Annotated in this window: 50 protein-coding genes and 1 pseudogene (2 of these 51 cut by a window edge); 21 read left to right on the top strand and 30 right to left on the bottom strand. The window is 55.8% G+C overall.

Annotated features, from left to right (window positions below; translation table 11 throughout):
• Positions 1-45: the 5' portion of a hypothetical protein gene (locus RHM59_RS20410; RefSeq protein WP_322285285.1), read on the bottom strand. The gene continues 597 nt to the left of window position 1, outside the view; 45 of the gene's 642 nt are visible here — the first part of the coding sequence; its start codon is at positions 43-45; its stop codon lies beyond the left edge, outside the window.
• 565 nt (positions 46-610) lie between these two features.
• Between RHM59_RS20410 and RHM59_RS20405 the strand changes: the two genes are divergently transcribed.
• A complete protein-coding gene (locus RHM59_RS20405) occupies positions 611-5,254 on the top strand; it encodes an AAA domain-containing protein (protein WP_322285284.1) in 4,644 nt (1,547 codons plus the stop codon).
• 449 nt (positions 5,255-5,703) lie between these two features.
• Here the strand turns inward: RHM59_RS20405 and RHM59_RS20400 are convergent, their stop codons facing one another.
• The 6 genes from RHM59_RS20400 to RHM59_RS20375 are packed head-to-tail and all read right to left on the bottom strand — an operon-like array spanning position 5,704 to position 14,409.
• A complete protein-coding gene (locus tag RHM59_RS20400; protein WP_322285283.1) occupies positions 5,704-6,132 on the bottom strand; it encodes a hypothetical protein in 429 nt (142 codons plus the stop codon).
• A 2-nt stretch (positions 6,133-6,134) separates the two neighbouring features.
• Positions 6,135-8,180 (bottom strand): integrase, encoded by a 2,046-nt coding sequence (locus RHM59_RS20395; RefSeq protein ID WP_322285282.1) that lies wholly within the window; start codon positions 8,178-8,180, stop codon positions 6,135-6,137.
• Positions 8,177-10,102, bottom strand: a complete 1,926-nt coding sequence (locus tag RHM59_RS20390; protein ID WP_322285281.1) for a hypothetical protein — start codon at positions 10,100-10,102, stop codon at positions 8,177-8,179. The genes RHM59_RS20395 and RHM59_RS20390 overlap by 4 nt, the downstream gene beginning before the upstream one ends.
• On the bottom strand, positions 10,095-11,567 hold the full coding sequence (locus tag RHM59_RS20385) for a site-specific integrase (RefSeq protein ID WP_322285280.1): 1,473 nt from the start codon (positions 11,565-11,567) through the stop codon (positions 10,095-10,097). Before RHM59_RS20385 ends, RHM59_RS20390 begins: the two co-directional genes overlap by 8 nt.
• A gap of 59 nt (positions 11,568-11,626) precedes the next feature.
• Positions 11,627-14,164: an ATP-dependent helicase HrpB gene (gene hrpB / locus RHM59_RS20380; RefSeq protein ID WP_322285279.1), complete on the bottom strand. Its 2,538-nt coding sequence runs from the start codon at positions 14,162-14,164 to the stop codon at positions 11,627-11,629.
• Positions 14,165-14,214: 50 nt separating this feature from the next.
• A complete protein-coding gene (locus tag RHM59_RS20375; RefSeq protein WP_322285278.1) occupies positions 14,215-14,409 on the bottom strand; it encodes a hypothetical protein in 195 nt (64 codons plus the stop codon).
• A gap of 269 nt (positions 14,410-14,678) precedes the next feature.
• On the opposite strand from RHM59_RS20375, the gene RHM59_RS20370 reads away from it, so the two are divergent.
• Positions 14,679-15,098, top strand: a complete 420-nt coding sequence (locus RHM59_RS20370; RefSeq protein WP_322166177.1) for a polyribonucleotide nucleotidyltransferase — start codon at positions 14,679-14,681, stop codon at positions 15,096-15,098.
• Between the two features lie 15 nt (positions 15,099-15,113).
• A complete protein-coding gene (locus tag RHM59_RS20365) occupies positions 15,114-16,010 on the top strand; it encodes a cation diffusion facilitator family transporter (RefSeq protein ID WP_322285277.1) in 897 nt (298 codons plus the stop codon).
• A 22-nt stretch (positions 16,011-16,032) separates the two neighbouring features.
• On the opposite strand, the gene RHM59_RS20360 is transcribed toward RHM59_RS20365, so the two are convergent.
• The gene (locus RHM59_RS20360) at positions 16,033-16,539 is read right to left on the bottom strand and encodes a DUF6515 family protein (RefSeq protein ID WP_322285276.1); all 507 of its coding nucleotides are present in this window, start codon (positions 16,537-16,539) and stop codon (positions 16,033-16,035) included.
• Between the two features lie 297 nt (positions 16,540-16,836).
• Here RHM59_RS20360 and RHM59_RS20355 point away from each other — a divergent pair, with 297 nt between their 5' ends.
• From RHM59_RS20355 to RHM59_RS20345, 3 genes are all read left to right on the top strand, one after another.
• Entirely contained in the window at positions 16,837-17,358 is a 522-nt protein-coding gene (locus tag RHM59_RS20355) for a hypothetical protein (RefSeq protein WP_416195103.1), read from the top strand.
• A 387-nt stretch (positions 17,359-17,745) separates the two neighbouring features.
• Positions 17,746-18,225 carry an Lrp/AsnC family transcriptional regulator gene (locus RHM59_RS20350; protein WP_322166180.1) on the top strand — a complete coding sequence of 160 codons (480 nt, stop codon included), beginning with the start codon at positions 17,746-17,748 and terminating at the stop codon, positions 18,223-18,225.
• A 73-nt stretch (positions 18,226-18,298) separates the two neighbouring features.
• Entirely contained in the window at positions 18,299-18,499 is a 201-nt protein-coding gene (locus RHM59_RS20345) for a DUF2788 domain-containing protein (protein ID WP_322171165.1), read from the top strand.
• Between the two features lie 154 nt (positions 18,500-18,653).
• Here RHM59_RS20345 and RHM59_RS20340 read toward each other — a convergent pair whose 3' ends face one another.
• The 4 genes and pseudogenes from RHM59_RS20340 to RHM59_RS20325 all read right to left on the bottom strand — a co-directional run.
• Positions 18,654-19,283: a pseudouridine synthase gene (locus tag RHM59_RS20340; RefSeq protein ID WP_322166181.1), complete on the bottom strand. Its 630-nt coding sequence runs from the start codon at positions 19,281-19,283 to the stop codon at positions 18,654-18,656.
• A 74-nt stretch (positions 19,284-19,357) separates the two neighbouring features.
• Positions 19,358-20,821, bottom strand: a complete 1,464-nt coding sequence (gene amn, locus RHM59_RS20335) for an AMP nucleosidase (RefSeq protein ID WP_416194730.1) — start codon at positions 20,819-20,821, stop codon at positions 19,358-19,360.
• A 153-nt stretch (positions 20,822-20,974) separates the two neighbouring features.
• Complete coding sequence (locus RHM59_RS20330; RefSeq protein ID WP_322285274.1) at positions 20,975-22,624, bottom strand: acyl-CoA dehydrogenase family protein; 1,650 nt, start codon at positions 22,622-22,624, stop codon at positions 20,975-20,977.
• A gap of 374 nt (positions 22,625-22,998) precedes the next feature.
• Positions 22,999-24,927, bottom strand: a pseudogene (locus RHM59_RS20325) (sensor histidine kinase); the annotation flags it as partial.
• A 402-nt stretch (positions 24,928-25,329) separates the two neighbouring features.
• Here RHM59_RS20325 and RHM59_RS20320 point away from each other — a divergent pair.
• Positions 25,330-26,127 (top strand): hydroxymethylpyrimidine/phosphomethylpyrimidine kinase, encoded by a 798-nt coding sequence (locus tag RHM59_RS20320; RefSeq protein WP_322166184.1) that lies wholly within the window; start codon positions 25,330-25,332, stop codon positions 26,125-26,127.
• A 37-nt stretch (positions 26,128-26,164) separates the two neighbouring features.
• Entirely contained in the window at positions 26,165-26,791 is a 627-nt protein-coding gene (thiE, locus tag RHM59_RS20315; RefSeq protein WP_322166185.1) for a thiamine phosphate synthase, read from the top strand.
• A 6-nt stretch (positions 26,792-26,797) separates the two neighbouring features.
• Here thiE and RHM59_RS20310 read toward each other — a convergent pair whose 3' ends face one another.
• Together RHM59_RS20310 and RHM59_RS20305 are read right to left on the bottom strand one after the other, a co-directional pair.
• Positions 26,798-27,325 carry a methylated-DNA--[protein]-cysteine S-methyltransferase gene (locus RHM59_RS20310; protein ID WP_322166186.1) on the bottom strand — a complete coding sequence of 176 codons (528 nt, stop codon included), beginning with the start codon at positions 27,323-27,325 and terminating at the stop codon, positions 26,798-26,800.
• The gene (locus RHM59_RS20305) at positions 27,322-28,767 is read right to left on the bottom strand and encodes an AlkA N-terminal domain-containing protein (RefSeq protein WP_322285272.1); all 1,446 of its coding nucleotides are present in this window, start codon (positions 28,765-28,767) and stop codon (positions 27,322-27,324) included. Before RHM59_RS20305 ends, RHM59_RS20310 begins: the two co-directional genes overlap by 4 nt.
• A 181-nt stretch (positions 28,768-28,948) precedes the next feature.
• On the opposite strand from RHM59_RS20305, the gene hemL reads away from it, so the two are divergent.
• Complete coding sequence (hemL, locus tag RHM59_RS20300) at positions 28,949-30,232, top strand: glutamate-1-semialdehyde 2,1-aminomutase (protein WP_322285271.1); 1,284 nt, start codon at positions 28,949-28,951, stop codon at positions 30,230-30,232.
• Positions 30,233-30,481: 249 nt separating this feature from the next.
• Complete coding sequence (locus RHM59_RS20295) at positions 30,482-31,030, top strand: tetratricopeptide repeat protein (RefSeq protein ID WP_322166189.1); 549 nt, start codon at positions 30,482-30,484, stop codon at positions 31,028-31,030.
• A gap of 25 nt (positions 31,031-31,055) precedes the next feature.
• Here RHM59_RS20295 and RHM59_RS20290 read toward each other — a convergent pair whose 3' ends face one another.
• The gene (locus RHM59_RS20290; protein WP_322166190.1) at positions 31,056-31,382 is read right to left on the bottom strand and encodes a DUF1820 family protein; all 327 of its coding nucleotides are present in this window, start codon (positions 31,380-31,382) and stop codon (positions 31,056-31,058) included.
• A 130-nt stretch (positions 31,383-31,512) separates the two neighbouring features.
• Between RHM59_RS20290 and miaB the strand changes: the two genes are divergently transcribed.
• The 5 genes from miaB (at position 31,513) to lnt (ending at position 36,995) form a co-directional block, all read left to right on the top strand.
• Positions 31,513-32,841, top strand: a complete 1,329-nt coding sequence (gene miaB / locus RHM59_RS20285; RefSeq protein WP_322166191.1) for a tRNA (N6-isopentenyl adenosine(37)-C2)-methylthiotransferase MiaB — start codon at positions 31,513-31,515, stop codon at positions 32,839-32,841.
• Positions 32,842-33,102: 261 nt separating this feature from the next.
• Positions 33,103-34,122 carry a PhoH family protein gene (locus RHM59_RS20280; protein WP_322285270.1) on the top strand — a complete coding sequence of 340 codons (1,020 nt, stop codon included), beginning with the start codon at positions 33,103-33,105 and terminating at the stop codon, positions 34,120-34,122.
• Positions 34,115-34,615 (top strand): rRNA maturation RNase YbeY, encoded by a 501-nt coding sequence (gene ybeY / locus RHM59_RS20275; RefSeq protein WP_322285269.1) that lies wholly within the window; start codon positions 34,115-34,117, stop codon positions 34,613-34,615. The genes RHM59_RS20280 and ybeY overlap by 8 nt, the downstream gene beginning before the upstream one ends.
• Positions 34,616-34,620: 5 nt before the next feature.
• Positions 34,621-35,463, top strand: coding sequence for an HlyC/CorC family transporter (locus tag RHM59_RS20270; RefSeq protein ID WP_322166194.1), 843 nt, complete (start codon positions 34,621-34,623; stop codon positions 35,461-35,463).
• Between the two features lie 17 nt (positions 35,464-35,480).
• Complete coding sequence (lnt, locus tag RHM59_RS20265) at positions 35,481-36,995, top strand: apolipoprotein N-acyltransferase (protein WP_322166195.1); 1,515 nt, start codon at positions 35,481-35,483, stop codon at positions 36,993-36,995.
• 279 nt (positions 36,996-37,274) lie between these two features.
• On the opposite strand, the gene RHM59_RS20260 is transcribed toward lnt, so the two are convergent.
• Both RHM59_RS20260 and RHM59_RS20255 read right to left on the bottom strand, forming a co-directional pair.
• Complete coding sequence (locus tag RHM59_RS20260; protein ID WP_322166196.1) at positions 37,275-38,042, bottom strand: YdcF family protein; 768 nt, start codon at positions 38,040-38,042, stop codon at positions 37,275-37,277.
• 113 nt (positions 38,043-38,155) lie between these two features.
• Positions 38,156-38,524: a hypothetical protein gene (locus RHM59_RS20255; RefSeq protein ID WP_322166197.1), complete on the bottom strand. Its 369-nt coding sequence runs from the start codon at positions 38,522-38,524 to the stop codon at positions 38,156-38,158.
• A gap of 250 nt (positions 38,525-38,774) precedes the next feature.
• Here RHM59_RS20255 and leuS point away from each other — a divergent pair, with 250 nt between their 5' ends.
• From leuS to arfA, 4 genes are all read left to right on the top strand, one after another.
• Positions 38,775-41,381: a leucine--tRNA ligase gene (gene leuS, locus RHM59_RS20250; protein WP_322285268.1), complete on the top strand. Its 2,607-nt coding sequence runs from the start codon at positions 38,775-38,777 to the stop codon at positions 41,379-41,381.
• Positions 41,382-41,471: 90 nt separating this feature from the next.
• Complete coding sequence (gene lptE / locus RHM59_RS20245) at positions 41,472-42,077, top strand: LPS assembly lipoprotein LptE (RefSeq protein ID WP_322166199.1); 606 nt, start codon at positions 41,472-41,474, stop codon at positions 42,075-42,077.
• 42 nt (positions 42,078-42,119) lie between these two features.
• The gene (holA, locus tag RHM59_RS20240; RefSeq protein WP_322285267.1) at positions 42,120-43,157 is read left to right on the top strand and encodes a DNA polymerase III subunit delta; all 1,038 of its coding nucleotides are present in this window, start codon (positions 42,120-42,122) and stop codon (positions 43,155-43,157) included.
• Between the two features lie 338 nt (positions 43,158-43,495).
• Positions 43,496-43,651 carry an alternative ribosome rescue factor ArfA gene (arfA, locus tag RHM59_RS20235; protein WP_322285266.1) on the top strand — a complete coding sequence of 52 codons (156 nt, stop codon included), beginning with the start codon at positions 43,496-43,498 and terminating at the stop codon, positions 43,649-43,651.
• A gap of 30 nt (positions 43,652-43,681) precedes the next feature.
• Here the strand turns inward: arfA and RHM59_RS20230 are convergent, their stop codons facing one another.
• On the bottom strand, positions 43,682-44,272 hold the full coding sequence (locus RHM59_RS20230) for a hypothetical protein (protein ID WP_322285265.1): 591 nt from the start codon (positions 44,270-44,272) through the stop codon (positions 43,682-43,684).
• Positions 44,273-44,298: 26 nt separating this feature from the next.
• Here RHM59_RS20230 and RHM59_RS20225 point away from each other — a divergent pair, with 26 nt between their 5' ends.
• Positions 44,299-45,291, top strand: coding sequence for an IS5 family transposase (locus RHM59_RS20225; protein ID WP_322165339.1), 993 nt, complete (start codon positions 44,299-44,301; stop codon positions 45,289-45,291).
• Between the two features lie 122 nt (positions 45,292-45,413).
• Here RHM59_RS20225 and RHM59_RS20220 read toward each other — a convergent pair whose 3' ends face one another.
• A complete protein-coding gene (locus RHM59_RS20220; protein WP_322285264.1) occupies positions 45,414-45,839 on the bottom strand; it encodes a hypothetical protein in 426 nt (141 codons plus the stop codon).
• A 315-nt stretch (positions 45,840-46,154) separates the two neighbouring features.
• On the opposite strand from RHM59_RS20220, the gene RHM59_RS20215 reads away from it, so the two are divergent.
• A complete protein-coding gene (locus RHM59_RS20215; protein WP_322166201.1) occupies positions 46,155-47,483 on the top strand; it encodes a lytic murein transglycosylase in 1,329 nt (442 codons plus the stop codon).
• 137 nt (positions 47,484-47,620) lie between these two features.
• Here the strand turns inward: RHM59_RS20215 and lipA are convergent, their stop codons facing one another.
• The 11 genes from lipA to nadD form a co-directional block, all read right to left on the bottom strand.
• Positions 47,621-48,652 carry a lipoyl synthase gene (lipA, locus tag RHM59_RS20210; protein WP_322166202.1) on the bottom strand — a complete coding sequence of 344 codons (1,032 nt, stop codon included), beginning with the start codon at positions 48,650-48,652 and terminating at the stop codon, positions 47,621-47,623.
• Between the two features lies 1 nt (position 48,653).
• A complete protein-coding gene (gene lipB, locus RHM59_RS20205) occupies positions 48,654-49,301 on the bottom strand; it encodes a lipoyl(octanoyl) transferase LipB (protein WP_322285263.1) in 648 nt (215 codons plus the stop codon).
• Positions 49,301-49,582, bottom strand: a complete 282-nt coding sequence (locus tag RHM59_RS20200; protein ID WP_322166205.1) for a DUF493 domain-containing protein — start codon at positions 49,580-49,582, stop codon at positions 49,301-49,303. Before RHM59_RS20200 ends, lipB begins: the two co-directional genes overlap by 1 nt.
• A 78-nt stretch (positions 49,583-49,660) precedes the next feature.
• Entirely contained in the window at positions 49,661-50,821 is a 1,161-nt protein-coding gene (locus RHM59_RS20195; protein ID WP_322285262.1) for a D-alanyl-D-alanine carboxypeptidase family protein, read from the bottom strand.
• Positions 50,822-51,039: 218 nt separating this feature from the next.
• Complete coding sequence (locus tag RHM59_RS20190; RefSeq protein WP_322184805.1) at positions 51,040-52,050, bottom strand: septal ring lytic transglycosylase RlpA family protein; 1,011 nt, start codon at positions 52,048-52,050, stop codon at positions 51,040-51,042.
• Positions 52,050-53,060 carry a lytic murein transglycosylase B gene (gene mltB / locus RHM59_RS20185; RefSeq protein WP_322166207.1) on the bottom strand — a complete coding sequence of 337 codons (1,011 nt, stop codon included), beginning with the start codon at positions 53,058-53,060 and terminating at the stop codon, positions 52,050-52,052. The genes RHM59_RS20190 and mltB overlap by 1 nt, the downstream gene beginning before the upstream one ends.
• A gap of 17 nt (positions 53,061-53,077) precedes the next feature.
• The gene (rodA, locus tag RHM59_RS20180) at positions 53,078-54,181 is read right to left on the bottom strand and encodes a rod shape-determining protein RodA (RefSeq protein WP_322171169.1); all 1,104 of its coding nucleotides are present in this window, start codon (positions 54,179-54,181) and stop codon (positions 53,078-53,080) included.
• A 31-nt stretch (positions 54,182-54,212) separates the two neighbouring features.
• The gene (mrdA, locus tag RHM59_RS20175; RefSeq protein WP_322285261.1) at positions 54,213-56,108 is read right to left on the bottom strand and encodes a penicillin-binding protein 2; all 1,896 of its coding nucleotides are present in this window, start codon (positions 56,106-56,108) and stop codon (positions 54,213-54,215) included.
• Between the two features lie 13 nt (positions 56,109-56,121).
• The gene (gene rlmH / locus RHM59_RS20170) at positions 56,122-56,589 is read right to left on the bottom strand and encodes a 23S rRNA (pseudouridine(1915)-N(3))-methyltransferase RlmH (protein ID WP_322166209.1); all 468 of its coding nucleotides are present in this window, start codon (positions 56,587-56,589) and stop codon (positions 56,122-56,124) included.
• A gap of 9 nt (positions 56,590-56,598) precedes the next feature.
• On the bottom strand, positions 56,599-57,009 hold the full coding sequence (gene rsfS, locus RHM59_RS20165; protein ID WP_322171172.1) for a ribosome silencing factor: 411 nt from the start codon (positions 57,007-57,009) through the stop codon (positions 56,599-56,601).
• A 74-nt stretch (positions 57,010-57,083) separates the two neighbouring features.
• Positions 57,084-57,671: the 3' portion of a nicotinate-nucleotide adenylyltransferase gene (gene nadD, locus RHM59_RS20160; RefSeq protein ID WP_322171174.1), read on the bottom strand. 72 nt of this gene lie beyond the right edge of the window; the window shows 588 of its 660 coding nt (coding positions 73-660); the start codon falls outside the window, past its right edge — the gene reads right to left on this strand; it ends in the stop codon at positions 57,084-57,086.

The raw sequence follows: 57,671 nt of genomic DNA, 5'->3' as shown, positions 1-57,671 counted from the left end.
TATGCAGTTCATTTCAGCGCAAGCGAGCAGCTTAGTTCGGTCCATTGTGATCCTGATTTGGGGCGCGTTGGGGGGCGTCAGCGTAGCGCTCTGCCCCCACCCCCTACAATCTCGGAGGTCGCGGTTCTCTATGAATATCCCTTTGGCTGGTTGGTAGGATTCAAACGCTATTTTATGGCTGCCGGGGGTGACCGCTATGGGTCCAGAGTGTGTAAAAACGCTTAGTCAAAATTGAAGTCTGCGTTTCTATGTGAAATCTGAAGTTTATCGGCTGGTTGGCAGACCTAGATTTTTCGTAGAAGCGTGATTTTCAGCCATAATTTGGGGCGCCAAATCGCTGAAAAACGTTTTTACACACTCTGGGTCGATTGTAGTCCTTCAGTTTTAGGAGCCGTGGACCCTAGAACTGAGCTCGCTGAAGATATTTACCGGGAGTCGGCTGGTAAGTGGCAATGCAAACGGCTGGTCAAGTCGATGCAATTACCCCTGCTGAGAGCCTAGGCTGCTGGTCGGGAACCACGATTCCCCCACTCTCCAGCTAGAATGCCATCATAATCCGGCTCAATCCGGCTCACGCTAATCCTCATTCCTGCATATCGGTTATCAACGAATGGACATCGAACACGAACGGCTTGCCAGTCTCATTGAGTTTGCGAAACAGACCACCCTTATGCAGAAAAAGCCTGCTATAGCGGTGAACCAGCACAACAACTTCAGCGTATCGGAAGCCAAGCTCTTAGCTCTGCCAGGCGTGCACCTCAATGTGGAGTCGCAGGATGAGGACCATATTTGGTTACGGCTCGACCGACTGCATGAGACAGCGCCGCCCCTACCGGAGAATGAGCTACTTGGCGTCTGGATCGATTTGAAGGGGACACCAGACATCGAACCGGCCTTGAAGCCAAGTATTTCCATGGATGAGTTGGCGAAAATTAATGCCCTTCCCCCTGAAGGGGAGACTCAGATGTGGGCGATTTCTCAAGGTGAGGACGTTTCGGGGTCAATTGCGCTAGAGCATTATCCTGATGCCGTCGAGCTGAGGGCGCACCTCATAGCGTACCTCTTGGGTACCTGGTCCCCTTGGGCAGCAGAAGAAAAAAAACGTCGTAAAAGCATTGCGCAGTACTCCGATTTTTTCCTGCTGATTCAGCAGATGCAGGGCAATCTCGGTGATGCTCAATTGGAGGTTGTATGGGGGATAGGCGTCGCTACCTGGGACCATCCAAGCGTGGGCAAGATCGAGTATCCGCTACTCACCCAGCTGGTTGAGATCGAAATCAACGAAAAGACGATGGCCATCGAGGTCCGGCCCCGCCAAACCGACCCGCGCTTAGAAGTAGACGCCTATGTGGCTGCCGAGATCGCAGGAGTTGGCCCACTAACGACGCAAACCAAGGATTTTTTCAAGAAAAGCGACGTAAGCCTTAACCCTTTCATGCCTTCAACGTTTGATCCAGTCATTCGCATGGCTTCGTCGCTGCTGGACATGCAAGGCCAGTATGTACCGGCGATCGCTTCCATTGATGATCGCTCAGTTCCAAAGCCGGGCAAACATCTCGCACTGACTGACACCTGGGTCCTGTTTGCTCGACCGCGTGACACAAATCTATTTTTGCAAGACCTAGAACGCTTCGAAGAAATCATCGAAGCCAATGCTGTACTCCCACCAGCGCTTCAGGCCATCTTCACAGCCCCGTCTAATACAGTCGAAGATTTAGTTCTGCCACCTTTTCGCGGGCTTTCCTATGTACTTGGGTCTCATGGCTCAGAGGCGAATCCGGCAACTCAAAAGGAACTCTACTTTCCAAAACCGTATAACGATGAGCAGGTGCAAATCATCCAGCTGCTTGAAGTAAGTGACGGAGTGGTTGTGCAAGGGCCGCCTGGTACAGGAAAGACTCATACCATTGCCAACGTGATTAGCCATTACCTCGCCAATGGGAAGCGGGTTTTGGTCACATCAATGAAGGATCCTGCCCTCGCAGTCTTGCGAGAAAAGCTGCCCGAGGATATCCGCCCGCTGGCCATCAGCTTGCTGAGCAGCGAAGCCGACGGAATGAAACAGTTTGAGTTTTCCATCGAAAAAATTGCTGCAGAAGTTCAACGAATTGACCGGGCGGCCTACAAGCGGGAGATTGAGCAAATTGATGGGGAAATTGACACGCTCCATGCTCAGATTTCGTCATTAGATCGCGAGGTCAACGCGTGGGCGGATCGCAATCTATCGAACATCAGTATCGACGATGAGTCCATCAGCCCGACTGCTGCTGCAACGATCGTTTCCGCCAAACAGGAAGAAATCGCTTGGTTCCCCGACGAACTCAGCGCAGATAGCTGCCATCGGCCGCAGTTCGATACTCAAGACATCATCGCCTTGCGTGAAGCTCGTATGCAAGTTAGAGACTTGCTGGTTTACCTTGGCAAAAAAGTCCCTCAACTGAACAACTTTCCAGATGCCAAGAAGCTGATTCAAGTACATCTGGACCTGGCGCATGAGTTGGAACTGCAGAAGAAAGAAAGCAGAGGCGACGTCCCGCGCCTGCGAGACCAGAGTATCGATATTATCGAAGAGGCCTCTGCGTTATACGACAGTGTCACCGCACAGCTAAAAACTCGTACCCGACTGGACGCTATGGAACAACCATGGCTAGCAGAGATGGAAGCCCATCTGCAAAGCGCCGGCCATGAAGATATTTTCAATTTTTTTCTCGCACTTAAAGAAGAAATCGAAGACGCGATCACCGAGCGAAAGAACTTCATTGCACGACCTGTGCAACTGACATTCGAGCCAGAAAACAACGATGAAATGGTGAAAGCCGTTGAAAACCTCTCATCAGGACGGCGGCCGTTTGGCCTCACCGGGCTGCTGGGCAAGTCTGCGCAAAAGCAACAACTCGATAACATACAAATACTTGGTTCCAAGGCGGAAACTGTCGAGGACTGGGGCCACATCTACCGCTTCATCCGCTACCAGCAACGCTCCCGTGCCCTGCTCATGCGCTGGAATGCTCTCGCTGCTGAGTTGCCCCTGCCGAGATTCGAGACGGGCGCAGATGAACTTCTGTCAGCCACTAAGGCGCTGGAGCTCTTCGACCTCATTTGTCAGTCAGATGCCGCGACCAATGAAATTGAGCTAGGTCTGGCTAAGCTGATTCCCGACTGGTCACGCTCTGCGCAATTACGCGCCGAAAAAAGCGTATTGGTCGAGGCTGAAAACTTTCTCGCCCATCACCTGACTAGAAATCGGTTGGCTGAAGCATGGGCCATCAAAGAATCGTTCCAGAAAGCGTTAGCTGGTTGTGAGGGCGACATTACAGCTCGCTTTTATAACTTCTTGAGCGATACCCTCGGCAGTCTTGAGGTACAAACGACGACTGTTCAAGCCCATTGGTCGGAGCTCATGGAGGAGTTGCGGCGAGTGCTAGAGCAGGGAACAGCGCTACGTACAATATCTGAGATCACAGATACCATTGAGGCTTCTGGTGCTGCGCTCTGGGCTAGCCAGCTCCGGAGTGAAGTCAGTGAGGGGCCAGTGGATTTGATTCTGCCGGGAAACTGCCTCGATATATGGCGCCTGCGACGGCTAGCCTGTCACCTCGAAAAGATCGATGGACGCAAAGAGTTAAAGCGCCTATTCAAACAGCGTAGAGAGCTGGAGCGCGACTTGGCAAAGTTGTACCAGGACGCCGTGGTGAAACGAACTTGGCTGCGCCTATCGGAAAACGCAACTCATGGAGTGCGAGCTGCCTTGGAGCTGTATCGGTCAGCCATCCGCAAGATTGGAAAGGGAACAGGAGTCAGAGCTAGCCGCTATCGGAAGGATGCAAGGGTTGCGGCGGAAACGGCGAACTCTGCTATCCCGTGCTGGATCATGCCTCATTACCGTATTTGTGAAAGCCTTCCTGCCACATTTGGCGCTTTCGACTTAGTGATCATCGACGAGGCCTCTCAATCCGACCTAAGTGCGTTACCGGCGCTTCTGCGCGCGAAAAAAGTATTGATTGTCGGTGATGACAAGCAGGTATCGCCGGAAGGGATCGGTATGGAGGAAGATCGGTTGCAGGGGATGATGAACCGTTTCCTCGGCAACCAAGTGGAGTTGTACCGACCTTTGATGTCGCCGGAGCGCTCTCTTTACGATTTGTTTCGGGTTGTTTTCGCCAAGAGCACCACCATGCTGCGTGAGCACTTCCGGTGTGTTGCGCCTATCATCGAATACTCCAAGCGTGAGTTCTATCGCGATGAACTCAAGCCCCTACGTTTGCCGTTGATGACAGAGCGACTGGACCCGCCCCTGATAGATCTGAAAGTCATGGATGGTGTAAAAAAGGGCAAGATAAATCTTTCTGAAGCAAATGTAATTGTTGAGGAAATTCGCCAGATAGTGAATACACCAGCACTGAACGGTAGGTCTATCGGTGTCGTTTCGCTGCTGGGCGCGGAGCAAGCGCAGAAAATTATGCAAATGCTCACCAAGGAGCTAGGGGAAGAGATAATCGCGAAATACCATATCAACTGTGGGGATGCCCGGACTTTCCAAGGTAAAGAGCGGGACATCATGTTTCTTTCCATGGTGGTCTCAGCTGGCGATGCTCATGCCCAAACGCGTGACTCAATGAAGCAGCGATTCAACGTAGCAGCGTCTCGTGCGCGTGATCGTATGTATCTTGTGCGAAGCTTGGATCTTTCCGAACTTAGTCATGCCGATGAGCTTCGTCGAGGTCTATTTCAGCATTTTGAGTCGCCGTTTGCGGTGGACCCAGTGGAAGTCTCCGATCTCCGAGAGCTCTGTGAGTCAGGCTTCGAGCGCGATGTATATGACGACCTAACCAATCGAGGATACCGGGTCATCCCTCAGGTGCCAGTGGGTGCCTTCCGGCTTGATATGGTAGTTGAAGGCGACAACGATAGTCGCTTGGCCATTGAGTGCGATGGTGATCGCTACCATGGCCCTGATGTATGGGATGCCGACATGCGGCGTCAGCGCATCCTAGAGCGAGCAGGCTGGCGCTTCTGGCGCTGCTTCGCTTCGGCCTACACTCTGCGTAAGGAAGAGGTTCTGCTTGATCTACTTGACACCTTAGCTGGCATGGGGATTGTGCCTGCTAGTTGTGGAGGGGTCGCTAAAAGCATCCACGTTGGCCGCCGGGAGGTCTATGGTTACCCCAAGGTTAACGTCGACTATGAGACAGAGACAGTGGTTTCCGACATTAACAGTGAAGAAAACGAACGCGCTTCGACAGGCTCGCGGTAATACGGAGAGGGAGGTTGCAGACTAAAATTCAATCAACAAACATGTAAAGTTGCGGTGAAACGTAGCCCCACCAAAGTGTGACACTGCCGCTAACATCTAGCTTTATAGCCTCAGAAACTGGGCGCTGCGCGGGTCGTGGGTTCGAATCACGCCTGGGGCGCTCAGGTCAATGACATGGGGGATTTGTATAGGGGATGACCAAGCACCGGGGGCAAGGTCTGATTGTGGCCGATCTCTGTCGGTTACTACCGGCAGCTATGGGTCGCTCTCTGCCGGTCATGGCCACGCAGCGTGCTGGTCAAATCCGATGCAAATGATTTGTCAGGTCGAATGCAAATGGGTGGGCAAGTCTGTGCAATTACCCATTCTATTGGATCAGGGGCGATTCAGCCCGAATTCATGAGGCCTTTGACTAACGTTGCTGAGGCGGTCGGCAAGGCGAACATTCATCAATGATGCAGCCGAACCTTGAGAGACTTACTCTGGCGTGCCGCTAGCTCCAGCTCCCTCACGCGGTCCCAAAGCTGGAGATTCTGAGTGAGTACTCGGTCTCGCTGCGAACTGACCAATGCGAGCTCTTTTTCTAAATGCACAAGCTTATCTTCTACGCGTTTAATGTTTTTACCATTTGACGAGCCGGAACTGTTGTTAGCATCAGCGCGACAAGCCTCGATCATTGCGAGTATAGGCAAATGCGCTTTGCGAGACTTCTTCAGGTAACCACGGTCAAATCCAGCTTCCAGACTGACAATGCTCGCGGTGAGTTTGGATAAATCTAACCCCAGATGTTCGGGCACAAAAGGCTTCCCATCCAGAAGGCGCTGCAAGGCCTCCTCGCAAGCGCCCAGCCCCTTACTTATTCCTACGCCAGACTTCATAGTTAACGCCCCAACGTATTGATTAGGCGAGCCTTAAAGGCCATTAAGCGTTCAATATCACCCTTAACAATTTGATATTCGCCTGAGCCCTCTACGTAATTTGACAACTCGCTTGTCGCGTCCTCTATAGCTGTATTTAGCTTTGCAGATTTGATGATCGCGCCCTCGCAAGACAAACATTCTGTGTAGTCACCGAGCAGGAAGGAGTCGCAGCGACCCACCTTGGTACAACCGCCGAGCAGCGTAGGCCGATAGCTAATTGCGCCGTTTTTCACCCGCTGTTCTGTGTCGGCGCGAACGTCTTCAATCTGTATCTCACCAGCCTTGACACGTTCTTTCTGCTTCTCCATGTACGAACCGGTGCCGCCAAACAACGGATCTTCTTTGAACAGCAGATCGGCAATCAACTGATTGGCCACCGACATCGGCATGGCCATTTGAAACTCGAAAGCAAAATGGTTGCTCGGCAGCACGAAGTCTTTTTTCTTCTCGTCGTAGTAGCCAAAAATGGTGCGCAAATTATCGAAGCCATTGGCGTAATAACGCGCCATCTGGATTGTCATGTGCTTGAACTGCGCCCGCAGCGTCGGCAACGAGAGAAAACCGCTACTGCTTCCATAAAAGGCCAAAGAGCGCCGGAACTGATGACTGGTCAGCGGCCAGGGCTGGCCGTTTGCAAACTCTGGCTTATTGTAAAAATCACGAGAAGGGTCGCTCTGAGCCAACTCTTGCAAATCCTCTGCTTGAATTTTCAAAGCTTGGAAGGCGCTCAGCTGCTCTCTTCTCGACGAATAAAAGTCGGAAACGGTAATTCCATTGGCTTTTTTATACTTCACGATAGATGGATTGAGAAACAGCGGACAACGGTCACCCGGGTCGATCTTATAGAGCTTGGCGAGACCACGACAAACAGCCTGGGCAATTTCAACTGCCTTGACGACTTCACTTGGGGCGAACCATGCTTCATGCTTCTTGTAGCCTGTGAACTTCGTTGTAGTCGAGAGCACGCATACTGCTTGCGGTTGATCGCGCACAAAATCATGATCATCAATGACTTGCGCTCTGACGACTTCCTCACTCAAACAGTTATACGCCATGCGCAGAATTTCCTGATCACGCATGCCGGTATAAATATGGATGACTGTTTTCGCCACATACTGCATTTGTAGCAGAACACGTTGCAGGTTAGCCCTATGGGGGCAGACGAATTCATTGGCAAAAACGCCAGCCAGACCGTGATCTCTGAGTGCTTGAGGCATGTCGGAACGATAGCTCGCTCTTCCGCCTAATCCGCGAGACCTCTGAGTATTAAGATTGACCCCGTAATGTTCATCAGCAAAGCACGCAATAAATGACTCGAAAGCCCCAACGCCCTGATAAAGTTGATCGAGCAGATCACCAACAACGCTGATTAGATTTAAGTAGATTCGAGTCGGAATTATGGGGTGCTGGTTGGATTTTGGTCTTTTTAAGTCGAAACTGTTCGGATTGAGCACAACATACCCGAGGCGCTCTTGTCCAACATGAACCAACTGGTTCAAAATCCCGCATAAACTGCCAGTAACATTTCGCTCACGAATGAATGCCGCCAGATATACAGGAACGGTAAATAGCTGCTGCAAAGACAATACACCAACCATTGGCTTTTTTCTCAGCGCGAAACAGAAGTGCATTGCAATGCGCAACACGCCAAAATAATTTGAAAGCGTGGACGCACTGAGCATACCGAGTCGCCCACCACTACCAAAATAAATCAGGCAATACAACAAATACTTTACTTCCTCGATCAGCGCCTGTTGCTCCTGGCCATTATCGTCGAAAATAGTATCAAAACGCAGTCTACGTATTTTCTTGGCACTCAGCCTGTACGGGTTAAAGTCCCATACAGATTCACCGTATACCGCCGTTGCACTGCCGTGTTCATCGCGGCAAAGAACAAAATCCGGTGCAGGTTTCTCAAACAGTTGCGCCGCATTATCTGGCTCACTGGTAGCCGGAAACTGACCGCTGGAAAAAAGACTGCCTATCGACTGAACAACAGCGTTCAAAATACCACCCCCATTTTTTCATAACGGCTCAAGCGGGTTTCCCAAAACGCAGTTAGCTCGCCGTACACAAACACCCTGGCTTTAACCTTTTCGACCGTCTGTTTCACCGAATCAGAGCGTTCACTAAGGGCGTCGATGATGAACTCGATTCGGATAGACAATTCTTTGTATAGCGTTTCAGCGTGCGCCATATCGGGAGCCGCTGCGCGCACGGCATTAACCACGTACTGCAAGCTCAGGAGTTTGTGCAGGTCTTCTTCGTCGCTGTGACAGACATAGTGCTCACAATACAAGCACCCGTATTGCGTGCGGCAGTTCGGTTTCACAAGGGCTCCTGCACCAGCTACCGGCGTCGGCTGGTTGAAATCGTCGCAGTGGCCTGCCGCTGTTGCGATCATGCCTTCTGCGACCCGCTGACTGCGCTCACGTAGGACATGGGCGGCATGCCGCATGGACTGCCAGAACTGGCCGAACTCGACTTGCTGCTGCTCAGGAGTCGCCTCTGCATAGGTCGAAAAATTAACCGCTTCGCTGTGATTTAAGGATGCCGCTACAGTGGACGGCGACATGCGGGCCGAGTGCAATCCGACGCTTTTGTGCTTGCGCATTTTGCGCGGAGAAAGACTCGGCAAATTTGGATCAACAAAGACCCCACGGATAGACTTATAGAATTTCCCCACGGCGTCCGATACCGGAAGCTCGCCAAAGTCTGTTGCATCTTTCCTACTTCTACGTTTGGGCAATGAAAAAAACAGTCGATCATGTCGCTCGCCATTCAAAATCCACTCACGGAGCTTGAGGTACTCCTTAAGCAGCGGAAGACCATTACCCCGCCCAATATTATAAAAAGTCGATCTCCCACCTGCGCGAAACTTTACAGCAGAAAGCTCTTTTTTAAGCGGAGATTTTATGACCTCAAGCGCGTCCTCATAATCAAACTGCGCAAATTCGGTTGGCGACGCACCTGTAATCAGCAAGAAAAGCCCGGCATAGGCTTTCGCGGCAAGACTAGCCAAATCAAATCGGTGCCAATTACGTGCATCTTCGTTTGCAGTAACGAGATTCGCTGTTGCCTTTGCGAGAGTTTTATGTGCATCTTTTTTCATTACGCCATGGCGACCGAGCCTGACGGCAGCACTCATGTATTCCTCGACAGTTGAGATCCTTCGTTCCGCCACTTTGTAAACAGGCGGGCCTTCCTTAAACGGGCCAACTGCACCGCAGGTTGATGGGAAAATAACAACTTCATAATCCCTAATGCCAACCACACATGGATAAGGATTATTATTTAGGACAAATTCGCTGCATTGCCGAGCAATCCCCAAACAAACATCCTTATACAACTCAACATGATCAGCGCTTGGAGCTGGCGAGCCTTTTCCGGGGGTTATTCTAATAGCGCCCGAGAGGATGCGGTGGCTGCTTTCAGGATAGAGCCCTTCAATTATCGCAATGACGACACTCTGATAGTTATATGCAGTGATAGGTTTCACCTGCTGCATATGTATGCAATGATTCAAATATATAGTGAAATCCCGATATATCTGCTGGGCGTGCACTTCGCTGGAAAAAACTTCTCTGTAGCCATTTTCATTGAGCCAGTTTACTAGGTATTCGGCACGAACAAAATAATTCAGGACTGAATGATCACGCATACCAACCCAAGACTGCAACAGGCTCACAACCATCTCGCGGCGGCTTTCAATAAGCGATGAAGTCAGGACAGGCGTGCCTCGATTATCACTGGCACGTTCATTTTTGCCTCGAATGCAATATGCAAGACTGCCTATGTCCAGCGATTTCTTCATCACTTTACAGGACAGTTGCAGGCGCAAAAGCTCAGGCTCGGGAAACTCCTGCGCTAACTCGCCCAGCGTGATAATTCGCGTATTTGGACGATGCTCTAGCTGCCGACTATTCATCTTGCGCTGTTACCTTTAGCACTTTGTAGCTACCGTTAAACAACTTTTCCTCCCATACTTCTTGGGCGATGACCTTTTCGTGGGTCATCTTGAATAACTTCAGGTAGTTCTCAGTCGTTGTCCTAGACTCATGGTGCATGCGCTTTTGAATAAAGTCGATATCTTCCCCCTGTTTCAAACCCCCTTCTTGAACCAATGGCTGCAAGCGTTGGTAGAGTTGAAAGGCGAAGGTCGCTCGCAGCCAGTGATATGAAAAATTCTTGGGGAATAGGCTAGAGGCCATATTTTGCAATTTTCGTTTTATTGTTTCCGTTACCTGACCGGTCTGTGGCGACTTCACAATCGCGTAGCGCGGGTCGCTTGCGGCCATGTAATAACAGTCGCCTTGATCGGAGAGAAATAAATACATATCACCCTCCTCCACCGACAAACCAGGATGATTGAGCTCTAACTGAGCACGAAACTTTTCCCGCCGATTTTTCATCATCGGGCTGCGGGCAAGCGTGACCAGTTCTTCGGCAAGCTGTTTCGGCAAGTACAAAACTTGCGCCTTGTCAAATTTCGTATCAATGCCTGTACGCGGGCCGGCATGCAACTTATAGGCGCCTTCTGGCGTTAGCTTGTCCTCTGCAAACCCTTTCAAGTGCTTCAAACGGATGGTCAAGACGCTTTGCTTACGCGCGCCAGTCATCAGCGAAGTGAGAAGAACCAGCCGCTCAATCGTTGACCATTTTTTTTCGTTGCTAATAGTATCCAGAAGTACGCCTAACTCAAGATTGGAAAGCGGTCGAAGATCCTCGCCATCTTCACGCACAAATCCCAACGGCACTGAACTACTAGGCGGCGTGCGCCGTGTTTGGCTGCGCTTTTCCGCATTTATGACTTTCGCACCTTTTAGGCTCTGCACAATGAACCGCACTTGCTTGATCGTATCGACACGCTTCATATCAAGGTCATGCCAATGCTCGGAAACGTACTTATAAAAATGATAGACAGCAGCGGTATATTGATTGATGACCTGATTACTGCGACTGCCTTCGTTTATCAGGTGATAGAAGTATTTGTAGGTCGGACGAAGCGGAGGTCGAGCACCGGAGAAGTCGAGCCAATCCAGATTGCTATCCTCACAGAACAGGAGGTAATCCAGCAATTTGCTGGCATGGCGCCGAACGTCATCAGTGCGCCGACTTTCCGGAGCCCTATCACGCATGAGGCTCAGCAGGTAATCGTTCGCTTCGTGCCAAGGGTCGCCATTGACACGAAACAAAAACGGGAGGTTGAACAGATCACGGTCATTCCCTGAACCGATTTCATCGACCCTATAAAGTAGGTTGGATTCAGCCCCTTCAAGCGCCGACTCAATCGAGCCGCGAGGCGCTTCACTGACGTGCAGGATGGCGAAGGCATCCCGCAAATTATGGATGAGAACCAAACGACCTTCGTGACGCGGATTGGCGTAGGCCATTAGACTCACCCCGTTGATGAATCAGTCAATCCTAAATGTTATGCGTCTGTTTGCAATCACTACTTGTCAATCTTATTTTTGTTAAGGGATTCTACCCAGGGGTCTAACTTATGGAATAGTTTCGGATACCGGCCTTTCAAATCCTTCTTAACCTCGGCATAAGTGCTGCGCCAGAAGTTGGCTAAGTCTTGCGTCACTTGCACCGGGCGGCGGGCCGGTGACAACAGGTGAAGTTTGATTATCTGCCGGCCACCGGCAATGCGCGGGGTGTCGGCTAGGCCAAACAACTCTTGCAAACGCACCGCCAGAATCGGTGGATGCTCGCTATAGTCCAATCGTACTGACGACCCTGACGGCACGCTCAAATGGTGGGGAGCCAGTTCGTCCAGACGCTGCGGCAATGGCCACGGCAAGACGTTATGCAGAATCGACGACAGGTCCAGATTGCCAAAATGAGCAAGCCGCGACACTTTGCCTAAATACGGCATCAGCCAGGTGTCCAGACTCGCCAGCAATGCCGCATCGCGCACGTCAGGCCATTCGCTGTCGGACTGTTTCTCCAAATCAAGCTGACGCAACAACGCGACCCGCGCCTGCCACTGGCGCAGCTCGGGCGTCCACGGTAACAGCTCCAAACCTTTGCGCCGGACCAAGGCCAACAACGCTTGGCTGCGTGCAGACTCATCCAGACCTGTAAGCGGTTCACGACTGAGTATCAACTCGCCAACCTTGCGTTGACGCTCAGCACGAAACACGCCTTCACGCTCGTCCCATTCAAGGTGATCGACCGCTGTGACTTGCTCGGCCAATACCGAATCAAACAGCGCCGAGTCAAACTCGGCCGCCATGTAGATGCGTTCTTCGCGCTGCCCTTGGCGACTGCCCAAATCAGCGACCACCAGCCACGGTTGCTTCATTAAGGCGTCGGCCTCAGAAAACAACGCCGCGCGGCCATTGGCCAATCGGTATTCAGCACCCCCGGCCCGCCGCTGTTGCGCAACGCGATCAGGATAAGCAAACGCCAATAGCGCGCCGGGCCAACGCGGGTGATCCGGATCGCTGACCCAGGTATTGGTCACGTCACGTTGCTTCTGTAGGAGTCCTCGGTATTGCCGCGACAGTTGTTTCGCTCGCTGCACGCCGCCTTGCGCGCCTCGGGCTGCGCGCTCAGTACCTGCTAATAACGTCAAACGGCTGTGCAAATCGGCGCCCGCACCACGCAAAATATCGCGTTCGCCCAACAACGCCGCCACGTCACACGCCAGCTCCCCGAGGCCCAGCGCTTGCCCGCGCAACAACAAGTGCGCAATGCGGGGGTGCGCCGGAAGTTCGGCCATGGCTTGGCCGTGGTTTGTGAGCTTCCAGTCTTCGCCCGGTTTCTGACTCAGACCACCTAACCGACCGAGCAAATCCTGGGCTTGGGAATACGCGGCGGCAGGCGGCAGATCAAGCCACACCAATTGAGCCGGGGTCACACCCCAGCGCGACAGTTGCAGCGCGAGTCCGGCCAAATCCGCCTGCAGAATTTCCGCCGTGCCATAGGCTGCCAATTGATCGTGCTGAGCCTCGGACCACAGCCGATAACACACGCCCGGCTCCAAACGCCCGGCCCGCCCGGCACGCTGCGTAGCGCTGGCGCGGGAGATGCGTTGAGTATCGAGGCGGGTCATGCCGCTGCCGGGATCAAAGCGCGGCACTCGCGCCAACCCGGCATCGATCACCACGCGCACGCCATCGATGGTCAAACTGGTCTCGGCGATATTGGTCGCCAGCACCACTTTGCGCACACCCTTCGGCGCGGGCTCGATGGCCGCACGCTGGGCATTCAGGTCCAACTCGCCGTGCAGGGGGCAGAGCATGATGTCGTGACGCTCACCCAGCGCTTCGGCCAACTGTTGGTTAACTCGACGTATCTCGGCTTGCCCCGGCAGAAACACCAAGACGCTGCCGGACTCATTGCCGAGGGCATCCAACACGGCCTGCACCACTCGTGGCTCAATGTATTCACCGGGCTGAAACGCTCGCCCCCAGCTCATCGCCACCGCAAACATACGCCCGTCACTGCGTATCACCGGCGCGTCGTCGAGCAAGCTGGATAAACGTTCGCCTTCCAACGTGGCTGACATCAGCAAGATTTTCAGCGGTTGCTCGTCTCGAAAAAGCCCACGGCCGTTGAGGCTCAGTGCCAAGGCCAAGTCGGCATCGAGACTGCGCTCGTGGAACTCGTCGAAGATCAACAGACCGACGCCTTCCAGCGCCGGGTCGTCCTGCAAGCGACGGGTGAGAATGCCTTCGGTGACCACTTCAATCCGAGTAGTCGGCCCGACCCGGCTTTCCAAGCGGATGCGATAACCGACGGTTTCCCCGACCTTCTCGCCCAACTCGCTCGCCAACCGCTCAGCCGCCGCCCGCGCCGCAAGCCGACGCGGTTCGAGCATCAAAATGGTTTGTCCGGCAAGCCACGGCTCGTCCAGCAGCGCCAACGGCACACGAGTGGTTTTACCGGCACCCGGCGGCGCTTCGAGTACCGCTTCATGGCGTATAGACAAAGCTTCGCGCAGGGCGGGGAGGACAGCATCAATGGGCAGGGAAATCATGGCGGCTCCGGGGCAGGCCGGGGAGTATAGCGGTGAACGTTATAGGCCCGTCAAAGCCACTGATGAGGGTGTTCTATTCTTGCCCCAAGAGCATGCGTCAGCCTGACACCATTCGAACTCGCTTGAATAGAGGGCGAGATTTGCGCAACCGCTGCTTCCATCACGAACCTCTTTTGTGGCAGCCACTTTTTGAGCTGCATCGAGACATCTTGGAAGTCATCAAATGGATTGATCCATCCCTGCATGCCTGGCTCAAGAGTCACGACAGAGTGCCTGACACGCTGTCCGACTGGGGGAAATGGAAAGCAGTACCCGAGCCCACGTAGCCTGTCGAATGATCTAATAGGCAAAGAAAGCAGTTGGCACACTACGTCGCCATCGTTGCTCTGACGGCCGATGACTGCCGCTGATACAGCCACACCCCCATCACCCAATCGCACGAAGCACCGCACCAATAGTCTGATCTACGACGCATTTGCCTTGTATAGTTGCGCCTTTCTTTCAGGAGATCCTTATGCGCATACCCTCCCGTTTCATCGGCGGCGTTTTGGTCGCCGCACTGCTGACTCAAATGACCGCTTGCGGCAGTATTTTTTACCCTGACCGCCGCGGTCAGATTGATGGCAAGGTCGATCCCTTGATCATCGGTCTCGACGCCATCGGCCTGTTGTTCTACATCATTCCTGGGATAATCGCGTTCGCGGTGGACTTCACCACGGGCGCGATTTACCTGCCTGCTGGCAAGACTGCTCAGATCAATCCGGAAAAACTGCGCCCGGCGATCAAGGCTGACGGTACCGTCGATAACAGCAAGTTGCAGGCGATTCTCCAAACCGAACTGGGCCGCAGTTTGCCGCTTGATGATCCCCGTCTGATTCAGCACCGAGGCAATGCGCAACAATTGGCGATGCTCGGCTTGAAACCGTCTGCCTGACCCAAGGAAACCGTCATGATCGTCAGTTCCGAACACGAACGCCTCCTGCGTCTGGCAACACGCGCGTCGCTGGCAGTCGCGGCCATTTTGATCGTCGCCAAAGGCGTTGCCTGGTGGTTTAGCGGTTCGGTCAGCCTGCTCGCAGGCTTGACCGATTCAGCGCTGGACGGCGTCGCCTCGTTCCTTAATTTGTTAGCGGTGCATTACGCGCTGCGTCCGGCCGATGACGATCACCGTTATGGGCATGGCAAGGCTGAGGCATTGTCGGGCATCGCTCAGTCGCTGTTTATCGGCGTGAGTGCGATGTTGATTGCGTATCAGGCAGTTGAGCGCATTTTGCATCCGAGTCCGCTGGGTGCGCCGGGACTGGGCATTGCGGTGATGGTGTTGTCGATTGCGCTTACCGTGGCGTTATTGATGCTGCAACACAAAGTCATCCGCGAAACCGGCTCAACCGCTATTCGCGCGGACTCGCTGCATTACCGATCCGATCTGTTGCTCAACGCCAGTATTTTAGTTGCGCTGATCCTCGCGGTGCTCGGCTTCCAGCAACTGGATGCGTATTTCGGTTTGGCGATTGCGGTGTACATACTCTGGAGTTCGGTCCAGATCGCCCGGGAAACCGTGTCGGTGCTGATGGATGAAGAATTGCCGCCAGAGATCAGTCTGCACATGGTGGACCTGGCGCGCGGTGTGCACGGCGTACTCGGTGCGCATGATTTGCGCACACGGATATCCGGCAACCATTGGTTCGTTCAGTTGCATTTGGAGTTGCCGGGGCATCTGACGTTGTCTGTTGCTCACGCTATATGTGATCACGTGGCCGACGCTATAGAAGATGAGTACCCGAAAGCCGAAGTGCTGGTGCACGCCGACCCTCGGGAAGTGCTACTGAACCCAGCCGTCATTTAACGGCTAGGTTGTTCCGTCTTAGCTAGTTGACGGCGTAACCACGTCCAGCCAAACACCCGCCCATTGCCCGCCGGTAGACATCGATGACCTGCGGGGATGGCGCGTATGTCGCGGCTTGTGGATCAAAGCCGCTCTGGTTGACGCCATACATGTGGCAATCATACATATCCTGCTGTTGCTGCTCTTGGCTCTGGCCATTGGCAGGGTACGCCACCGGGTCATAGCTGTAACTCGACGCCTGTTGTGGCGGTTGAGCGTCCGGGGTGTAGACCGGTTCAGCACCTTGTGGCGGCTCGGAAACTACGTAGTCTTGAGTGTCCGGTTGGTACAGGTAGTAAGTACCTGCCGCAACGAAGAACAACGTACTGCCCAGCCAGACTTCCTGCGAATACGAGGGCAACTCGTGAACGCGAATGCCCCGTGGTGGCTCAACGATCACATAGCGTGGGCCTTGCGGGCGATACCAGTAGCCGCCGGAATAGAAGTAGTCCTGACCGTGCCAGCCAATCCGTGAGTGGCCCCCGGGCATGCTGTTGATCACATAACCTGGGCGGAATTGCGGGCCTGGACCCCAACCAGTGCCATGACCGTCCGGCCGACCGTGCCAATGGTCATTGCCGGGACGACCGTCACCGCCACCGAGCCGAGGAGGCGTTCCGCCGCCCTGCCAATGTTGGTTCGCGTTGCTCTGACGATTGTCCTGAAAATTACCGGGGCGAGGCGCTTGGGATTGGCGTGTTTCTTCGGGACGACCCTGGATTGGCAGACGCGCGGGTTCAGGCTGGCGTTGTTGCTGCTGTTGTACTTGGCGCTGCTGCTCTTGCTGATGCTGTTGTTGCTGCACCTGCTGCTGGCGTTGTTGGTCCTGCTGCTGATGCTGTTGCTGCTGCACCTGCTGCGTGCGTTGTTGATCCTGCTGCTGATGCTGTTGCTGCTGCACCTGCTGCTGGCGTTGTTGATCCTGCTGCTGATGCTGTTGCTGCTGCAACTGCTGCTGGCGCTGTTGCTGCTGCACCTGCTGCTGACGCTGTTGATCTTGCTGCTGGCGTTGCTGCTGCTCTTGTTGCTGGTGCTGCTGTTGTTGCACCTGCTGCTGCTGCTGATGTTGTTGTTGCTCTTGCTGCTGGTGTTGTTTTTGCTCTTGCTGCTGATGTTGCTGCTGCTGTTGACCACCCTGAGGATGGCCACCTGGGTGCTCGTGATTATCACCTTGCCCATCATTCGGGTTCTCTGCCAGCACCTGAACGCTGGCACCCAAACACAGCAAACCAACACCTGCGATACGCCAGATGCACGATTTCATGCTTCCCTCACTGTGGTGCAAATGCCCGTTAATAAGACTGCCTAGTGGATGCCTCATGGGGCAGCACTCTAACAGTCCATTCGACAGCGTGCGGAGGCTTTTAGTAGCAATACACGCACAATAAAAAAGGGAGCCTAATGGCTCCCTCTAGGAATTCGTCCCTGCTCAACGCTTTTGACGTTGGCTCACGTCACGCCGTCTTCTGGACAGTGTGTAGCCCGGTGGCCTGACAACCTTGTGGGGTTGGCGGCCGCAGCTAACCTGATTCGGAGAGCCGCGCTGGACGCTATGTCCGGGCAGTGATTCTGTTAATAAGAATAGGCCTGAATCCCCAGCAGCCGATTGCGAATATTGCTTACAGAAACATCACTTGCGCAATTTTTAACTTCATATCCATAATCCTGCGCAATAGATCTTGTAAAGGTGCAAACAGTGAGCAAACTCGACAGATATGACCTGAGCATTTTGGCGGAGCTGCAACGTGACGCGCGAATCTCCAATCAAGAGTTGGCCGAGCGCATAGGCCTGTCACCCTCCCCCTGCTCACGGCGGGTCAAACAGCTGGAGGATGATGGCTATATCTCGCGCCTAGTTGCCTTGTTGGACCGTAAAAAACTGGGCCTGAGCCTGACCGCCTACGTGCTGATCGGTATGGACCGCCACACGCCCGAGCGCTTCGAGCACTTTGAACAGCAGATTCGTAACCTGCCGCAGGTGCTGGAATGCAGTTTGGTCACGGGGATGGATGCCGACTATCAGTTGAAGGTCGTGGTGCCGGACATGGACCATTATCAGAAGCTGCTGCTGGGCCATTTGACCCGCATTGAAGGCGTCACCAGTGTCCGTTCAAGTTTTGTACTGAATCAGGTGCTGGCTAGCACCGAATTACCGTTGACGCACCTGCGACCTTAAGGGCAATGCGCGGCACCTAGGACGTTGCGTATAATCGTTGCGCATCGCCGACCGGCTGGAGAAGTTGATGAACGTGGACCCCGCAGTATTTGAACAGTGGATGATGACGATTCTGGTCACCATCCTTGTCGCATTCATGGGCTTTATCGTCTGGGACTTGGCGAAGAAATCCAAAGCCGGCAAATTTGGCACCATTATCCTGTTCTTCGTACTGGGATTGGGCATTCTCGCGTTCGTGATCAAAAGCGTCGTGATTGCGTTTATTGAGGCCTGACTGTGTAAAAGACGCTGAAGGATTTCCTATCCCTGTGGGAGCGAATTTATTCGCGAAAGTGTCATCACATTCAACATCGTGAGCGTCTGATGCTCAGCATTCCCGAATCAATTCGGTCCCTCAGTTAAATTTGAATCCCAAATAGAAGCCTGTCTTAAAGCTTAGCCGGCACTTCCCGCCACTGCCCCTGATCCAGACCTTCGATCGTCCAGTCACCAATCCGAACCCGCACCAGTCGCAAGGTTGGCAGCCCTACCGCTGCTGTCATGCGTCGAACTTGGCGATTGCGGCCTTCTTTGATAATCAGCTCCAACCAGCTCGTCGGCAGGTGTTGGCGAAACCGTACCGGCGGTGTGCGCGGCCAGAGTTCCGGTTCTGGCAACTGCCGCACCTGTGCTGGCAATGTCGGGCCATCGTTGAGCTCCACGCCATCGCGCAGACGCTGCAACTGCTCCTCTGTCGGCTCGCCGTCAACCTGCACCCAGTAGGTTTTGGCCAATTTGTGCTTGGGATCGGCAATTCGCGCCTGCAACTGACCGTCATTGGTCAGCAACAATAAGCCTTCGCTGTCTCGGTCCAGACGCCCTGCCGGGTAGATGCCGGGGATATCGATGAAATTCTTCAGCGTTGGCCGCCCTTCTGCGTCGCTGAATTGCGTCAACACATCGTACGGTTTGTTGAACAAAATCAACGTGGGCTCAGCAGGCGGAGCTTTAGCGACGCGCCGCGCAGTGCTCGGCGGGCGAGTGGAATGGCGGGACGCGGGACGTTGGATGCGGGGCATGACAGTTCAGAATTCGAAAACAGAAAGGGCCACTTTAGTGGCCCTTTCTGTAAATACCTAACCGAACCGCTCAATTAACGGAACGGCGGCTCATCGAAGCTGCGCAGTTTGCGTGAGTGCAGCGAGTTAAGCTGCGTGCGCAACAGGTCAACCGCCGCGATACCGATTTTCAAATGCTGACTGACCGCACGCTCGTAAAACGCGTTGGCCGAGCCAGGCAACTTGATTTCGCTGTGCAGCGGTTTATCCGACACACAAAGCAGCGTGCCGTAAGGCACCCGCAAGCGATAACCCTGGGCGGCGATGGTCCCGCTTTCCATGTCCACCGCGACTGCGCGGGACAGGTTGATCAGCGGACGTTCCTGTGCCCAACGCAATTCCCAGTTTCGGTCGTCGTAGGTCAAGACGGTGCCGGTGCGCAGACGCTTTTTGAGGTCGTCGCCGCGCTCGCCGGTGACTTGCGCAGCCGCTTCCTGCAAGGCGAGTTGAACTTCGGCCAACGCTGGAATCGGAATGTTCGGCGGCACCACCCGGTCGAGAATGCCATCGCGGCGCATGTAGGCGTGAGCCAACACGTAGTCGCCGATGGTCTGGGATTGGCGCAGGCCACCGCAGTGGCCGATCATCAGCCAGCAATGCGGACGCAATACCGCCAAGTGATCGGTGATGTTTTTCGCGTTGGATGGGCCAACGCCGATGTTCACCAACGTTACGCCGTGGCCGTCGGAGGCGATCAAGTGATACGCCGGCATCTGATAGCGATGCCATACCACGCCGGCAACCACTGTCTGCGCTTCGTCATGGCTCATGCTCTTGTCTACCACCACGTTGCCCGGCAAGACCATGCGCAGGAAACGCGGGTCGTTGCGCAATTGATCCAGGCCATGGGCAATGAATTGGTCAACATAACGGTGATAGTTGGTCAGCAAAATCCACGGCTGCACATGGCGCCAGTCGCTGCCGGTGTAATGCACCAGACGGCGCAGGGAGAAATCCACCCGCGCGGCATCAAACAGCGCCAATGGCAATGGATCGGTGTTGGCCCAGTCATACAAGCCATCAGCGATGCCATCAGTGGCCGCCGACAGGTCGGTGCTCGGGAAGACCCGGGCCAGCGCAGCGGCGGTAACGCCGGAACCGGCCAACTCATCGCCTTGCTCAACCACGTACGGGTAAGGAATGTTTTGCTCGCTGACGCCCACGGTTACCGTGACGGTAAAGTCATTCATCAAGGGCACCAGTTGCTCAAGCAAGTAGGCGCGAAACGATGACGGGTGGGTGACGGTGACGCTGTAAGTGCCGGGCAGCTGGACTTTGGCATAGGCGCGAGTCGTCAGCGGCACTTCACCCTGGCAGAGATAAACCAGACGCAATTCGGGGTAGCGGAACAGTTCACGCTCTGCCGCCGTCGGTTCGACGCGGTCTTTGAGGTATCGCTTGAGCGCTTGGCTCAACGCACTGGTGGCCCGCTCATGCAACACGGCAAGGCGGTCTACAGCTTGCTCGGCCGTTTCAACGACAATAAAAGCTTCGGTCACGTTACATATCCTGTCTGATCTTGCAGGCTTGTATCTTGCCTGCATCTTCCTGTAGGAGCCAACTTGTTGGCGATTTTGCAAACTGTGCGGGTTGTCTCGGACATTGCGTTGAGAGCTTCGCCAACACGCTGAATCCCACAGAGGGTGTCAATTTCAACCGACCTGTGGCGACGAGCGCGCCACCAGCGCAGCCACATCGACGCCCCTTGGAAGCGCGCCATAGACCCGGCCTGCCGAGCCCAGTCGGCTGCTGATGAAGCCATCGCTGACACTGGCATTCCCCGCTTCGAGCAGCAGCTTTGCTTGCAGGCCAATGGCGATGTCTTCGGTCAGCTGCCGCGCGCGGTATTGAATGTCAGTGGTGTCCTTGAACGCGCTTTTCAGCTGATCGATGTGGCCAGCCAATCGTCGGTCGCCATGGCCGTCGCCCAATTCGTCGAACAACGCATCCAGTACGCCCGGCTCTTTCGACAGCGCGCGCAACACGTCGAGGCATTGCACGTTGCCGGAACCCTCCCACGTCGAGTTCACCGGCGCCTCACGGTACAGACGCGGCAAAATACTGTCCTCGACATAACCGGCACCGCCCATGCATTCAGCCGCTTCGTTGATCATCGCAGGGGCACGCTTGCAAATCCAATACTTGCCCACCGCCGTGACCAGTCGGGCGAAGCGGCCTTCCTGGGAGTCTTCCAGATGATCCAGCGCTCGGCCCATGCGCATCGTCAGCGCCAATGCTGCTTCGCTTTCCAGCGCCAGATCGGCCAATACGTTTTGCATCAGCGGTTGCTCGCTGAGCACCCGGCCACCGACGCTGCGGTGCGCGCAATGATGCGCGGCTTGGGTGAGGGCTTGGCGCATTAGGGCGCTGGAACCGACCATGCAATCAAAACGGGTCATGGCGACCATCTCGATAATCGTCGGTACACCACGGCCTTCTTCGCCAATCATCCAGGCCAGCGCGCCGCGAAACTCAACCTCACTGGAGGCATTCGAGCAATTACCGAGCTTGTTTTTCAGGCGCTGGATGTAGAACTCATTGCGGCTGTCGTCTGGCCGATGACGCGGCAAAAGAAAACAGGTCAGGCCTTTCTCGGTTTGCGCCAATGTCAGGAACGCATCACACATCGGCGCGGAGCAAAACCATTTATGCCCGACCAGCTCGTACGCTTGACCCGACCCCGTAGCGCCCACCGGATAAGCCTTGGTGGTGTTGGCACGCACGTCGGTGCCGCCTTGTTTTTCGGTCATTGCCATGCCAATGGTCGCACCCGCTTTATGGCCAATGCCTACGTTGCGCGGGTCATATTCAGTCGCGAGAATTTTCGGCAGCCAAATGTCGGCCAGGTCAGGCTGGATTCTCATCGCTGGCACACTGGCAAAAGTCATGGTCAACGGACAACCGCTGCCCGCTTCGGCCTGGCTGTGTAAATAGCTCATGGCCGCACGGGCAACATGGGCGCCGGGTTGTGGGTCAGTCCAGGGCAAGGACGGCAACCCATGCTCGACGGCGGTGCGCATCAGTTCGTGGTAAGCAGGGTGGAATTCAACCAGGTCAATCCGATGCCCATAGCGGTCATGGCTGACGAACACCGGTTTGTTTTCATTGGCCAGAAAACCCGCCGTCATCAGCGGCCCACCAGCCAGCGCGCCGTAGGTGTCAATTCGCGACTGCGCCCAACCCGCCCCATAACGCAGCGACCATTCCTGCAATGGCAGATCAATACGGTACAGATTGACGCCGTCCAACGACGGGGGCTGATTGGTCACTTCATGGGTTTCGGCGAACTGGTGCAGGTTCATGAGGGCGCTCCTCTGGGCTCGGACGCGCCAAAGGACACGCCCATGAAATGCAGTGAATCACGCGCGACGAGGCTTTACAAAGCGCCATATCGGACTTAAATACCGGCAGTTTCACCTCAAAACCCTATGAAATACCCCATCTCGGTGGAAGACGCCCCAGCGTCCTCGACACCGTGCTATCGCCCTAGATGCTGTGGGAGCAGGCTTGCCTGCGAAAAGGTCCATAATCGCGCCGCTGAGGTCGACCTGAAACCTGGTTCGCCTGCATTAATGCCTTCGTTGGCACGCCACACAGAGACTTCGGCATGCACAGCCGGTTAAAGCGTGTGAGTCGCCGACGACCAACGCTGCGGCTCAACATCGGAATGGCCCAGTTCAACGCGCAACGTGAAGCAACTGCCTCTACCAGGCTCGGACTGATGGCTCAACGTTCCGCCCATGAGCCCGATCAATTGTCGACAAATCGCGAGACCAATGCCCAACCCGCCATATTCCCGCGTCATTGAGCCGTCCACTTGGAAAAATGTCTGATACAACGCCGCCTCGTCCAACCGACCAAAGCCGATACCGCTGTCGATGACTTCAATCAGTACTGTGTGTGTTTGCAGGTAGTCGGACTTGCCGGTGATTCTGACGCTGACGCTGCCGGTCTTGGTGAATTTGATCGCGTTATCCAACAAGCAACCGATGCATTGTTGCAGCTTGCTGACATCGCCCAGCAAGCTGTCCGGAAGCGCTTCATCCAGTTCGATGAAGAAACTCAAATGCTTGGCCTGAGCCTCGCTGACGTATTGCCTGCGCAGCTCCGCAACCAGCCAACGCAGACTGAACGGCTCGTTGACCGCATACAACTTGCCCGCCTGCAATTCGGTAAGGGTCAAAATACCATTGACCATGCCCATCATGTCTTGGGCGGAGTTGGCGGCGGTTTGTTGGTAGAGCTGGAATTCGCTGTCCATTGGCATCATCTGCATCAACTCCAGTGAACCGATCACACCGTTCATGGGCGTGCGCAATTCATGGGTCAAGGTGGCGAGGAACTCATCCTTCAATCGGTTACTGGTCTCCAGTTTCTGGTTCAAGCGCTCCAGCTTCTGACCGGCCTCAAACAGAATCTGCGCCTGCTGCTCGCGCATCATGTTGATGCGGTCGGCCAGCGCCAGCGACAGCAGCGCCACTTCCAATACCGATCCGATCTGGCTGGAATACATGGTCAGAAAGTTATTAGGTAGATAACCCATCAGCATGAACGCATTGATCAGTCCACCCGAGAGGAATACCGACCAAGCCACGATGTAATACCGTGCCACGCGCAGTCCACGAACCTTGGCGGTAATCCCGGTGGCGACGATCACAAGCGTGAACAACAAGACCAAACCGGTTGCCAAGCGCAGCGCCACACCATAGTCCATGGTTACCGAAAGCACCATGACCACTGCGGCAAAGGCCATGAGCAACTTCAGCGACCGATCAAGCCAGCGGTTCAGTGAGGGCGTTTGAAGGAAATGCCGAGAAAACTGACTGGCAAAAAACACGGCTGAACCCACCAAAAATGGCGTCGAAGCATTGGCCCACCACGGGTTGTTCGGCCAGAAAAATTCGATCCCCGCTCCGTTTACCGAAATTTGATACAGGCCAAATGACGCGATATAGAGGATGTAATACAGGTAACTGGTGTCACGCACGCCGATGTAAATGAACAAGTTGTAGATCAGCATTCCCACCAACATGCCGTAGATCAGCCCAAGCACATAGATGCGTGCAGGCTGCGCTTCGATGTAGGCGTGACTGGACCAAAGTGCAAGGGGCGCCTGGATGGAACCATGCCCGGCAACACGCACGTACAGTGTCTTGACCTCATCGGGCGGCAGGTTCAGGTCGAATAAAAAGTTATTCTGCTTAATCTGCCGGCTGGAGAACGGCAACATGTCTCCGGTCTGCCATGCCAGCCGAAAGCGCCCTGAGGCATCGGCGGTGTATAGATCGACGTGATCCATCGGCGGATAGGCCATTTCCAATAGCCAGTCCGGCCGCGCGTCCAAATGTTCCGGGCGAAATTGCAGGTCAACTTTCAACCAATACGCGGAGCGTGAGTAACCCGCGTTGAGTGCCTCGGCGTTTAGATCGCGAAACCGGCCTTGCAGTGTCGGGTCGCTCACCTCTTCAATCGTCGCGTCCCCCGTGACGTCTTCAAACACTTGAACAGCTCGCCCCAAAGGCAAAGTCCGGGTGGTTTCGTCGAATTCGACGGCGCCGGCCAACAACGGTAGCCAAGCGACCAGCATAATCAGCAAATAGCGCATACAGTCCCAGCGTGGCCCCGTCCGACTGGTCGCAAAGCCTCCTTTCCCTAGAGACGACGTCAGCCGGAAGATCCTGTTATTGATGGAAAACAGTCAGCACGGTGTGAGACCGATCTTATAATGTGTCCGTATATTTCATCAACGTACCCGCATGCCCTGCACATCAAGCTGGGCTCAGCGTAGACCGTTCGTCAGAAGTTGTGAGCATAACGGCGAATGATGCCCAGACACTACTCTTTTTAAATTGGACGAAAGGCTCTAGGCCGGGCATTACAAGGGTTTTTTGTTTGTTACATGACGTAGCCAAGCTGATAGCCCCGGTAATGCCGTTTGCGCAAACGAAAAAAAAATCCTGCACCCGCCAGCGGCCCCGGAAAATGTTTGGTGGTAAGCTCGCGCACCATGAATACCTATAGCTCCCGCCCCGTTGTCCTCTGTCTCTCCGGCCACGACCCTAGTGGTGGCGCCGGCATGCAGGCCGATATTGAAGCCCTTCTCGCTCAAGGCTGCCACGCTGCACCGGCAATCACCGCCCTGACCGTACAAGACACCGTTAACGTCACCGATTTCCGGGTGTTGGACCGTGAGTGGGTATTGGCGCAGGCCAATGCAGTGCTTAATGATTCCACCGTGGCGGCGATCAAGTTGGGGATGCTTGGTTCCCTGGAAATGGTCGACACCGTCGTCGGATTGCTGGAAGCACACCCGCATCTGCCGCTGGTGTGCGACCCGGTCCTGCGTGCAGGTGGCGGTGGTCGCCTGGGCAAGGATGAGGTCGGTTACGCCATGCGCGAGCGGCTGCTGCCATTGGCAACCATCGCAACCCCGAACCTGCCTGAAGCACGGATCCTCGCCGAATTGCCTGAAGGCACGGCAGACGAATGCGCCGAGAAACTGCTGCCGTTCTGCAAGCACCTGCTGATCACCGGCGGCCACGGTGACGAAGAGCTTATCCATAACCGCCTATACATCCGTGGCGGTGAAACGCGCACGTTTACCTGCCAACGTTTGCCCGGCAGTTATCACGGTTCTGGCTGTACGCTGGCCAGCGCCTTGGCTGGACGCTTGGCACTTGGCGAGAATCTGATCAGCGCTGTCCAATCGGCGCTCAACTACACTTGGCGTACGCTGCGCGACGCTGAACAGTTGGGCAAAGGGCAATTTGTTCCGCGCCGCTTGCCACTGGATTTTTGCTCGTAACGCGACGCTTTGGGGCCAGACTGATGAAGCTACAACAATGAAATTACGTGGCCTGTATGCCGTTACTGACAGCCAACTGTTGGCTGGTAAGTTTTTGTCTTATGTCGAAGCTGCCCTTGAGGGCGGCGTGACCCTGCTGCAGTACCGCGACAAAAGCAGTGATGAAGCTCGCCGCCTGCGCGAAGCGGACACCCTTCTGCGGCTGTGCGAACGCTATAAGACTCAATTGATTATTAACGACGACGCTGAACTGGCGGCACGTCTCGGCGTTGGCGTACACCTGGGACAGACCGATGGCTCGCTATCCACGGCCCGCGCGCTGTTGCGGCACAAAGCAATCATTGGCGCGACCTGCCACGGACAACTGGAACTGGCCGATCAAGCCAAAGCCGATGGGGCGAGTTATGTCGCGTTTGGACGCTTTTTTAACTCAAATACCAAACCGGGTGCGCCGGTCGCAACCCTCGATTTGCTGGATCGGGCTCGTGCCCGCATTCACTTGCCGATTGCCGTGATTGGCGGTATCACGCTGGAAAATGCCGCGCCGCTGGTGGAGCATGGCGCCGATTTGTTGGCCGTGGTTCACGGTTTGTTCGGTGCTGACAGCGCTCAAGAAGTAACGCGCCGCGCCAAGGCGTTTAACGCACTGTTCAAACCCAGCTGATTGCCACTACCCGTTTGAACTGATCAGTTCAAACTCCGATCCGACAGGCCTGCCGCTCATATTTTCCAGTGACAGCAGCGCCTGTTTGCGATCGACCCCGCCCGCGTAGCCCGTCAAGCCACCACTGCCGCCGATAACCCGGTGGCAGGGAACAATAATCGATATAGGGTTTCTGCCATTGGCGGTGCCCACCGCTCGCGAATGTCCGCTGCCCAACCCCATGTTTTTCGCCAAGGTGCCGTAGGACACAATCTCTCCATACGGAATTAACGACAGCTGTTGCCAGACCAAGCGCTGGAACGGCGTGCCACGCATCAACAATGGCAGCGTGAACACCCGTCGTTCGCCGCTGAAAAACTCAGCCAGTTGCTCGCGCGCCAGGATGACGACCCTGGGGACTGAAGGCTCGTCAGGCAGGAACATCAGGTCGGGGTAGTATTTTTGACCGACGAAAAATACCCCGGTCAATGCGTCGTCCTCCACCCGCAGGGCAATGTCGCCGAGCGGACTCGCTGCTAGATAGCCCTGGTTCATGATTTCGTTGCCTCGTGTTGTCGCCACAGATGCACGGTGGCATAAGCGCGCCACGGTGCCCACTGACTGGCGTGCTCATTCAAGAGCGCCACCGCTGAATAGCCCAAGTATTTTTTCAGTACCGCATCCCCTTCCGGGAAGGCGTTGGGCCAACCGAGCGCGCGCATGGCGATGTATTGCACAGTCCACTCGCCTACCCCGCGAATAGCGCGCAGTGCCGCCAACGTATCTTCCAGCGGGACCAGCGGTTCGAGGGTTATTCGACCGGAGGCTACTGCTTGCGCGATAGCAATAATGGCCTCGGCGCGGATGCGAATCAGGCCAGTGCCGATCAACTCCTCGGCCGACAGTTGAGCAATGTCGCCCGCCGTCGGGAACGCACTGAGCAAATCAAAGGGCGCATCCGGCACTTTTGTGCCGAACCGTTCGGCGATTCGACCCAATACTATTCGGGCGTTCGCCACCGAGATTTGCTGCCCGACAATCGCGCGAACCGCAATTTCAAATCCGTCGACAGCACCCGGCACGCGCATGCCCGGCAAATCCGCTGCCAGCGCGCCAAGGTGCGCATCAACAAGATCTGGCCGACAGTCCGTGTCGAAAATTCGGCGCACACGCCCCAGAAGCGGCGCAATCCCATAGTGCAACGACGCCGAAACAGTCACCACCAACGTATGTCGCAACGGTGCGTGTTCGACACTGATCCAGCCGAGCAATGGACGCCCCGCGTGCTCAAACGCGATGATCCGCGCGTAACGGTCGTCACCCACATGCTCGACACCACGGACCTGACGATGGGCAAGAAAATCGAGCACGCCGCGCCATGCAAACGGCGGCCGATAAGACAGCTCAAATTTCATCACGTCTGAATCCGGCGTACGGCTCGTCTTTCTCAGCCGTAGGGGATTTAACCCGTACTTCGACTGAAACACGTCATTGAAACGCCTGACGCTACCAAACCCAGCTGCCAGCGCCACTTCAGTAACCGGCAGTTGAGTGTCCGTCAGCAGCCGCTTGGCGATTAACAGGCGCTGGGTTTGCGTGTGCGCCGTCATCGACACACCAAACTCCGCTTCGAAAATCCGCCTCAGGTGTCGTGTCGTGATACCCACGCGGTCGGCCAGCGCTGACAGGTTTTTACCGTTCAGAAAACCGTCTTCAATCAATCGCGCAGCGGCTTGCGCCAGCCCACTGGAAAGATCGAGCACCCCATGACCGGGCGCCAGTTCCGGGCGGCAACGTAAGCAAGGCCGAAAGCCCGCATGCTCTGCCGCCGCCGCGCTGGAATAGAAGCTGCAATTCTTGGCCTGGGGCGCCCGCGCCGGGCATATCGGACGGCAATAGATACCCGTCGACGACACCCCCATGAAAAACCAACCATCAAAGCGGCGGTCTCGGGCGACGAAGGCGGCGTAGCAAACCAGCGGATCGAGAGTGTTCATGAGCAGGACTGTAATAGAGACGTTTGGAAAAGTCTGGCCAAATTCGGACATGTATAGCCCTGCCGGACGTAGGTATAATCCGTCTCCTGCACATTCTGGACAACCGCCTACGCCGACCAGCACGCGTCGCCGCTGTGATCCGCGCAGGACACATTTTTGGTTCAACAGCTGAGACCCCATCATGTCCCGTTCTGAAATCCTGTTTGCCAACGCCCAAAAACACATCCCTGGCGGCGTCAATTCGCCCGTTCGCGCGTTCAAAAGCGTGGGTGGCACGCCGCTGTTTTTCAAGCATGCGGCAGGTGCTTACGTCACCGATGAAGACGACAAGCGTTACGTGGATTACGTCGGTTCATGGGGGCCGATGATTCTCGGCCACAGCCATCCGCAAGTTCTAGACGCCGTGCGTAAGCAGTTGGAACACGGTTTGTCGTACGGCGCGCCGACAGCGCTGGAAACCGAAATGGCCGATCTGGTGTGCGCCCTCGTGCCTTCGATGGAGATGGTGCGGATGGTCAGCTCCGGCACCGAAGCGACCATGAGTGCAATTCGCTTGGCCCGTGGTTTCACCGGCCGCGACAGCATTATCAAATTCGAAGGCTGCTACCACGGCCACTCAGACAGCCTATTGGTAAAAGCCGGCTCCGGCGCGTTGACTCAAGGGGTACCCAGTTCTGCGGGCGTCCCTGCCGCGTTCGCCAAACACACCCTGACCACCGCGTTCAACGACATTGATGCCGTCGCAAAAATGCTCGATGAAGTGGGCAAGGAAGTGGCGTGCATCATCGTTGAGCCGGTGGCCGGCAACATGAATTGCGTCCCGCCTGCACCCGGCTTTCTCGAAGGCTTGCGCACGCTGTGTGATAAACACGGCGTGGTGTTGATTTTCGACGAAGTGATGACCGGTTTCCGTGTCGCATTGGGCGGCGCTCAGGCGCACTACGGCGTCACGCCGGACTTGAGCACCTTTGGCAAAATCATCGGTGGCGGTATGCCGGTTGGCTGCTTCGGCGGCAAACGCGAAATCATGTCCCACATCGCACCCTTGGGCCCGGTTTACCAAGCCGGTACGTTGTCCGGCAACCCACTGGCCATGGCGGCGGGCCTGGCAACATTGCGCCTGATCAGCCGCCCCGGCTTCCATGACGAACTCAGCGCATTCACCACCCGCCTGCTCGCGGGCCTCAAACAACGCGCCGATGCAGCGGGTATTGCGTTCGTGACTACCCAGGCCGGCGGCATGTTTGGTCTGTATTTCAGTGACCTCCCGGAAATCGTCACTTTCAACGACGTCATGACCAGCGACGCGGACCGCTTCAAGCGCTTCTTCCACGCGATGCTCGATGGCGGCGTGTACTTGGCACCGAGCGCGTTCGAAGCGGGCTTCACCTCAATCGTCCACGGCGACGCTGAACTGCAACTGACCCTTGATGCCGCCGAGAAAGCATTTGCTGCGCTGAAATAAGCCTTCATAGGCGCTAACTTGTTGGCGAGAGGCTCGATGCGGTGAGACAGTAGCGCCGCTTCGCCAACAAGTTGGCTCCTGCAGAAGATTAAAAACACGGTAATCTCCCGCAAAATCAGGCACATCAAGCCCGTGCAGCAGAAATTCCGTAAAGACTTTGTAAGGTTGGCCCCGCTTCTTTCATAATGTGCCGCCAGCGCGATCTGCTGGACGGGTACGCCCGCACCTTTTAGAGGTAAGTCGACTCCCATGAACCGCACCGGCCGCACCCTTGCTTTGGGCTGCCTGTTGCTTCTTCATCCCCTGCTGGCAAATGCAGGTGGCAACTCGTTGTTAATCCCAGCGGTGGGTCGCTGCACCCTCAATACTCAGCCCGATAATCGGCCTGAAGCATTGGCGGTTTGCCAAAAAGCAGCACAAGCCGGGGATGCACAGGCGCAATTCGAGTTGGGACAGTTCTACTACGACGGCAAAAATGCGCCTCGTGATTTAACTCAAGCACTCAACTATTTCGAGCAGGCTTCGCTGCAAGGCCATGCCCAGGCGCAATATCGACTGGGTTTAATGTTTTTCCATGGCGAAGGCGTGCAAGCCAATAACATTCAGGCGTATATCGTGCTGAAGATGGCCGCCGTCAACGGCTCGGAAGATGCGCTGGACAGCGCGGATGAAGTGTCGGCGAAGATGAAGCGCGATGAGCTGGAAGTCGCTACCCAGGTGCTGGGCCAGATTTTCCGTAATTATTTGCTGGAACTGCAAACGGCTGAAGGCCGCACACCATTCGCCCCCCTGCCTTGACACAATGACCCGCTGATCGAACTGCTTATTTGTCCGGCATTGGCATCGGAAAAGGCATCACGTTGCTTGTACCCCGCGCCTCGCTGATCTTCGGCGTTCCCACACGCTCGACTTCATCGATGCGTACAATCGAATGCATCGGCACAAAACTGCGTACCACGCCTTCGAACTGAGCCTTGAGCTTCTCTTCGCTCGGGTCTACCACCACGGTCGTACGCTCACCGAAGACGAATTCTTCCACCTCCAGAAAACCCCACAGATCACTCTGATAGATTTGCTTGGCGTACATTTCGAACACCTGGCCCTGGTTGAGAAAAATCACCTTATAAATTGGAGCTTCGCGTTTGATCATGGCGGGCGGCTAAAAATCGGGGGCTTAAAGAGGGCGCGAACTATAGCACGTCCGTCAGACAGTCAGCGCTAGGAACCAGACACCCGCACCCCTATAATGCTCGGTTCTTCGAATCAACTGATGATCACGCATGGCCAAGAAGCTTTATATCGAAACCCACGGTTGCCAAATGAACGAGTACGACAGCTCGCGCATGGTCGATCTGCTGGGCGAACATCAAGCCCTGGAAGTCACTGCTCGTGCAGAAGATGCCGACGTTATCCTGCTTAATACCTGTTCAATCCGCGAGCGCGCCCAAGACCGGGTGTATTCCCAACTGGGTCGCTGGCGCGAGCTGAAACTGGCCAATCCGGAGATGGTGATCGCTGTCGGCGGGTGTGTGGCCAGCCAGGAAGGTGCCGCGATTCGTGATCGCGCACCCTACGTGGACGTTGTGTTTGGCCCGCAAACCCTGCACCGCTTGCCGGAAATGATCAACGCTGCGCGCCTCACTGGTCTGCCGCAGGTTGATGTTTCGTTCCCGGAAATCGAAAAATTCGACCATTTGCCCGAACCTCGCGTCGATGGCCCGAGTGCTTTTGTATCGGTGATGGAAGGTTGCAGCAAATACTGCACGTTCTGCGTCGTGCCTTACACCCGTGGCGAAGAAGTCAGCCGTCCGTTCGATGACGTGGTGAGCGAGGTCATGCACCTGGCCGAAAACGGCGTGCGTGAAGTCACTCTGCTGGGTCAGAACGTGAATGGCTATCGCGGTACGACCCATGATGGACGGTTGGCAGATCTGGCCGAGTTGATCCGCGTCGTGGCGGCCGTCGACGGCATCGACCGCATTCGCTACACCACGTCGCACCCACTGGAGTTTTCGGACAGCCTGATCCTGGCCCATGCCGAAGTGCCTCAACTGGTGAAACATCTGCATTTACCGGTGCAGTCGGGCTCCGATCGGATTCTTTCGGCCATGAAGCGCAACCACACCGCGCTCGAATACAAATCCAAACTGCGCAAGCTGAGGGCTGCCGTTCCGGGTATCAGCATCAGTTCGGACTTCATCGTCGGCTTCCCTGGCGAGACCGAAAAAGACTTCGAACAGACCATGAAATTGATCGAAGACGTGGGCTTCGACTTCTCGTTCTCCTTCGTCTACAGCCCGCGCCCCGGCACGCCTGCGGCAGACATTAAGGACGACACACCGGAAACCCTGAAAAAACAGCGCCTGGCCGCCTTGCAGCACCGCCTGAATCAACAGGGTTACGAGATCAGTCGGCAAATGGTCGGCAGCACCCAGCGGATTCTGGTCACTGATTATTCGAAAAAAGACCCTGGAGAATTGCAGGGACGTACCGAGAACAACCGGATCGTCAACTTCCGCTGTGACAATCCGAAACTGATTGGCCAGTTCGCCGATGTCCATATCGACGACGCGCAACCGCATTCGTTGCGCGGGTCGTTATTGCAATAAACGCCGCAAAGACCGCCGCAGAAGGTTGGTTCCCACAGGTTTTGGATCAGTTCAAAACCTGTTGGAGTCGGCTTGCCGACGAAGGCAGCGAGTCAGGCCCTGAAGATGCTAACCGTGATTGCCCCTTCGCAGGCAAGCCTGCTCCCACAGATTTAATATCAGCTCAAAGCAAGACCATTAGTAAGTGAAGGCTTTCGCCCACCGAGCGCTGGGGTTATCCTTCAACCCATCTTCATTGCCGTAGGGCGGCTAAAAACGACCTTGAACGCTCCCATCGAACCACATCGTTTTATCCTCGAGCCTTTTGAGGCCCACCGATTCGCAAATCTTTGCGGGCAACTCGACGAGCATTTACGCTTGATCGAGCAACGTCTGGACATCGAAATCCGCAACCGCGGCAATCAATTCGAACTGATTGGCGAGCCCAAGCACACCACTTCGGCTGAAAACCTGCTGCGACGCCTGTACCGGGAAACCAAAGGTACCGAGCTGTCACCCGACATGATTCACCTGTTCCTTCAGGAATCGGGTGTCGAAGAACTGGACAACCACCCTGCTGCCGAAGTCGGCGTAGCGTTGCGCACCAAAAAGGGCATGATTCGCCCGCGCGGCCTGAATCAGCAGCGTTACGTCAAAGAAATTCTCGCCAACGACATCAACTTCGGCATCGGCCCTGCGGGTACTGGCAAGACCTACCTTGCTGTCGCCTGTGCCGTGGATGCGCTTGAGCGCGAACAGATCCGCCATATCTTACTGGTGCGTCCGGCGGTCGAAGCGGGCGAAAAGCTCGGCTTCCTGCCCGGCGACCTGGCACAAAAGATCGACCCGTACCTGCGCCCGCTGTATGACGCCCTGTATGAAATGCTCGGCTTTGAATACGTCGCCAAGCTTATGGAGCGTCAAGTGATTGAGGTTGCACCGCTGGCGTACATGCGCGGCCGGACCCTCAATAACAGCTTCATCATTCTCGACGAAAGCCAGAACACCACCGTCGAACAAATGAAGATGTTTCTGACCCGCATCGGTTTCGGCTCCACGGCCGTCATCACGGGCGACATCACCCAGGTCGACCTGCCCAAAGGCACAAAGTCAGGCCTGAACCATGTGATGGAAGTCTTGAAAGACGTACCGGGTATCACCTTCACGCACTTCAAGCCCAAGGATGTGGTGCGTCACCCGCTGGTACAGCGCATTGTCGAAGCTTACGAGCGCTACGAGAATCGTGCTAACGACGAAACCATAAGTTCCTCTTCCAGCAGGGATAACCGCCGCGATGGTTGAGCTGGACTTACAACTCGCGACCGAAGCGACAGTCCCAAACGAAGCCCAGTTCCGCCAATGGTGTGAACTTGCGTTGCGTCAACGCACTGCTGATTCAGAGCTGACCATCCGCTTGGTCGACGATGCTGAAGCCCGTGAACTCAATAACACTTGGCGACACAAGGACTACGCAACCAACGTACTGTCCTTCCCCGCCGACGTACCCGATGAGTTTCTCGATATTCCGCTGCTCGGCGACCTGGTGATTTGCGTGGCCGTTGTGGCCCGCGAGGCGACTGAACAGGGCAAGATTCCGGATGCGCATTGGGCGCACCTCGTCATTCACGGCTGTCTGCATTTGCTCGGCTATGACCATATCGACGATGCAGAAGCCGAAGAAATGGAAGCACTGGAACGAACGTTGCTTGAAGAATTGGGCTATCCCGATCCTTACGCTGACGACGAAACCGCTGACCATCACTTTCCAGAGACCACCAGCAAGGACCACGAGTAAGGGCTATGAGCGAAGACCGATCGAGCAACGGGCAAAAGTCATGGCTGGGGAAACTCACCCAGGCCTTTGCCCACGAGCCGAAAAACCGCCAGGAGCTGCTTGAGCTGCTGCGCGAGGCCCATCAAAACAAGTTGCTGGACAGCGAAGCGCTGGCCATCGTCGAGGGCGCCATTCAGGTGGCTGACCTGCAAGTACGGGACATTATGGTCCCGCGTTCGCAGATGATCAGCATCAGGGCCACGCAAACCCCTCGCGAATTCCTGCCCGCCGTCATCGACTCAGCGCACTCGCGCTACCCGGTGATTGGTGAGAGCCACGACGATGTGCTCGGCGTGCTGCTGGCCAAGGATTTGCTGCCGCTGATCCTCAAGGAAGACGGTGACAAGGACAGCATCAAGAACCTGCTGCGCCCGGCCACCTTCGTGCCCGAATCCAAGCGTCTGAACGTGCTGCTGCGCGAATTTCGCGCCAACCACAACCACATGGCCATCGTCATCGACGAATACGGCGGCGTAGCGGGTTTGGTGACCATCGAAGACGTGCTGGAGCAGATCGTTGGCGATATCGAAGACGAGCATGACGTCGAGGAAGACAGCTACATCAAGCCGCTGCCCAGCGGCGACTTCCTGGTCAAGGCACTGACCCCGATCGACAGTTTCAACGAGTTCTTCGACAGCGAGTTTTCGGACGACGAGTTCGACACCGTTGGTGGCTTGGTGATGAGTGCGTTTGGTCACTTGCCCAAGCGCAACGAAACCACTGAAATTGGCGCGTACCGTTTCCGCATTCTCAATGCCGACAGCCGTCGTATTCACTTACTGCGCCTGAGCCCGATCTCGCGGGCCTAAGCCCCTAAGGAAATACCATGCACTGGATCACCCGACCCGGCTGGCCCGGCAACCTGCTGGCCATGGTGGCTGGCGCGCTGACCACCCTGGCCCTGGCTCCATTTGATGTCTGGCCACTGGCGATTGTGTCGTTGGTCGTTCTCTATCTGGGTTTGCGTGAACTCAGCCCCCGCCAGGCCTTGGGCCGTGGCTGGTGCTATGGCTTCGGTCTGTTCGGTGCGGGCACCAGTTGGATTTACGTCAGCATTCATACCTACGGTGGCGCTTCGGTGCTGCTCGCAGGCCTTTTAATGCTGGGCTTCATCGCCGCGATTGCCTGGTTCTTCGCCCTGCCGACCTGGATCTGGGCGCGCTGGATTCGACGCAATAACGCACCGCTGACCGACGCTTTGGCGTTTGCCGGCGTGTGGCTGGCGCAAGAAGCGTTTCGCGGCTGGTTTTTGACCGGCTTCCCTTGGCTTTACTCCGGCTACAGCCAACTCGACGGCCCTTTGTCGGGGCTCGCGCCCATCGGTGGCATGTGGCTGATCTCCTTTACCCTGGCCCTGACCGCCGCTTTGCTGTGCAATCTGCCACAGCTTCGAGCGAATAAGTCCGCGCTGAGTATTGGCGTTTTGCTGTTGGTCGCACCTTGGGTGCTGAGTCTGTCGCTTAAAACCTACGAATGGACGTCTCCGGCAGGCCCACCGCTTAGCGTTGCCGCGATTCAGGGCAACGTTGAACAAAGCATGAAATGGGACCCGGCGCAGCTCAACGCGCAATTGGCGCTTTACCGGGACATGACCTTTACCAGTAAACGTGCTGACTTGATCGTCTGGCCAGAAACCGCGATCCCGATCCTCAAAGAGTCGGCGGAAGGCTATTTGACGATGCTCGGCAAGTTCGCGGCGGATCGCAACTCGGCGCTGATTACCGGTGTACCGATTCGCCAACAAGGCGGCCGTGGCGAGTACCGTTACTACAACGGCATTACCGTGGTCGGTGAAGGCGATGGCACTTACTTGAAACAGAAGCTGGTGCCGTTTGGTGAGTACGTTCCACTGCAAGACCTGCTGCGTGGGCTGATCAGCTTCTTCAACCTGCCCATGTCGGACTTTGCCCGTGGACCGAGCGACCAAGCGTTACTGCAGGCCAAGGGTTATCAAATCGCACCGTTCATCTGCTACGAAGTGGTTTACCCGGAGTTTGCCGCCGGCCTCGCCGCGAGAAGTGAACTACTGCTGACGGTGAGCAACGACACTTGGTTCGGCACGTCAATCGGCCCATTGCAGCATTTGCAAATGGCAAAAATGCGCGCACTTGAAGCCGGTCGTTGGATGATCCGCGCCACCAACAACGGAGTGAGTGGCCTGATCAACCCGTTTGGCAAGATGGTCGTGACGATTCCTCAATTCCAGAAAGGCGTGCTGTACGGCGACGTGGTACCGATGCAAGACCTCACCCCTTACTTGCGCTGGCGTTCATGGCCGTTGACGATTCTGTCGATTGTGCTGGTGGGCTGGGCGCTGGTGGCACGACGGATGAAACGGTAACCAAGGGTTCTGCGTTCTGTGGGAGCGAACAAGTTCGCTCTCAAAAAATACCGCATAACTTTTGAATTCAGGAGAAAATTAGCAAGGACTGCCGAGGTTACTCTGTGGGAGTTGGCTTGCCAACGAAAGCGTCATTGTAGGCGACCCAGGTTTCAAGTCGACATCATCTGCGCGATGACGGCCTCTTCGCAGGCAAGCCTGCTCCCACAGAATGTACTACGGCAGGAGCCTTTTGGCGTCGAAGATGTGGCGGCAGCTCCCACATAAATTCACAGCTACCTACAGCGACCGATAAAACATCGGATACGCCAACAACCCCACCGCTTCATTGAGCAACTGCCCGCTTTGCCATACAGCTTTGCTCTCAGGCAACCAGCCGTTGAATGGCCGGGCGTTGTCGACGCCCAGGAACCCTACAGGCGCTGCAACCACGGTAAATCCTGCCTTCTCGAAGCTCCATCGTGCGCGTTGCATGTGCCAGGCTTGAGTCACTAACACCACCCGCTTGATGCCTTGGGGCTGCAATATCGCAGCGGTCATCGTGGCGTTTTCCCAAGTGGTTCGGCTGAGCCCTTCTTGCCAACGCACCGTCACGCCAAAATCGCTTTGCAACGAATCCGCCATGATCGCCGCCTCACTCGGCGGCTGACCATAATGCAGCCCGCCCGTGGTCAAAATCGGCAAACCTGAATCTTTGGATAACCGCGCCGCAAAGCGCATGCGCTCCAGTGCAACGCCAGTGGGGATGTCGGTGCCCCACGTCGGATCTTTGCGTTCGCGGCCGGAGCCCAAGACCACAATCGCATCAGCCTGCCGGGCAAGTGTCGACCATTGGCTTTGTTGCAGGGGCGGATCGTGTTCAATACCCCGCGCAGCCCACTCCACCGCAATCGGTAAACTCATGACCCACAACCCGACGAAGCCAATGAAAAAGCATGCGCCAGCCAGCCGAGGCCGTGAGCGGCGTAACCACCAGGCAAGCAAAAGCACCAGCAGAAGGATGCCAGGAGGCAGCAATAATTGTTTGATCAAATAGCGGATAGGCATCGAGCATCTCCAAAGATGCCCGAAGCCTAGAAGGATTGACGTTAAGCAACAATAATTTTGACGCAGACCGCAGCCTGCTTAGATAACGTGAAGCGATTTTTTTGCATCTTGCATCATCTGAAATATAACGACTTGCCCCGCATTGACGCTTTGCTGCGTTTATGATCTTCGAGCCATATGACCTTGGCTGAACGCCTCGGCGCCGAAGCAGGTCCGTCAACCGCCTTCGCAAAGCAAGCGTCCTTGGTCATACCCTCAGTTTTAAACCCAAAGACTTCTGTTTTTAAATCCAAAGTGCCCTTGTCCAGATAAGCCTCAATCAATTCAAATTCCGCAGGGCTCAACCCTCGCAATTCCAGTTCTGTAGGTGTTTCATGGCGAAGTCGAACTGCCGTTTTCGCCACATCCAAGGCAAGCCCAATACGATTGATCAAGCGTTCGTAAAGCTCAGGTTTTACAGCGGGTCGCTGCGACTCTGCCATCCGTTCACCTCATCGAAGTTAAAACATACTCCCCTGTCGATTAGCTTAGCGTTGCTGTCCAAATCAGCCGGATGCAGCGACCAACGGCCTGCAACAACGCTTAACAAGCAATCAGGGTTTCCCTCGATAGTGAGCGCTCATGTATGCTACGGCGCTTCCTTAAATTCCACTTCCCGCTCGACTGAGCACAATCTGACTCAGCGGTGCAATGAAGAGGATGAGGTCACCACTTCTTTAGTAAAAAGTAGCCATGCACGAACTCTATCAGCCCCGCGAAATCGAAGCCGCCGCCCAAACATTTTGGGACGAGCAAAAATCCTTTGAAGTCAGTGAACAGCCAGGCAAAGAGACTTTCTATTGCCTATCCATGTTCCCTTACCCCAGCGGCAAGCTGCACATGGGCCATGTGCGCAACTACACCATCGGCGACGTAATCGCCCGCTATCAGCGCATGCAAGGCAAAAGCGTCCTGCAACCCATGGGTTGGGATGCGTTCGGGATGCCGGCAGAAAACGCCGCGATGAAAAACAACGTCGCTCCGGCCAAGTGGACCTACGAAAACATCGCCTACATGAAAACCCAGCTCCGCAGCTTGGGTCTTGGTGTTGACTGGTCCCGTGAAATCACCACCTGCAAACCCGATTACTACCGCTGGGAACAATGGCTGTTCACTCGCCTGTTCCAAAAAGGCGTGATCTACCGCAAAAACGGTACGGTGAACTGGGATCCGGTTGATCAGACCGTATTGGCCAACGAACAAGTCATCGACGGTCGCGGCTGGCGTTCCGGCGCCATCATCGAAAAGCGCGAAATCCCGATGTATTACTTCAAGATCACTGCCTACGCAGATGAGCTGTTATCGGGACTCGATGAATTGCCAGGCTGGCCTGAGCAAGTCAAAACCATGCAACGCAACTGGATTGGTAAATCCCGTGGCATGGAAGTGCAGTTTCCGTACGACCAGGCTTCCATTGGTGAAGGGGGCGCGCTGAAAGTATTTACGACCCGTCCAGACACCTTGATGGGCGCGACCTACGTGGCCGTCGCAGCGGAACACCCGCTGGCGACCCTGGCCGCAAAGGGTAACCCCGAACTGCAAGCCTTTATTCACGAATGCAAAAGCGGCAGCGTCGCCGAAGCAGACATCGCTACCCAAGCGAAAAAAGGCCTGCCCACCGCACTTTTCGTGGAGCACCCATTGACGGGCGAGAAGTTGCCAGTGTGGGTCGCCAACTACGTGTTGATGCATTATGGCGACGGCGCCGTGATGGCAGTCCCCGCTCACGACGAGCGCGATTTCGAATTTGCTACCCAGTACAACCTTCCGATCAAGGCCGTTGTACGCACCAGTGCTGGCGACGAAACGCTCTCGCAGTGGCAGGCCGCTTATGGCGAACACGGCACGCTGATCAACTCCGGCATCTATGACGGGCTGGAATTTCAAGCCGCGTTCGATGCCATCGAAGCTGATTTGCTGAAAAAGCAACTGGGTCAGTCACGCACGCAGTTCCGCTTGCGCGATTGGGGCATCAGCCGTCAGCGTTATTGGGGCTGCCCGATCCCGATCGTGCATTGCGACACCTGCGGTGACGTGCCGGTCCCGGAAGACCAATTGCCGGTTGTGCTGCCCGAAGACGTCGTTCCCGATGGTGCCGGCTCACCGCTGGCTCGCATGCCATCGTTCTATGAGTGCAGTTGCCCTACATGCGGCGCCCCGGCCAAGCGCGAAACCGACACCATGGACACCTTCGTCGAGTCCTCGTGGTACTTCGCACGCTACGCCTCGCCTCACTACGAAGGCGGTATGGTTGACCCGAAAGCAGCGAACCACTGGCTGCCAGTGGATCAATACATCGGCGGCATCGAACACGCGATCCTGCACCTGCTCTACGCGCGTTTCTTCCACAAACTGATGCGCGACGAAGGTCTGGTCACCTCCAACGAGCCATTCAAGAACCTTCTGACTCAAGGCATGGTCATCGCCGACACGTATTACCGCCTTGAAGCAAATGGCAGCAAGACGTGGTACAACCCGGCCGACGTCGAGCTTGAACGCGACAGTAAAGCCAAAGTGATCGGCGCTAAATTGATCAGCGACGGTCTGCCGGTCGAGATCGGCGGCATCGAGAAAATGGCCAAGTCGAAGAACAACGGCGTTGACCCGCAATCGATGATCGACCAATACGGCGCTGATACCTGCCGCCTGTTCATGATGTTTGCGTCGCCGCCGGACATGAGCCTGGAATGGTCGGACTCGGGCGTCGAAGGTTCACACCGCTTTCTGCGTCGCGTCTGGCGCCTGTCCCATGCCCACGTCACCTTGGGCCTGACTCCCAAGCTCAACGTCGCGGGCTTGAATGACGAACAGAAAGCCGTCCGCCGTGCGATCCACCTGGCGATCAAAAACGCCAGCCAAGACGTCGGTCAACACCATAAATTCAACACCGCCATCGCTCAAGTCATGACGCTGATGAACGTATTGGAAAAAGCTGCCCAGGTAACCCCGCAGGACCGTGCGCTGCTTCAGGAAGGTCTGGAAACTGTCGCGCTGCTGCTGGCACCCATCACCCCGCACATCAGCCATGAACTGTGGAGCCGGTTGGGTCACAGCGATGCCATCATCGATGCCGGCTGGCCGGTGCTGGACAAGACCGCGCTGGTACAAGACAGCCTCGTGCTGGTGATTCAGGTGAACGGCAAACTGCGCGGACAGATTGAAATGCCCGCCAGCGCTACCCGTGAAGAGGTTGAAGCCGTGGCAAGAGTCAATGAAAACGTGCTGCGCTTCACCGACGGCCTGACGATCCGCAAAGTGATCGTGGTCCCCGGCAAGCTGGTTAACATCGTCGCAAGCTAATTGGGTCACGCGCCCGGTATTGACCGGGCGTCGAACAGCATTTCCAGGGGACGCAACGTCGGCCCAAACGGATTCAAGGGGAGCATCAATATGATCAAACGCAATTTGCTGGTGATGGGTCTCGCCGTATTGCTGAGCGCCTGTGGTTTCCAGCTGCGTGGTACTGGCACCACTGAACTGACCATCAAGGAACTTGATGTCAGCGCCCGTGACGCCTACGGTCCAACGGTTGTCCAGTTGACCCAAATGCTGAAAAACAGTGGGGTCAATGTGCATCAGGGCGCTGAGTACAAGCTGGTTCTGGTCAGTGAAGGCGAAGTTTCACGCGCCGCCAGCTACAACGGTTCGTCGCGTTCAGCCGAGTATGAGCTGACGGATACCGTCAACTACGAAATCCGCGGTTCGCGCAGTCTGCTGTTGCTCGAAGACAAGGTACAGGTTCAGAAAATCTACGTTCAGGACAGCAACAACTTGATGGGTTCCGATCAGGAAGCTGCGCAAGTTCGTAAAGAAATGCGTGCTCAACTGGTCCAGAACCTGGTCATGCGTCTGCAACTGCTGACTCCGGCACAACTGGATAAACTGCAATCGACCGCAGAAGCCAAGGCCCAGGCCGAAGCAGACGCTCTGGAAGCTGCACAGCGGATCGAGAACGAGACGCCTCGTCAGTCACCGATTGAAATACCCACCAAGTAAGTGCTCAGGGGCCAGCCCGCTGGCCCCTGCATTCCCTGACCTATGAAACTGATCCCCGCCCAACTCGCTAAACACCTTCAGAGCAGCTTGTCGCCCGTGTACGTTGTCAGCGGCGACGATCCGCTGCTGTGCCAGGAAGCAGCGGACGCTATCCGTGCAACCGCGCGCCAGCAAGGTTTCGACGAACGCCAAGTCTTCAGCGCGGACGCCAATTTCGATTGGGGCACGCTGTTACAGGCCGGTGCCAGCATGTCGCTGTTTGCGGAAAAACGTCTGCTGGAGCTGCGATTGCCCTCGGGAAAACCCGGCGACAAGGGCGCTGCGGCGTTCATCGAATACTGCTCTCGCCCTCCCGAAGACACGTTGCTGCTTATCAGCTTGCCGAAACTCGACGGCAGCGCGCAGAAAACCAAATGGGGTAAGGCGCTGATTGAAGGACCACACACTCAGTTTCTGCAAATATGGCCCGTGGACACGAGCCAATTTCCACAATGGATTCGGCAGCGCTTGTCACAAGCCGGGCTGTCTGCCAGCCACGACGCCGTTGAACTTATAGCCGCCAGGGTCGAAGGCAATCTCCTCGCCGCAGCCCAGGAGATAGAAAAACTCAAGCTGATGGCCGAGGGTGGCCAGATCACCGTCGAAACCGTGCAGGGCGCCGTCGCCGACAGCGCACGGTTCGATGTTTTCGGTTTGACCGACGCGGTGCTCAATGGCGAGGCGGCCCACACAGTGCGCATGCTCGAAGGCCTGCGTGGCGAAGGGATTGAGCCGCCTGTGATTCTGTGGGCGCTGGCTCGTGAGCTTCGGGTATTGGCTAATCTGGCCTTACAGTTCAGCCAGGGCATCCCACTGGACAAAGCGTTCAGCCAAGCGCGACCGCCCATCTGGGACAAACGCAAACCGCTGATGAGCAAAGCATTGCAACGGCACTCCGCACAACGCTGGAGCCAACTGCTGATGGATGCGCAGCGCATCGACGCGCAGATCAAAGGCCAGGCAGCAGGTTCGCCCTGGAGCAGCTTGACTCGGCTGGCACTGTTGATGGCCGGACAACGGTTGAGCTTGCCGGCAGAATAGCCAGAGACATTATCTCGTTTGCAATTTCTATAGGAGGGTCCGCCACGTCTTCGACTCCGCGCTGTCTCGCGCAGCAAACTGGGTGGCACTTTGTATGGTTTGAGGTTGCAGGGTGTCAGGACTGAAGCCTTCCCGAATAAATTCGGTCCCACAGATGTGGCGATGCACACATTCTGTAGTAGCTGCCGAAGGCTGCGATAGGTCCGAAGGACCTTCGCCAACAAGTTGGCTCTTACAGCAATACCGCGAAACATCCGATAGGACACTTCTATTAGACACACCCCACGCTCTGCCCGATGATTCACATCGTTACATCCCCCCAGAAGAGAGCACTCGCCATGAGCAAGCCAAAACGGCCGAACAAGGCCAAATCCATTGTGGCCCAGCCATTATTCCGCAGTCGCCAGGAACCCGCTGGCAAGGGCAAAGGCAGCTACCGCCGCGAAGCCTTCCAGTCTAAAAACTGGGAGGCTTCTTACATTCTGGCGGCCTGATACGGCCGATTAATCCAAGCGACATAGCTGTTATAAACCCGTCACTACTTGATCGCCAGGATTGAATACAAACGACGCTGAATCATTAATGGTTAGAGGTAACTTCATCGAGATTATTGGCAACGCTATGTGAGTTAAATCATAAAACCGTTTCTGATCGTACTGAGCACCCGCCAAACCCGCAGGCACGACATAAAAAAAAGCTTCGATTGGCAAAGTACTGGGAATATTTTGAGCCCAGACCTGATGTTTCAGATCATTGGGTTTTTCAAACGCTTTCGGAGAAATCAATCGACCACCCCTCATGCCCTGATAAAAATTCGGACCCGCTGCACTATTCAACGAATCCCGAACGTCAAAACTGCACCCCCCAATACCACCAGCAGCATGCTCGCCATATTGATTATAGTGGCTGGCCCATTGCTCGCCGGTATAAACCCCCTGCAAATTGCAGCTTTGACTGTGCGGCTTGTTTGGAAAGGAGCCACAACCTCTGTCGGGTCGATTGTCAGATGAACCATCTATGGGGAAAAAACAAAGCACTTGAATTGTGATCTTTCCGGCTGGAGCAGCTAAGGAAACTCTGAAAAAGGTTTTCAAATCTGGTGAAATGTCCCCCATCACATGAGCCGAGCGGTTGCCCCCCCATGAAGCAAATTTCTTTCGCCGATGCCGAGTACGCCGGTAAACGTAAGCGAACCCGCCGTGAGATTTTCCTGAGCGAGATGGACAAGGTCGTCCCCTGGAAGGGGTTGATCGCTTTGATCGAGCCGCATTATCCAAAAGGCGAAGGGGGCCGCCCGGCGTATCCCTTGATGGCCATGTTGCGTGTGCACCTGATGCAGAACTGGTTCGGCTATAGCGATCCAGCAATGGAAGAGTCTCTTTATGAGACCACGATTCTGCGCCAGTTCGCGGGGTTGAATCTGGAACGCATTCCCGACGAAACCACGATTCTCAACTTCCGTCGCCTGCTGGAGAAAAACCATCTTGCCGGGGGAATCCTGGAGGTCATTAATGGCTACCTGGGAGACCGAGGTTTGATGCTTCGTCAGGGCACAATTGTTGATGCCACGATCATTCATGCGCCGACGTCGACCAAGAATAAAGAGGGTAAACGCGACCCCGAAATGCATCAGACCAAGAAAGGTAATCAATATTTTTTCGGGATGAAAGCGCACATCGGAGTAGACGCTGATACGGGTCTGACGCACAGCGTGGTGGGCACGGCAGCCAATGTCGCGGACGTCACTCAAGTCGATCAGTTGCTGCACGGCGAAGAGACCCATCTCTGTGGCGACGCGGGCTACACCGGCGTAGAAAAGCGGCTTGAACATGAGGGGCGCGAGATGATCTGGTCGATCTCCGCCAGGCCCAGCAGCCGCCGCAAACATGGAGAAAAAAGCGTCATTGGCCGTGCGTTGCGCAAGATTGAATACGCCAAATCGCAAACTCGGGCCAAGGTTGAGCACCCGTTTCGGGTGATCAAGCGCCAGTTTGGTTACACCAAGGTGCGGTTTCGCGGGTTGGTAAAGAACACGGCGCAGTTGGTGACACTGTTTGCACTGTCGAATCTGTGGATGGCGCGCCGACATTTGATGGAGCCTATAGGACAGGTGCGTCCGCAGTATGGAAATTAAGGGTTAATAAGTGCTTAAAACCGGCTTATTCATCAATAAAAGCCGATATTTTCGAAATTTCAGTGAAGTACTTTCTTTCGGAGCGCTTGACGCCCGATTTGCCAGAAAAAGAAGGTCTTATTTCAGACCTTCCCTAAAACAGGATAAAGAATAAAACCATTAGTGTAGTTATACGCCAGCCTCATCATTTTATAGTCCGACCTTAAGTAACTAAATGAAACACCTCCCACTTTTACAGCGGTTGGGCTAGGGTTCCAGGAATCATATTGTGTCGACGCTTGCGTCCCTCGTAAATCAATCCCCGTACATAGAAAAGCCGGCATTGAGTCCTTACCGCAATTCTCGCGTGTATCGTGATATCGACTAGTCAACTCCGCGGCTTCCGCTGCACCACTTCTAACGCCTGCTTGCGAAGGTGCGGCCATTGGCATAACTGCCGCCTTGACGTGGCTCTCTACTACGGGAACAGACTCTCCGTAAGGACGCTGCTTTTCGATAGAGCAGGCCGCTATACTTAAACCCAACACAATAGCCAATATTATTTTCATTTCCATATGCTCCAGCCATGAGATCCCTATGGCACCTAGCATCACTAAGTAATGAAGCATCAGCGCGCATTACTAAGTGCAAGTTAACAAATATACTTCTTAAATTACATTACACGTCGGCAGGGCTGAACGTCTACTGGCATAAATGACAGTGATTTCTATTTTTTTCTATGGACGCCTTCTGCTCGGTAAGTTTTACTAATTGTCTTTCCCGATATTTACAAACATGCATTGGTACGATCGTTGTATTTCAAGCCCATTTTTTCGAGCAGGCGTGATAAGGTTTGTGTCTGTTGAAACACCTTGGACCTGAGCATGCCCTTTAGCTTTTCCCGTCGGTTGCATTTTCGCCAACTGATGACCGTATCCAGCTTCATCCTGTTAGTTGCCTGCGCAGAAAAACCTACTGCTGCCGATGCCAGGCCTCTTCAAATTGCCAGCGCACCTACGGCTGCGTTGCCCACGACCCCGCCGGGTATCGTGACCGACGCAACAGACTTCGATTTTCAGCCAACTATCAGCTTCAGCGCCTGGGAAGCCGGGTTTCGCGTCGATGCAATAAAAGCCGGCATCAAGCCTGACCTCTTCGATCAAGCCTTCGCGGGTGTGCTGCCGGACATGAGCGTGGTCAAGGCCGATCGAAGCCAGCCCGAGTTCACCCGCCCGGTGTGGGAATACCTCGATGGCGCGGTCTCCGCAGCCCGCGCCCGTAAAGGCCAGGCCTTGCTTGCGCAATACGCCGACGTGCTGCAAGCCATTGAGCAACGCTACGGTGTCGACCGCCAGTCGCTGGTAGCTATTTGGGGCATGGAAAGCAACTTCGGCCAGTTTCAAGGCTCGCAGTACGTGATTCGCTCCTTGGCGACGCTGGCCTACGAAGGTCGCCGCCGTGCATTCGCGCAGGATCAATTGCTGGCGGCCCTGCAAATTCTTCAGCATGGCGACATCCAACCGACCCAGATGCTGGGTTCCTGGGGTGGCGCAATGGGTCAGACGCAGTTTATTCCCACCACCTATAACGCCTATGCCGTGGATTTCGATGGCGATGGCCGCCGTGACATTTGGAATACCCCTGCCGATGCATTAGCGTCGACGGCGCGCTACCTGCAAAGCTCAGGCTGGCAATTTGGTCAGCCGTGGGGTTTCGAAGTGCAGTTGGTTCAAGGCTTCGATTACGCGCTGGCCGATGCTTCGACCCGTAAAACCGTTGCCGAGTGGCAGCACATGGGATTAAAACTGCCAAACGGCGGCGCACTTCCGGCCAATTTGGCGCAGCAACAGGCGGCGCTGTTGTTACCTGCGGGTTATAAAGGTCCGGCGTTTTTGGTACTGGATAACTTCCGTGCGACGCTCAAGTACAACAATTCGTCGTCCTATGCCCTGGCGATTGGCTTGTTGTCTCAACGTTTCAGCGGCGGGGGCTACGTCCTCGGCAGCTGGCCGCGTGGAGATCAGCCTCTAAGCCGCTCTGAGCGCATTGAACTGCAAACCCTGCTCTCGTCTCGTCAATACGACGCTGGCGCTCCAGACGGCATCATCGGGGCCAATACACGCAAAGCCATTCGCAGCGCGCAGCAGTCGTACGGCTGGCCGGCCGACGGCTACCCGACGCATCAGTTGTTAGACAGTTTGCGCAAGCCGTAACGGCCTCTTCGCGAATAAATTCGCTCCCACGGGGAACCACATATCGCCGGCGGGAGCGAATTCATTCGAAGGGACTTTCTAAAACAAAAAAAAGGGCAGGATATCGCTATCCGGCCCTTTTTATTGACTCGCAACGCTTAGCTCATGGCTTCGACAGCGGTCTTCGCCTGCTTATCGGCATGGTACGACGACCGCACCAGCGGACCTGAAGCAACATTCTTGAAGCCCATCTTGTAGCCTTCTTCGGCAAACCAGGCGAACACGTCCGGGTGCACGAAACGCTGCACCGGCAAGTGGCTGCGTGAAGGCTGCAAGTACTGGCCCAGGGTGAGCATGTCAATATCGTGCTCACGCATGCGCTTCATGACTTCAATGACTTCTTCGTCCGTCTCACCCAGCCCCAGCATTAAGCCGGACTTGGTCGGAACATGAGGCACCAACTGCTTGAATTTCTGCAGCAGGGTCAGCGACCACTGGAAATCCGAGCCCGGACGTGCCGCTTTGTACAAGCGCGGCACGGTTTCCAGGTTGTGGTTGAACACGTCTGGCGGCTCGGCAGCAGTGAGTTCCAACGCGATGTCCATGCGGCCCCGGTAATCCGGGACCAAGGTTTCCAATTGCACGTTCGGCGACAGCAGGCGAATTTCGCGGATGCAGTCAGCAAAGTGCTGGGCGCCGCCGTCGCGCAGGTCATCGCGGTCTACCGAGGTAATCACAACGTACTTGAGACCCAGGTCAGCAATGGCAATGGCGAGGTTTTTCGGTTCGTCAGCGTCTAGCGCTTTCGGACGGCCATGGCCCACGTCGCAGAACGGGCAACGGCGGGTGCAGATGTCACCCATGATCATGAACGTTGCGGTGCCCCCGGAGAAACACTCGCCAAGGTTCGGGCAAGACGCTTCTTCGCAGACGCTGTGAAGTTTGTGCTTACGCAGCAGTTGTTTGACGCGGTCCACTTCCGGGGAAACGGCAATGCGGACCCGAATCCAGTCCGGCTTTTTCGGCAGGTCGACGGTCGGAATGATTTTGACCGGGATGCGTGCAACTTTGTCCGCACCACGAAGTTTTACGCCGGCTTCCACTTTAGGCTTGGCCGTACGCTCACCAATGCTTAGTGTCGGGATCAGTTCTAACACAGCGCTTTGCGCAGTCTCTGTCGCAGTAGTCATATCAATCGATTCCGCCCGCTAGGGTCGTCTGCTCAGCATAGTCGAGGTGTTTGACGAGCTGCGCGCGCAGCCGGGCACTTACCTCGGCAAATTCAATCGGGCCTGCATGATCGCGCAGCTGGGTCATTGCCAGCCCCGCGTAACCACAGGGATTAATGCGTCGAAACGGCTCAAGGTCCATGTCCACATTTAGCGCCAGGCCGTGGAATGAGAAACCGTTTCGAATACGTAAACCCAAGGAGGCTATTTTCGCTCCATCGACATAGACCCCTGGCGCGTCATTCTTCGCGACTGCCGTGACGTCGTAACTCGCCAGCAGGGCGATCAGACTGCGTTCAATCCGGGAAACCAGTTCGCGCACGCCGAAACCCAGGCGCCGCACGTCCAGCATCAGGTAAACCACTAATTGACCGGGGCCATGATAGGTCACTTGGCCACCCCGATCGACCTGAACCACCGGAATATTACCCGGCAGCAATAGGTGCTCGGCTTTGCCCGCCAGACCTTGAGTGAAGATGGGCGGATGTTGCACCAGCCAGACTTCATCGGCTACATCGCGCTCACGGCCTTCGGTAAACCGTTGCATGGCGTGCCAGGTAGGTTCGTAAGCAACCTCCCCTAGTTCACGAAAGCCAAGGCTGCCAGGCATCAGAGCACCATGTGCACGAGACCGGTCGCGCGCAAGGCACTATTGATATCGCGCAGTTGGTCTTCGCCAGTGGCGACGATATGCAGTTGAACGGTGGTGTATTTACCGTTGCTGCTTTGACGTTCGGCCAGCGTATCCATGTCGAGCGTGGCGTGTTTCGCCAGAATCTCGATCACCAACGCCGTGAAACCCACGCCGGTGTCACCGATCACCTTGATCGGGTAGTCAACGCAGGGAAATACAATCAGGTGCGACTTAACGTCAATTTCAGTATCAGCCATGGCAGTAACGGCCTCGTAAGCTGTTACGAGCGACGGGCACCCACTCTGCAAAGAGCCAGGGCCCGACGGTCGGCAGTATCAGTTAAACAAACCGTAGAAGAACAAACGGATGCTATCCCACACGCGGCGGAAAATTCCACCTTGGTCCACGGCGTCGAGAGCGATCAGGTCAGCGGTATGCACCACTTTGTCGTCCATCTTCACTTCCACTTTACCGATTACGTCGCCCTTGGCGATTGGCGCGACCAGACGTGGGTTCATCGTCATGCTTGCGGCCAGCTTTTTCAATTGGCCTTTAGGCAGTGTCATGGTCAAGTCATCAGCCAGGCCGGCTTTGACCTGATGCTCCGAACCTTTCCAGACCGGTGCCTGAGCCAATTCCACGCCCTTCTGGTAGAAGGTTTGGGTTTCGAAGAAGCGGAAACCGTACGTCAGCAACTTCTGGGTTTCTGCCGCTCGTGCCTGTTCGCTGCTGGTGCCAAACACCACGGCGATCAAACGCATGCCGTCACGGACTGCCGAAGACACCATGCAATAGCCAGCTTCCTCGGTGTGGCCGGTTTTCAGACCGTCAACGGTCTTGTCGCGCCACAGCAGCAGGTTGCGGTTCGGCTGCTTGATGCCGTTCCAGAAGAATTCTTTCTGCGAATAAATCGCATAGTGCGCCGGGTCAACGGTAATGATTGCCCGTGCCAGCAGCGCCATATCGTGGGCCGACGAGTAGTGATCCGGGTTCGGCAAACCCGTCGGGTTCATGAAGTGGCTGTTGACCATGCCCAAGTCACCAGCGGTTTTGTTCATCATGTCGGCGAACGCATCTTCGCTACCGGCGATGTGCTCTGAGAGCGCGACGCTAGCGTCGTTGCCTGACTGAATAATGATGCCGTGCAGCAGATCACTGACGGTGACTTGGCTGCCCACCTTGATGAACATCCGCGAACCACCTGTGCGCCAGGCGTTTTCACTGACTGTCACCGGGTCGTTTTCACCGATTTGGTTACGACGAATTTCCAGGGTCGCGATGTAGGCCGTCATCAATTTGGTCAGGCTCGCCGGCGCCAAACGCTGGTCGCCATTGTTTTCAACCAAAATGTTACCGCTGGAGGCATCCATCAGCACATAGGCCTTGGCGGCCAACTGCGGCGCGGCGGGCGTCATCTGTTCTGACGCCCAGGCGGCAGGTGTGATGATCAGGGGGACAAGCAGGCACAGGCGTTTTGCAAAGGTGGTGATGTTCATCCGTCTCTCGAAATTGCTAATGGGCAAACATGCCCTTGCGGGCAAAGCTGATCTGACCGGATAACGAACGATGCGTTCATCCGGCCTTGAAGCCAGGTTTCATCCATGGCTGACAAAACGGCCTGATACCCAGGCTGAGTTGCTTGTATCGCTTGCTCTATTGGCAAGTCCCCGTCGCAGAAGCAACTGTGCAGCTACCTTGAACAACCAAGGCTAAATCATTGATCCAGTGCGACCACCGTCGGCTGACCCAGATTGGCCGACCTGACATTGGCTTGTAATTGCTGCGCTTCAACCGGCGTGTTCACCGGCCCCATCCGAACCCGATACAGCGTTTGCTGACTGCGTACTATCGAGCTGACGAAGACTGGCGTCCGGACTATCCCGCTCAGTTTCGACCTCAGGAGTTCCGCAGCGTCCGGGTTGGCGAAGGCGCCCACCTGGAGATACAGCCCAGACACTGGTCCGGAAGCGTTTTTTTTTGCATCAATCTGAACGGGCGACACTGCTGCGGCGTGTTGCTGAGGCGGCGGCGTGTACTGCTCGATGGTGCCGGTTGAAGCGGTGAACGCCGGCGCTGCGGCCTGGGCCACGACTTGCGGCTCATCCAACATCAACGGCGCTGGACGTCCACGCTGTGCCCACCACTCTTGCGGATCGATGCCTTCGACCTTGACCCGGGCTGTACCGATTTCAGCGTAACCGAGCTTTTTCGCAGCGGCGTAAGACAGGTCGATAATGCGGTCGGAATAGAACGGCCCACGGTCATTGACCCGCAGGATCACGCTGCGGTTATTGTCGAGGTTGGTCACCCGAACGTAACTGGGCAACGGCAAGGTCTTGTGTGCGGCACTCATGCCGTACAGGTCGTACTTTTCACCATTGGCGGTGTTCTGACCGTGGAATTTGGTGCCATACCAGGACGCCGTCCCGGTAGCGACATAGCGCTTGGAGTCGGTCAACGGGAAATAAGTTTTGCCCAGCACGGTATAGGGGTTGGCCTTGTAAGGCCCGCTGTGCAGGGTCGGCACGGCGTCAGGGATGCGGGAAACGTCAACGTCCCACCATGGCGCGCCGTCTTTGTGCGCACGATTGATGTCCAGACCCGGCCCCGAGGTCACAGCACTATTGTTCTGCGGAGATCGACTGGTCGAACAACTGGCCACCAGAACGGCCAAGGCTGCGAAGGCCATGAACTTCAGTGGTTTGCGAATCGGCATTGCCCGCATTACTTGACGCCCCGTGCTTGGACCAGCAGTTCAGACAGCTGATGCACGGCCATTGCGTACATCACACTGCGGTTGTAGCGCGTGATTGCGTAAAAATTATTCAAACCCATCCAATATTCCGGCCCCTCTGCACCCTCCAGGCGAAAAGCGGTCACCGGCATATCATCGCGCAGCGCATCATGACTCGACCACCCCAAGGCTCGCAACTCCCCAACGGTTTTTACCGGTTCCAGGCCGGGGCTCAAACCGCTGTCAGCCGCATCACCGCGCACGGAAGAAAGGCTGACAACTGGCTCGCCTGCGACCCAGCCGTGGCGTTTGAAATAACTGGCGACACTGCCGATGGCGTCATCGGGATCGGTCCAGATATTGATGTGCCCGTCGCCGTCGAAATCCACGGCGTAGGCGCGAAAACTACTCGGCATGAACTGCGGCAAACCCATTGCCCCAGCGTAAGAACCCTTGAGTGTCAGGGGATCAACTTGTTCCTCACGCGCCAGCAAAAGGAACTCACGCAGCTCCTTGCGAAAGAATTCGGCACGCGGTGGGTAATCGAAACTCAAGGTCGATAAGGCGTCTATCACGCGGTAATTACCGGTGTTGCGGCCGAAAAAAGTTTCGACACCGATGATGGCGACGATTACTTGCGCCGGTACGCCGTAGTCTTGCTCGGCACGCATCAAGGCCGCTTCATGCTGACGCCAAAAATCCACACCGCGTGCAATTCGCGCGTCGGTGATGAACATTGGCCGGTATTCTTTCCACGGTTTGACCCGCTCGGCTGGGCGAGAAATCGCGTCGAGGATGGCCTGTTTACGCTCAGCCTCACGGAACACGGCCATCAGTTGCTCGCCTGCAAAGCCATAATCGCGGGTCATTTCACCGACAAATTCAGCGACCTGGGGCGAGCCTTCGTAATCGCCTGCTTGTGCTTTCAATACCGAGCCAAGGATGCCCACCAGGCCGACCAACGGAGCATATCGAGCCGCCCAGTTACGCATTACTTGCATTGAATTGTTCACCTTAATCAAACCTGTGCGATCCACTTGCGATGTGTATGGATCGACATCAAAACCCCAAACGCCGACAGCAGCGTCACCAGCGAAGTTCCGCCGTAACTAATAAAGGGCAGTGGCACCCCAACAACCGGCATCAGGCCACTGACCATACCGATGTTGACGAAAACGTAAACAAAAAATGTCATCGTCAGGCTGCCTGCCAACAACTTGCCGAACAGTGTTTGCGCCTGAGCGGTGATCACCAGCCCTCTCCCGATCAGCAACAAATAGATCAACAAGAGGGCGCAAATGCCGACCAGGCCGAACTCTTCCCCCAAAACGGCAATGATGAAATCGGTATGGCTCTCCGGCAAAAAATCCAGGTGTGACTGGGTTCCCAGTAACCAGCCCTTACCAAAGACGCCACCCGAGCCAATCGCGGCCTTGGACTGAATGATGTTCCAGCCGGTACCCAGCGGATCACTTTCCGGATCGAGGAAGGTCAGAATTCGTTGCTTTTGATAGTCGTGCATGAAGAAGAACCACATGCCGACGGCCACTGGAACGGCAGCAGCGAACACGCCAATGATCCAGCGCCAGCGCAGACCGGCCATGAACAATACAAACGTACCGGACGCCAGAATCAGCAACGAAGTACCGAGGTCCGGCTGACGCACGATCAGAATGAACGGAAGACCAATCAGTCCCAAGCTCAGGGCCACATGTTTCAAGTGTGGCGGCAGGGTTCGTTTCGCCAAATACCAGGCAATGGTCGCAGGCATAATAATCTTCATGAATTCCGAAGGCTGAAACCGGATAACCCCAGGAATGTTGATCCAGCGGGTCGCGCCCATGGCGTTATGGCCCATGACGTCAACGGCCACCAACAGCAGCATTCCCAACACATAGAGCACGGGAACCCAGCGCGCCATGAAACGCGGTTCGAGCTGAGCGATGGCCACCATCGAGACCAAGCCTATGCCAAACGACGTCGCCTGCTTAATAAGCAGATCCCAATTCTTGCCGCTGGCCGAATACAGCACAAACAAACCACCCGCGCCAATGGTCAGCAACAGAATCAGCAACGGCCCATCGAGGTGGATGCGCTGCAAGAAAGTAGAGCGACGGCGCATCACATCATCACTTGAGAGGATGCGATCAAAATTACTCTTCACTGGCCGCAGCCTCCGCGTTTGAGCTGCTGGCGTACTCAGGCTTGAGTAAACCGTCTGGACCGAGCAACCACGAATCCATGACCTGACGAACCACCGGGGCCGCGATCCCAGAACCGGACTCGCCGTTCTCCACCATCACCGCGACCACTATTTTTGGATTGTCTGCGGGCGCAAAACCCACGAACAAGGCGTGATCGCGGTGACGTTCCTGAACCTTGGTGCGGTCATATTTCTCGCCTTGCTTGATCGCGACCACTTGGGCCGTTCCGCTTTTACCGGCAATCCGGTATTGCGAACCAATTGCCGCTTTGCGGGCGGTACCGCGTGCGCCATGCATGACTTGCTGCATACCGTGGTTCACCTTGGCCCAATCCGACACATCGCGCAGCACGATATCCTGCATTGGGTTTTCATCAGTCGGTGGCACGCCCGCGACGGTTTTCGCCAGATGAGGTCGATTCCACACGCCTTTGTTAGCCACCAACGCAGTGGCTTGTGCCAGTTGCAATGGAGTGGCCTGCATGTAGCCCTGACCGATGCCGAGAATCAATGTTTCACCCGGAAACCACGCTTGGCGCCGCGTTGCTCGCTTCCAGTCGCGTGACGGCATCAGCCCCGGCGACTCTTCGAACATGTCCAGCGAGACTTTTTTTCCGATCCCGAATTTATTCAGATAAGCAGAAAGCCGATCAATTCCGATCTTGTGCGCAAGGTCGTAGAAGTACGTGTCATTGGACCGCATGATCGCCGTGTCCAGATCGACCCAGCCATCACCGGTACGGTTCCAGTTACGGTACTTGTGATCGTAATTGGGCAACTGATAGAAGCCCGGATCGAACACGCGCGTCGAAGCGGTCACCACGCCGCTGTCCAAGCCGGCAATGGCAACCGCAGGCTTGATCGTCGAACCGGGCGGGTACAGGCCGCGCAGAATGCGGTTAAACAGCGGACGGTCAATCGAATCTCGCAACTCAGCGTAGTCTTTGAAGCTGATACCGGTGACAAACGGATTCGGATCGAAGCTCGGCTGACTGACCATCGCCAATACTTCGCCGGTTGCCGGGTCCAGCGCCACCACCGCGCCACGACGGCCACCCAGCGCCGCTTCCGCAGCTTGCTGAAGCTTGATGTCGAGACTCAAGACAATGTCTTTTCCGGGAATCGGATTGGTCCGGTTGAGCACCCGCATAACCCGTCCGCGGGCGTTGGTTTCAACTTCTTCGTAGCCCACCTGCCCGTGCAAGTCAGCCTCGTAGAAACGCTCAACCCCGGTTTTGCCGATGTGGTGAGTCCCGCTGTAGTTGACCGAATCGAGCGCTTTGAGCTCTTTCTCGTTGATCCGTCCCACATACCCCACAGAATGGGCGAAGTGTTCGCCCTCGGGATAATGACGAACCAACTGCGCAACGACCTCAACTCCCGGCAAACGGAATTGATTGACCGCGATCAGGGCGATTTGCTCTTCGCTCAGCTCGAAGAGAATCGGCACCGACTCAAACGGTCGACGCCCCTGCTTCATGCGTTTCTCAAATAACACGCGGTCGTCGGCGGTCAGCGCCAGGATTTCAACGATAGCGTCGAGCACCTGCGCGGCATTGCCAGAACGTTCGCGCGTCATGCTGAGGCTGAAGCTAGGCCGATTATCAGCTACGACGACGCCGTTGCGGTCGAAGATCAGTCCACGGTTCGGCGGAATGGGCTGAACATGCACCCGGTTGTTTTCCGACAGCGTGGAGTGGTAGTCGTATTGAATGACCTGCAGGAAATACAGCCGCGCTATCAGCACACAAACAGCCACCATCACCACCGCAGCCCCGACCACGACCCGGCCGCGCACCATGCGTGCGTCTTTCTCGTGGTCTTTGAGGCGGATCGGCTGGGACATTTAGGCGCGCAGGCTATTTGTGGTAAGGATGCCCGGACAGAACTGTCCAGGCGCGGTACATCTGCTCACCGATAAGGATGCGCACCAAAGGATGTGGCAAGGTTAACGGCGACAGCGACCAGCGCTGCTCGCTACGCGCACAGACTTCCGGCGCCAGCCCTTCAGGGCCGCCAACCATCAGATTGACCGTGCGGGCGTCGAGACGCCAGCGATCGAGTTCGACCGCCAACTGTTCGGTACTCCACGGTTTTCCGTGCACCTCAAGCGTGACAATTCGCTCGCCCGGCTGGACTTTCGCCAGCATGGCCTCGCCTTCCTGGCGAATAAAGCGCGCCACGTCAGCGTTTTTGCCACGGGTGTTGAGCGGAATTTCCACCAGCTCAAGCGCAAGCTCGGACGGCATCCGCTTGGCGTATTCCTGCCAACCTTCTTCCACCCACTTGGGCATGCGCGAACCGACAGCGATCAAACGCAGACGCACGATGATCCCTTATTCTTTGTCGAGGAAAGTCGTCGGGTCGAACGGATTGCCTTCATGGGTGGAATGCAGCGCACGGCTTTGCTCAGCACCGTGCCACAGACGCTCCAGATCATAGAACTGACGAGCGGCGGCGGTCATGACGTGAACGATCACATCACCAAGGTCCAACAGCACCCAATCGCTGTCGCCCTTGCCTTCTTCGCTCAACGATTTGACGCCGGCAGCCTTGCACTTGTCGCGAACGCTGTCGACCAAGGCGTTCAATTGACGGTTCGAGGTACCAGTGGCAATCAGCATGTAATCGGCGATGCTGGTCTTGTCGCGAACGTCAATGGCGAGGATGTCCGTACCCTTGACGTCTTCAAGGGCAGCCGTCGCCAGCTTGATGACTTCTTCGCTAGTCAGCTTCTGTTTCGTCATAGTGTGCTTTGTCATATAAAACTCATTCAGCTCGTATGTGTGGGATGCCGAAACGCGTGTTGAACACAGCAGTTTCAGAGGCTCCCCTCAGTGTTCGGCGCATGGTACAGCCCGTGCGCGTCGATATAGGCCAGTACCGCGTCTGGCACCAGAAAACGTACCGACTTCCCGCTGGCCAGCAGGTGGCGGATCTGGGTGGCAGACACCGATAACGGCGTCTGCCAGACGAATGTAATCTTTCCACCCGGCCCTTTAAGGGCCTTCGGATTACTGACTGCACGCCCTGCCAGCAGATTTCGCATGGCGTCAGGCGACTCGCTGTCAGCGTCCGGACGTTGCAGCACCACGATATGGCAGTGCTCCAGCAGTTCTTCCCAACGATGCCAGGTCGGCAGCCCGCAAAAGGCATCCCAACCCAATAATAGGAATAACTGGTCATCTGCGGCCAACTCGGCCCGCATCAGTTCCAGGGTGTCGATGGTGTACGACGGTTTGTCCCGCTTTAATTCACGGTCATCCACCGTCAAAGGTGACACCCCGGCTACCGCGCATTGAACCATCGCCAGACGGTCCTGCGCGCTCACGCTCGGGGTATCGCGATGAGGTGGCCTGGCACTGGGTGTCAGGCGTAACTCATCGAGTTCAAGCAGCTCGGCCACTTC

The sequence above is a fragment of the Pseudomonas sp. MH10 genome, assembly GCF_034353045.1.
Classification (GTDB): Bacteria; Pseudomonadota; Gammaproteobacteria; order Pseudomonadales; family Pseudomonadaceae; genus Aquipseudomonas.
The sequence above is the reverse complement of the archived record's forward strand: the minus strand, read 5'-3'. Positions and strand labels throughout refer to the sequence as shown.

Coding starts and splice junctions, on each gene's coding strand:
- RHM59_RS20405 (WP_322285284.1), top strand. CDS start 611: ATGGACATCGAACACGAACGGCTTGCCAGTCTCATTGAGTTTGCGAAA.
- RHM59_RS20400 (WP_322285283.1), bottom strand. CDS start 6,132: ATGAAGTCTGGCGTAGGAATAAGTAAGGGGCTGGGCGCTTGCGAGGAG.
- RHM59_RS20390 (WP_322285281.1), bottom strand. CDS start 10,102: ATGAATAGTCGGCAGCTAGAGCATCGTCCAAATACGCGAATTATCACG.
- RHM59_RS20385 (WP_322285280.1), bottom strand. CDS start 11,567: ATGGCCTACGCCAATCCGCGTCACGAAGGTCGTTTGGTTCTCATCCAT.
- hrpB (WP_322285279.1), bottom strand. CDS start 14,164: ATGATTTCCCTGCCCATTGATGCTGTCCTCCCCGCCCTGCGCGAAGCT.
- RHM59_RS20375 (WP_322285278.1), bottom strand. CDS start 14,409: ATGCAGGGATGGATCAATCCATTTGATGACTTCCAAGATGTCTCGATG.
- RHM59_RS20370 (WP_322166177.1), top strand. CDS start 14,679: ATGCGCATACCCTCCCGTTTCATCGGCGGCGTTTTGGTCGCCGCACTG.
- RHM59_RS20365 (WP_322285277.1), top strand. CDS start 15,114: ATGATCGTCAGTTCCGAACACGAACGCCTCCTGCGTCTGGCAACACGC.
- RHM59_RS20360 (WP_322285276.1), bottom strand. CDS start 16,539: ATGCCCGGGGGCCACTCACGGATTGGCTGGCACGGTCAGGACTACTTC.
- RHM59_RS20355 (WP_416195103.1), top strand. CDS start 16,837: ATGCTGTTGTTGCTGCACCTGCTGCTGGCGTTGTTGGTCCTGCTGCTG.
- RHM59_RS20340 (WP_322166181.1), bottom strand. CDS start 19,283: ATGCCCCGCATCCAACGTCCCGCGTCCCGCCATTCCACTCGCCCGCCG.
- RHM59_RS20330 (WP_322285274.1), bottom strand. CDS start 22,624: ATGAACCTGCACCAGTTCGCCGAAACCCATGAAGTGACCAATCAGCCC.
- RHM59_RS20320 (WP_322166184.1), top strand. CDS start 25,330: ATGAATACCTATAGCTCCCGCCCCGTTGTCCTCTGTCTCTCCGGCCAC.
- thiE (WP_322166185.1), top strand. CDS start 26,165: ATGAAATTACGTGGCCTGTATGCCGTTACTGACAGCCAACTGTTGGCT.
- RHM59_RS20310 (WP_322166186.1), bottom strand. CDS start 27,325: ATGAACCAGGGCTATCTAGCAGCGAGTCCGCTCGGCGACATTGCCCTG.
- RHM59_RS20305 (WP_322285272.1), bottom strand. CDS start 28,767: ATGAACACTCTCGATCCGCTGGTTTGCTACGCCGCCTTCGTCGCCCGA.
- hemL (WP_322285271.1), top strand. CDS start 28,949: ATGTCCCGTTCTGAAATCCTGTTTGCCAACGCCCAAAAACACATCCCT.
- RHM59_RS20295 (WP_322166189.1), top strand. CDS start 30,482: ATGAACCGCACCGGCCGCACCCTTGCTTTGGGCTGCCTGTTGCTTCTT.
- RHM59_RS20290 (WP_322166190.1), bottom strand. CDS start 31,382: ATGATCAAACGCGAAGCTCCAATTTATAAGGTGATTTTTCTCAACCAG.
- miaB (WP_322166191.1), top strand. CDS start 31,513: ATGGCCAAGAAGCTTTATATCGAAACCCACGGTTGCCAAATGAACGAG.
- ybeY (WP_322285269.1), top strand. CDS start 34,115: ATGGTTGAGCTGGACTTACAACTCGCGACCGAAGCGACAGTCCCAAAC.
- RHM59_RS20270 (WP_322166194.1), top strand. CDS start 34,621: ATGAGCGAAGACCGATCGAGCAACGGGCAAAAGTCATGGCTGGGGAAA.
- lnt (WP_322166195.1), top strand. CDS start 35,481: ATGCACTGGATCACCCGACCCGGCTGGCCCGGCAACCTGCTGGCCATG.
- RHM59_RS20260 (WP_322166196.1), bottom strand. CDS start 38,042: ATGCCTATCCGCTATTTGATCAAACAATTATTGCTGCCTCCTGGCATC.
- RHM59_RS20255 (WP_322166197.1), bottom strand. CDS start 38,524: ATGGCAGAGTCGCAGCGACCCGCTGTAAAACCTGAGCTTTACGAACGC.
- leuS (WP_322285268.1), top strand. CDS start 38,775: ATGCACGAACTCTATCAGCCCCGCGAAATCGAAGCCGCCGCCCAAACA.
- lptE (WP_322166199.1), top strand. CDS start 41,472: ATGATCAAACGCAATTTGCTGGTGATGGGTCTCGCCGTATTGCTGAGC.
- holA (WP_322285267.1), top strand. CDS start 42,120: ATGAAACTGATCCCCGCCCAACTCGCTAAACACCTTCAGAGCAGCTTG.
- arfA (WP_322285266.1), top strand. CDS start 43,496: ATGAGCAAGCCAAAACGGCCGAACAAGGCCAAATCCATTGTGGCCCAG.
- RHM59_RS20230 (WP_322285265.1), bottom strand. CDS start 44,272: ATGGGGGACATTTCACCAGATTTGAAAACCTTTTTCAGAGTTTCCTTA.
- RHM59_RS20225 (WP_322165339.1), top strand. CDS start 44,299: ATGAAGCAAATTTCTTTCGCCGATGCCGAGTACGCCGGTAAACGTAAG.
- RHM59_RS20220 (WP_322285264.1), bottom strand. CDS start 45,839: ATGAAAATAATATTGGCTATTGTGTTGGGTTTAAGTATAGCGGCCTGC.
- RHM59_RS20215 (WP_322166201.1), top strand. CDS start 46,155: ATGCCCTTTAGCTTTTCCCGTCGGTTGCATTTTCGCCAACTGATGACC.
- lipA (WP_322166202.1), bottom strand. CDS start 48,652: ATGACTACTGCGACAGAGACTGCGCAAAGCGCTGTGTTAGAACTGATC.
- lipB (WP_322285263.1), bottom strand. CDS start 49,301: ATGCCTGGCAGCCTTGGCTTTCGTGAACTAGGGGAGGTTGCTTACGAA.
- RHM59_RS20200 (WP_322166205.1), bottom strand. CDS start 49,582: ATGGCTGATACTGAAATTGACGTTAAGTCGCACCTGATTGTATTTCCC.
- RHM59_RS20195 (WP_322285262.1), bottom strand. CDS start 50,821: ATGAACATCACCACCTTTGCAAAACGCCTGTGCCTGCTTGTCCCCCTG.
- RHM59_RS20190 (WP_322184805.1), bottom strand. CDS start 52,050: ATGCGGGCAATGCCGATTCGCAAACCACTGAAGTTCATGGCCTTCGCA.
- mltB (WP_322166207.1), bottom strand. CDS start 53,060: ATGCAAGTAATGCGTAACTGGGCGGCTCGATATGCTCCGTTGGTCGGC.
- rodA (WP_322171169.1), bottom strand. CDS start 54,181: ATGCGCCGTCGCTCTACTTTCTTGCAGCGCATCCACCTCGATGGGCCG.
- mrdA (WP_322285261.1), bottom strand. CDS start 56,108: ATGTCCCAGCCGATCCGCCTCAAAGACCACGAGAAAGACGCACGCATG.
- rsfS (WP_322171172.1), bottom strand. CDS start 57,009: ATGACGAAACAGAAGCTGACTAGCGAAGAAGTCATCAAGCTGGCGACG.